The 51,057-nt window shown below is 49.9% G+C and carries 36 protein-coding genes and 1 pseudogene; 24 read left to right on the top strand and 13 right to left on the bottom strand.

Features of this window, described 5'->3' with window-relative positions:
- Positions 1 to 352: 352 nt before the first annotated feature.
- The 6 genes from KJ970_03435 to KJ970_03410 form a co-directional block, all read right to left on the bottom strand.
- Positions 353 to 1,312 carry a hypothetical protein gene (locus tag KJ970_03435; protein MBU2689954.1) on the bottom strand — a complete coding sequence of 320 codons (960 nt, stop codon included), beginning with the start codon at positions 1,310 to 1,312 and terminating at the stop codon, positions 353 to 355.
- The gene (locus tag KJ970_03430; GenBank protein MBU2689953.1) at positions 1,290 to 2,282 is read right to left on the bottom strand and encodes a hypothetical protein; all 993 of its coding nucleotides are present in this window, start codon (positions 2,280 to 2,282) and stop codon (positions 1,290 to 1,292) included. Before KJ970_03430 ends, KJ970_03435 begins: the two co-directional genes overlap by 23 nt.
- Positions 2,283 to 2,368: 86 nt before the next feature.
- On the bottom strand, positions 2,369 to 2,749 hold the full coding sequence (locus KJ970_03425; GenBank protein MBU2689952.1) for a hypothetical protein: 381 nt from the start codon (positions 2,747 to 2,749) through the stop codon (positions 2,369 to 2,371).
- Between the two features lie 542 nt (positions 2,750 to 3,291).
- A complete protein-coding gene (locus KJ970_03420; protein ID MBU2689951.1) occupies positions 3,292 to 5,991 on the bottom strand; it encodes an AAA family ATPase in 2,700 nt (899 codons plus the stop codon).
- 587 nt (positions 5,992 to 6,578) lie between these two features.
- A complete protein-coding gene (locus KJ970_03415; GenBank protein ID MBU2689950.1) occupies positions 6,579 to 9,968 on the bottom strand; it encodes an N-6 DNA methylase in 3,390 nt (1,129 codons plus the stop codon).
- Positions 9,969 to 10,222: 254 nt separating this feature from the next.
- Entirely contained in the window at positions 10,223 to 10,969 is a 747-nt protein-coding gene (locus tag KJ970_03410; GenBank protein MBU2689949.1) for a hypothetical protein, read from the bottom strand.
- 378 nt (positions 10,970 to 11,347) lie between these two features.
- On the opposite strand from KJ970_03410, the gene KJ970_03405 reads away from it, so the two are divergent.
- The 12 genes from KJ970_03405 (at position 11,348) to KJ970_03350 (ending at position 23,560) form a co-directional block, all read left to right on the top strand.
- A complete protein-coding gene (locus KJ970_03405; protein MBU2689948.1) occupies positions 11,348 to 13,294 on the top strand; it encodes a T9SS type A sorting domain-containing protein in 1,947 nt (648 codons plus the stop codon).
- Positions 13,295 to 13,541: 247 nt separating this feature from the next.
- Complete coding sequence (locus KJ970_03400; GenBank protein ID MBU2689947.1) at positions 13,542 to 14,111, top strand: T9SS type A sorting domain-containing protein; 570 nt, start codon at positions 13,542 to 13,544, stop codon at positions 14,109 to 14,111.
- Between the two features lie 118 nt (positions 14,112 to 14,229).
- Positions 14,230 to 15,267: a hypothetical protein gene (locus KJ970_03395; protein ID MBU2689946.1), complete on the top strand. Its 1,038-nt coding sequence runs from the start codon at positions 14,230 to 14,232 to the stop codon at positions 15,265 to 15,267.
- A gap of 406 nt (positions 15,268 to 15,673) precedes the next feature.
- On the top strand, positions 15,674 to 16,057 hold the full coding sequence (locus KJ970_03390; protein MBU2689945.1) for a hypothetical protein: 384 nt from the start codon (positions 15,674 to 15,676) through the stop codon (positions 16,055 to 16,057).
- Between the two features lie 81 nt (positions 16,058 to 16,138).
- On the top strand, positions 16,139 to 16,855 hold the full coding sequence (locus tag KJ970_03385; protein MBU2689944.1) for a hypothetical protein: 717 nt from the start codon (positions 16,139 to 16,141) through the stop codon (positions 16,853 to 16,855).
- Positions 16,856 to 17,310: 455 nt separating this feature from the next.
- Positions 17,311 to 19,806 carry a T9SS type A sorting domain-containing protein gene (locus tag KJ970_03380; GenBank protein ID MBU2689943.1) on the top strand — a complete coding sequence of 832 codons (2,496 nt, stop codon included), beginning with the start codon at positions 17,311 to 17,313 and terminating at the stop codon, positions 19,804 to 19,806.
- 132 nt (positions 19,807 to 19,938) lie between these two features.
- Complete coding sequence (locus KJ970_03375; protein ID MBU2689942.1) at positions 19,939 to 20,355, top strand: hypothetical protein; 417 nt, start codon at positions 19,939 to 19,941, stop codon at positions 20,353 to 20,355.
- Between the two features lie 408 nt (positions 20,356 to 20,763).
- Positions 20,764 to 20,940 carry a hypothetical protein gene (locus tag KJ970_03370; GenBank protein MBU2689941.1) on the top strand — a complete coding sequence of 59 codons (177 nt, stop codon included), beginning with the start codon at positions 20,764 to 20,766 and terminating at the stop codon, positions 20,938 to 20,940.
- Positions 20,941 to 20,964: 24 nt separating this feature from the next.
- The gene (locus tag KJ970_03365; GenBank protein MBU2689940.1) at positions 20,965 to 21,306 is read left to right on the top strand and encodes a hypothetical protein; all 342 of its coding nucleotides are present in this window, start codon (positions 20,965 to 20,967) and stop codon (positions 21,304 to 21,306) included.
- On the top strand, positions 21,300 to 21,656 hold the full coding sequence (gene tnpB, locus KJ970_03360; protein ID MBU2689939.1) for an IS66 family insertion sequence element accessory protein TnpB: 357 nt from the start codon (positions 21,300 to 21,302) through the stop codon (positions 21,654 to 21,656). Before KJ970_03365 ends, tnpB begins: the two co-directional genes overlap by 7 nt.
- An 11-nt stretch (positions 21,657 to 21,667) precedes the next feature.
- Entirely contained in the window at positions 21,668 to 23,275 is a 1,608-nt protein-coding gene (locus KJ970_03355; protein MBU2689938.1) for an IS66 family transposase, read from the top strand.
- A gap of 42 nt (positions 23,276 to 23,317) precedes the next feature.
- Positions 23,318 to 23,560 carry a hypothetical protein gene (locus tag KJ970_03350; GenBank protein MBU2689937.1) on the top strand — a complete coding sequence of 81 codons (243 nt, stop codon included), beginning with the start codon at positions 23,318 to 23,320 and terminating at the stop codon, positions 23,558 to 23,560.
- 259 nt (positions 23,561 to 23,819) lie between these two features.
- Here the strand turns inward: KJ970_03350 and KJ970_03345 are convergent, their stop codons facing one another.
- Positions 23,820 to 24,872 carry an MFS transporter gene (locus KJ970_03345; protein MBU2689936.1) on the bottom strand — a complete coding sequence of 351 codons (1,053 nt, stop codon included), beginning with the start codon at positions 24,870 to 24,872 and terminating at the stop codon, positions 23,820 to 23,822.
- A gap of 621 nt (positions 24,873 to 25,493) precedes the next feature.
- Between KJ970_03345 and KJ970_03340 the strand changes: the two genes are divergently transcribed.
- Entirely contained in the window at positions 25,494 to 29,162 is a 3,669-nt protein-coding gene (locus tag KJ970_03340; GenBank protein MBU2689935.1) for a hypothetical protein, read from the top strand.
- A 5-nt stretch (positions 29,163 to 29,167) separates the two neighbouring features.
- Here the strand turns inward: KJ970_03340 and KJ970_03335 are convergent, their stop codons facing one another.
- The 3 genes from KJ970_03335 to KJ970_03325 form a co-directional block, all read right to left on the bottom strand.
- Entirely contained in the window at positions 29,168 to 30,283 is a 1,116-nt protein-coding gene (locus tag KJ970_03335; GenBank protein ID MBU2689934.1) for a DegT/DnrJ/EryC1/StrS family aminotransferase, read from the bottom strand.
- A 1-nt stretch (position 30,284) separates the two neighbouring features.
- Positions 30,285 to 31,403, bottom strand: coding sequence for a glycosyltransferase (locus KJ970_03330; GenBank protein ID MBU2689933.1), 1,119 nt, complete (start codon positions 31,401 to 31,403; stop codon positions 30,285 to 30,287).
- A 71-nt stretch (positions 31,404 to 31,474) separates the two neighbouring features.
- The gene (locus KJ970_03325; GenBank protein MBU2689932.1) at positions 31,475 to 32,413 is read right to left on the bottom strand and encodes a tyrosine-type recombinase/integrase; all 939 of its coding nucleotides are present in this window, start codon (positions 32,411 to 32,413) and stop codon (positions 31,475 to 31,477) included.
- A 255-nt stretch (positions 32,414 to 32,668) separates the two neighbouring features.
- On the opposite strand from KJ970_03325, the gene KJ970_03320 reads away from it, so the two are divergent.
- From KJ970_03320 to KJ970_03295, 6 genes are all read left to right on the top strand, one after another.
- Positions 32,669 to 34,942, top strand: a complete 2,274-nt coding sequence (locus tag KJ970_03320) for a CIA30 family protein (protein ID MBU2689931.1) — start codon at positions 32,669 to 32,671, stop codon at positions 34,940 to 34,942.
- A 627-nt stretch (positions 34,943 to 35,569) separates the two neighbouring features.
- Positions 35,570 to 36,172, top strand: coding sequence for a hypothetical protein (locus KJ970_03315; GenBank protein ID MBU2689930.1), 603 nt, complete (start codon positions 35,570 to 35,572; stop codon positions 36,170 to 36,172).
- 36 nt (positions 36,173 to 36,208) lie between these two features.
- On the top strand, positions 36,209 to 37,171 hold the full coding sequence (locus tag KJ970_03310) for a hypothetical protein (protein ID MBU2689929.1): 963 nt from the start codon (positions 36,209 to 36,211) through the stop codon (positions 37,169 to 37,171).
- A gap of 9 nt (positions 37,172 to 37,180) precedes the next feature.
- Positions 37,181 to 38,053 carry a hypothetical protein gene (locus KJ970_03305; GenBank protein MBU2689928.1) on the top strand — a complete coding sequence of 291 codons (873 nt, stop codon included), beginning with the start codon at positions 37,181 to 37,183 and terminating at the stop codon, positions 38,051 to 38,053.
- 79 nt (positions 38,054 to 38,132) lie between these two features.
- Positions 38,133 to 39,089, top strand: coding sequence for a hypothetical protein (locus tag KJ970_03300; GenBank protein MBU2689927.1), 957 nt, complete (start codon positions 38,133 to 38,135; stop codon positions 39,087 to 39,089).
- A gap of 524 nt (positions 39,090 to 39,613) precedes the next feature.
- The gene (locus KJ970_03295) at positions 39,614 to 40,279 is read left to right on the top strand and encodes a hypothetical protein (protein MBU2689926.1); all 666 of its coding nucleotides are present in this window, start codon (positions 39,614 to 39,616) and stop codon (positions 40,277 to 40,279) included.
- Between the two features lie 49 nt (positions 40,280 to 40,328).
- Here KJ970_03295 and KJ970_03290 read toward each other — a convergent pair.
- A protein-coding gene (locus tag KJ970_03290; GenBank protein ID MBU2689925.1) for an IS3 family transposase occupies positions 40,329 to 41,449 on the bottom strand; the annotation gives its coding sequence in 2 pieces (ribosomal slippage) (positions 40,329 to 41,188 and positions 41,188 to 41,449; 1,122 coding nt in all).
- A 206-nt stretch (positions 41,450 to 41,655) separates the two neighbouring features.
- On the opposite strand from KJ970_03290, the gene KJ970_03285 reads away from it, so the two are divergent.
- Entirely contained in the window at positions 41,656 to 42,150 is a 495-nt protein-coding gene (locus KJ970_03285) for a hypothetical protein (protein ID MBU2689924.1), read from the top strand.
- A 269-nt stretch (positions 42,151 to 42,419) separates the two neighbouring features.
- Here KJ970_03285 and KJ970_03280 read toward each other — a convergent pair.
- A pseudogene (locus KJ970_03280) lies at positions 42,420 to 43,639 on the bottom strand (IS256 family transposase).
- A 485-nt stretch (positions 43,640 to 44,124) separates the two neighbouring features.
- Between KJ970_03280 and KJ970_03275 the strand changes: the two are divergent.
- From KJ970_03275 to KJ970_03260, 4 genes are read left to right on the top strand one after another with little or no spacing between them, the layout of a single operon-like run.
- Entirely contained in the window at positions 44,125 to 48,018 is a 3,894-nt protein-coding gene (locus KJ970_03275; protein ID MBU2689923.1) for a T9SS type A sorting domain-containing protein, read from the top strand.
- Positions 48,019 to 48,031: 13 nt separating this feature from the next.
- A complete protein-coding gene (locus KJ970_03270) occupies positions 48,032 to 48,406 on the top strand; it encodes a hypothetical protein (GenBank protein ID MBU2689922.1) in 375 nt (124 codons plus the stop codon).
- On the top strand, positions 48,349 to 49,632 hold the full coding sequence (locus KJ970_03265) for a T9SS type A sorting domain-containing protein (protein MBU2689921.1): 1,284 nt from the start codon (positions 48,349 to 48,351) through the stop codon (positions 49,630 to 49,632). The genes KJ970_03270 and KJ970_03265 overlap by 58 nt, the downstream gene beginning before the upstream one ends.
- Positions 49,633 to 49,644: 12 nt before the next feature.
- Positions 49,645 to 50,751 carry a hypothetical protein gene (locus KJ970_03260; protein ID MBU2689920.1) on the top strand — a complete coding sequence of 369 codons (1,107 nt, stop codon included), beginning with the start codon at positions 49,645 to 49,647 and terminating at the stop codon, positions 50,749 to 50,751.
- Between the two features lie 49 nt (positions 50,752 to 50,800).
- Here the strand turns inward: KJ970_03260 and KJ970_03255 are convergent.
- The coding region (locus KJ970_03255; GenBank protein MBU2689919.1) for a hypothetical protein at positions 50,801 to 51,057 on the bottom strand (257 nt) is incomplete at its 5' end.

Genomic DNA, 51,057 nt, shown 5'->3' with positions numbered 1-51,057 from the left:
GATCCAAACGCGGAACGGAAGTGGCGGCTCTATTTTATAGCTTGCTGGAATCGGCGAAACTATGTTGTGTGGATCCGAAAGCGTACTTGAGGAAGGCTCTCTATGAAGCGATTAAGAATCCCGGCACCGTAATCCTTCCGTCAGATCTCTTGTAATTCCTTGTTAATCATCAGGTAACCGAAGAATTCCCTGAATTTTTCTTGTGGGGCTGGGCGATATCTTACCGTTCTTCACTGTATACACGCGGGTTTCAAGACCCATCAACAATTGGGAACTCTTCAAGCCATACCTCTCTGAGCCACCCCTTAACAAAACCGATTTTTAGGCCGCTATTGCTAAGGCAGGTAATGTCCTACTCGTCCTCTCCATTTTGATCTCTGGCTGCTGTCGAATCGTCTTTCTGTAAATCCAGCAATTGAATGTGAATAAAAACCGAATCATCTTCATTTTCTATATTTCTATTCTCAGGTAGAAGCATATTGCTATCGACATCAGCGGAAGAGCTTTCAATCTCCGATTTGTATTTGCAGCATTGCCCAGAATCAGCTTCCCCCGGCAGTTCTGTTTTGCAACTGAATGAATTTTCCTCTTCCGTCTCAGATATCGTAATCCGGTTGATGTTTGTATTGGACGGGGCACTCCTAGAAATATTGAACTGAAATGATGATAGCACGTAAGAACAAGCAAGAATAAGGAGAAGAACTATTGCATTTCGAAACCATCTTTGTGCGCCTATTAAATAGGTTCCCTTTTCATTCAGTAACTGCTCGTTACGATGATAGGAGTAGTATAATGTTGCGGCACGCTCTATTTTAACGATATTCAGAGGTTTATCTGAAAGATGAAAGATATCTGCAGGATCCGGGGTAACAAATTTATAATCGCTAATCGCCAAGACCTTTAAAGCCAGGTAAATCGAAATGAAGAAACATGTGATGGTGAATATATAACACAATGCAGAGACTAGAGACACCGCGAGTGGTTTCAATCCATTCGTGGTCATGGAAAGAATTCCAATACCTGTGACCAATCCAGCAGCTACGCCTGTGAAGCCTACCATTGTCATGGCTTTTGATTCAATCCTCTTCAATCTACAGTCACCAAGCTCGACAAGACCCGTACAATAATCCAGTGCTTCCTCGATTTTGTCTTTATCATCAAATGTTTTAAATTTGTTCTGTGCTTCGGACTGCGAGATGATATCATCAGGATCTTCAATAGGAACTGGCTGGTATCCAATAAGAATCGGAATCCAATCAAGTGCGAGATTTTCGATTATTTTCCGGAGCTTATTCATCGCATCCGTCGTCATAGAATGCCACCCCTGATCTTAGAAGCTCAGTGAGCGTCTGACGTAGCGCTACTTTGGGACACATTTGCTGAATCCATGCCCACTGTCCATTAGGATTAATCTCCAAGAATACATATTCTCCCTTCGGAGTAAGTATCAAGTCAATAGCCCCAAATGCGAGGCCCAATTCCTTAACGAGGGCTCGACAAGCATTTTCAGTTTCTAAAGGTAGTTGATGGGAACCATGTCGTATTTTGGCCGTATCTCCCCGACGCCAATCGTGTATAGACTCAATCTGCGATTGAGAATCTAGCTCAACGGCAAAGATTCTATTGCCTATTACTGTTACTCGTATTTCAGCCTTCTTTGGCACATATTTTTGGAAAAGTGAAGGCGCAAGGCTGATTCGATCAAATTCAGGAAGGTGGTTTGACTTAACAGGATTTGTATAAATCAAATCGACGCGACCATCTCTGGTGAGTTGAGCCCGATTAATGGGTTTATAAATTATATTCTCTTCCTGATCTTGAAAGAATTCCTTCCCAATTGTTGGGTCATTTGTCAACAAGGTCGGCCATACGCTGAAACCTATCTTTGCGGCAATCTTTAGCTGAAGAAGTTTTGACTCTGCCTTCCTGAGATTATCGGGATGGCTCACCCAAAAACAATCAAGTGTTCGCCATATCCCATCCAAAGATGCCTGAGATTCGGAAGCAGCAAATTCATATGCTGCAGGATTGCGAATATTTGGGTCTGGTCGAGGGAGCACGGGCCTTCGATACCAAACACTGTGAATTTCACTGAATTCTACATTTAGGTTAGGAAATGATATCTGGCCGTCAACCACTCCATTATTTAATTTCCACGCAAGACGGATATGCTGAGGAAAATCCTCGAGATTGAATCTTACATATTTCTCTCCTTGCCTCTTTAATTCAAGGATGAGGAAATCTGCTGTGTAATCTTTCTTGTTCGTGACAATTAAGATCATTTAATAATCTCTAGTCAATTGAATAAAAATCTTATTGATCTATTTCCCTGCTATCATTCAGGAATATTATACCTACTTGTGTCCTCTTAATCATCTGAATCTGTGGGCTCAGTATTCACAAATGTCAATGTCTTCGTCCCAAGCATTGTCCAACAAACAGGCACCAGATCATGGTTGTCCTTATCAGTTGTTTCAAGTTTGATCCTTGTACCAGTATTCGTGCCAACAAAGGCCCCTGCGCATTTAGTATCTGTTACATCTTTGTCTGTACCTTCTCTTGCGATCCCGGTTGTGCTTTTAGTTTCCTCATTCACCTGGGACTCCACAAAGGGAACTAGATCTCCATTCTCCACGCTGATATATGAGATGTCCGTTTCATTGTCATACACTGGATCAGATCTCTTTTCAGGGGGAGGAGCACTCTCCAAGAATAACAACCCAAATGGCTCCAACACTTCATCATTCATCCCAAACCTCCAAATTGCCTGACATTGACCTAGAATATACTCCCATTGTTGGGATCAGTCAATCAGTGGCCGCTTTCGACCGGAATACCCGGCCGGATTCGGACCGGTCTAGGCGGCCGACTTCACCGGAATGCGCACCTTCCGGGGCAGAGCTTCGAAGACACGGGGATTTCTAGTGTGCTCTACCATAGGTAGGACCCCATACAACGTCGTACCTGAATTCGATTCCTTCCTGCCCTGTGAACAGGTGGATGAAAGGTATTGAAGCCTGCACATTGCCCAGAGGATCGGCGAGTATATAGAAGATATGATGTCATGATACTGGGAAAAGCAAGACAAGAAGAGGGAATAAGGGAAATCCGCGGACGTTGTGATAGGACTACTTCCTAACCTGTATGAAATCAAGAACAACTGTTCCTTACAAAGGGGAGGATGTCTTTAGGTCAGATCAGGTTGTGTACAAGTCCCACCGCGCGAGGTTAGAGTCGCTACGGTAAAGCCGTTCCTGATGAGACAGTTGCTGGTGGCGCTCTTGTCGCCTCTTACATGTTTTCTTTTCCTCGTTTGGATGTTCGTCTTGCAAGTATTCGCTCAGCACTATACTTGCGGTACTTCAGTCTGTAGGTATCTGGGCCTCCCTCAAGATACTTAAGTACTTCTTCGCTGACAGGGCCTTCATCCATGCTACCCGAATAAACGACGCTTCCAGTATCCGCCGTAGCTTCCAATATTAAAAATTTGTCGGTATCACCAGCCACGGCTAGGCTGGAGTTGTGAGTCGTAAATATGAACTGTCTCTTCTCCTTCCCGCCTCTGACCTTCAAACACATGTCCTCCCATACCGAACGAATATCCAACGAATCCTCAGGTTGATCAATCACAACCGGCATGGTTCCGTCGCTAAGCGCCATCATCAATAGGGCAGTACACTTCTGGCCGGTGGACAGTCGGGATAAAAATTCATAATTATCTCCTCCTACCTTGTACGCAATCTCTGGTCGATCCGTTGGGATTGCCGTATACTGCATTTTGAGCAGCCTTTCATAATCAAAGGAGTCAAGGAGGAATTGAAAGAGGACCCCTAGCCTTTCCTTATCGATACCCGTGCCCTCGGCTACCTGTGCATAGTATTTCACCTTGTGGCTCAATGCGAATCTAATAAGAGCATTTACAAATTCTGTCGGGGCAATCTTGTCACAGAGCCGATCAATATCACTATCCCGAAGCCTGGATCCCTTCTTCAATGCTCGCAGTTGTTGTCGAAAGGCGTCCTTGTTTGTTCCGCTTCTGATCGAGACTCTAAGGTGTCCATTGGACTCCTTTTCAAACAGCCTGCATTTTGCGCGGCGTTCCTCTGTATATTTCGCGTACACTGCCGTCAGCTTGTCAAGGAGACCATTGCGACGTCCAACGATCTGTTTGATGGAGGCGGTGTGAGACTTGGCTTCCCGGAGTTTTAGCAGGATCCCATCCTGTTTCTTAATAAGCTTGGCCCGGGAGCTGGCGAGTGCTTTGTAATCGCCGCCAGTCTCCTGGACGATCTTTTTGTAGGCGATCTTGACATCTCTGTACTTCGGGAGCCACCGCTTAAACTCGGTTTCTATCTGATCGCGATTGTTCCGTACCTCGTCGATGAGATCTTCTATCTTCTCTTTCAAAGATGCGCGTCCCGTTTTAAGGATGGCATGGGTTCTTTTTAGAGCCGGGTCGGTTTCCACGGAGTCGGGTAACAATGGATCGTCGTTTGACAATACTTCGCGTCCCAGTGACTCGAGTATCTCGATGCGGTTCTCGATGAAAGAGATTTGTTCCTGAAAGGCTCGACGCTTAATTTCCGCAAGTCTGAAGTTCTCAAATACTTCGTTCTTAAGAGCCGAATCGAGTTTCAATGTTTCCCGTTTTTGAAGTTTGAGCGCTTGTTCCAATTCCTGTACGGCAGTGTAGCTGCGGAGGCTCTCAGCGAGAGCTCGATCTTCTCTGCCAAGGCCGCCTTCTAGCGTGGCAATTTCCGAAATGTACGTTCTGAAGTCAAAGAAGCGGTCGATAAACTGAATCTGCTCTTCTTCATTCTCGGCAATACGTATTATCTCGTTTTGACTAAGAAAAAGCACGGGAAACAGCCGGGCAACCTCTTCTGGAGAGTCCTCATCATATCCGCCCATGTCACCAGAGCCATACGTGCGACGAACAGATAGCTCACGGCCGGTCTCGTCCCGAAAATCTACCGCTACTGTCCCGAACTCCTCAAGTCTCGCCTCGAGCTTGGCTTCATGGTCCTGCCGAATGCCCGTGTTGCTGGAGGGTTGGTCGAGGACAAATCGAAGGAACTCCACGAGAAGTGATTTCCCCGATCCTTTCGCGCCCAGAATAGACGTTAAGCCGTCATGCAACTGAACGTCTAAGCCGTCGAGGAAAGCACCTACAACACGTAGTCTGGAAATACGTGGATACTCATATGTTTTGTATTCAAAGTCTTGTCGAATCCGTACTATTGGATCGTTGAATGCCTGTTCCAGGCCAGCAAGAGTCACCGCATCCATCTTAAAGTATGCACAGCGTGAACCAATGCCTGCGAGGCCGTGTTTACCTGAACCTTCAGCAGCCGGATTGTCTGAAGCTTGGTATACGGCCAGATGTGTCTCGTACTCGGGGTCAGCGCCATCCAGCAAGTCGATAACACGTTTGTTTCGCGCAGCGAGTTCCTTGTTGGCGAAGTCTCTCGCTTCCACTGCGCAAAGCCGAGGATGGCGTATAAGCTTAATACGTTGTTGCCCTTTCATATCACAGAAAGCACCATTTGACGAATTGGCATGGGCAAGGACAGGAAGACCACCTTTGGAAACGATGGCATCGATTACATCACTGGGTGATTTCTGGACCACGGTTTCGATCTTACCGTGATCCTCTGGTCGGAGACCGAGGGAGGCGAGAAGTCCTTCTACATGTGCCTGCTTGCAGGCGGGGTCGAACAGGGCAATAATGTGAATGCCCGTGATGCCGCCCATGCATGTGATCTCAACTCCAGGAAAAACGACCAAGTGCTGCTTGGCCGCCAATTGCACCCTTTCGATCCATGCCGCCGAATTGTGATCAGTTACAGCGATACCTGCCAATCCGGCATCCAGAGCACTTTGGACGATTTGCGATGGGGTCACCTGTGTGGCAAGAAAACACTTCGATGCTGGTGTGTGAATGTGTAGATCTAATTTCTTGAAGCTGAGTCCGGGTGTATGTTGGTTCATTGCATTGTACCCAAAAAGTAATGACGATAGACGCATTTAACATACCAAGTATAGCCCCAGTGATTATTGCGGTCAAGGGGAATGAGGAGTTGCAGAGAATGTTGAAATACTGTAAGTTGCCAGCGTCTCTCGAGATAAAGAGAATATTATCAATCGCTAAAAATAACATGGAATTTACACCTGAATCAATCGACCGACTGAAAGCCGCCCATAAGGACACAAATCCACTAGCCCATCGCTGCACGGATGCAGCCAGTATGGCAGTCTTCTCATGAGCCTCAATCAACGCGTCCTTCTGAGAAGGCCGGATTAAGAACTGGTCTATTATCGCAGTGAGAGCAGCAAACGTCATCAATGAGCCGGTGAATCTACCAATTGCATCTAGAAAATTCATTGGTGGTTCCTCGATGGAAAGACCAGGGCCGGAAATCGATATATCAAATTGATCGAAGCTGCGACAGGTACGGACTCATGGTCCACTCGTAGTTGACATTGGCGCCAGCCCAAGGAAGTGCTCTTCTCGCACGTATTGACCAGGTCAAAGCACAAAACTGTGTCTTCCCACTGATGATCGCTACCACAGGTGACTAGCCGTCATCTTCTTCATCAAACAGATTGCCACTCTGTTCTTTTAACCGCGAAGGCTTGCGCATCTTCTCGTCAACTGCTGGCAGTTCATCGGCCCGGAAGCATTCTCCGTCGGTCACGGCATGCAAGAGTCGCTCCTGTTCGGGATAGCCACTAATTGTTTCTTCCAGCACCCAGAGCAGTTCGAGGAGCTCGGTGGTAAAATTGCTTGTCCACCGCTCCGGACGGACGTCGTCAAGCGGAGAAGATTTTTTCCCGGCCCCTTTCTTCATGCGGTACTTCAGCCAAGATTGTACAACCTTTAGTCCGGAAACCTCGAATCCGAAAACATCGGTAGCAACAGGGGCAAACACCCCGTAGCCGACATGAAGCATTCTCGTCTTGCCGTTGTAATGAAAAGAATCAGGATAGTGCTCAGGTTTGTAAGAAACTGCCTTCACACATTTCGCTTTGCCGTGCGGGACCTGCCCGCTTCGCTTACCCTTTGGTACGAATCGCTCGCCATAGGTATGTAGCCAAAGAAGCCTAGCGCCAATCTCGTAGACCTTCTCGAACAGACTCACATCCTTCGTGATTGGAACGCGAAGCTCGCGCGTCTCCAGCTCATTCGCATATCGCGCGGTGAAGCCTGGTTGCGCCATAATACCGTAAACGTAGGCCAGGAATTCCTCCGGCGTTAACTGCTTGCGTTTGTATGCCTTTCCAAGAAGTTCGAGAAAACCAGGCAGAATATTTGCTTCCGAGGTGTTGGGGCTGCGGTAAAGAGGGACTGCCGCCTTTGCGCCGTATGAGCCACGGAAGTGGTCCATGTCGGGAATGAGCGCGGAAGAAGTGAGGGCCGGGCCGCAACCAAGGGCTTGCGAAAATAGGCTAGTCAGATAGACCTGGCGTTCGCTGTGCGCGCGCCAGAGGTCTGGGCGCGGACGTGACATCAAGCGCCCATCAGCGATGACATATTGTCGATCAAAGGAACGGTAGGCGTATCTTTGTAGGCCAGGCATGGGAGCATCGTGAGGTAACTTTGAAATCGGTGTCGAATCATCTATGCCTGTTAAATTGACGCGATAGGTGCCATCTACTACACGATCACCTGTTTCTCGAAGTGCCTTTGATCGATCAGTGGCCGATAACAGTTCCCGCCAACGGTGATTCAAGGTTTCCATATCAGGTCCGATGGGCCAAGTTCGCTTTAATTGTACACCCGAGTGCTGCCACGGCATGAGGTCGGTCAGCAGCGGCCAAGTAAAGTAGATGCCCTTGCCAGCTGGACGAAATGGAGCCTGCCAGTCGTCGGGACAGTCCTGCCATTTGACTGAATCGAAATCGCCGATTGCGGCTAGTGTAGCGAGCTTTGTGCCGCGGGTGCCTTCGATGGGAGCATAGTGGACTTTAGCAGGCTTGCTTTTCTTTACCTTTTTCGAACGGACGGCCACTGCGATGGCCACTGGTGTCTGAATGGCAAATACATTCTCGCTCTTGCGTGTGCCACGACCCTCGCCGCCTAGGTCCAGAATCCAGATCTCGTCACATAGGCGGCGCATGTGCTCTCGCATTCCGCAGAAAGCGTCTCCGTCCAGATAGCTCGATGCGCTGATGTAGCTAACGATACCAGGGCCTTGGGCAGTCTCGTGTTCGAAGACCTTCCAAAGAGCCCAACGCCAGAAATAAACATAAAGGTTATAGAGATTCTTGATGTGAACACCATGCCCTGCGTCAACAGCAGGTTCGATAAAGCTCCTAAGAATAGACCGATTTTCTCTCTCTGCTAACCTTGCCTTCGCGGTCTTCAGCTTTCTAACTTTCCCTTTATCATCCTTTTTCTTAACGTCACGAAGCGGGTCACTAAATCGGACCCAGCCGCCACATCGAGAAAGATTATCCTCGCCGCCTATATCAACAGCCTGATGGCGATCATAGGGCGGGTTACCTAGGCAGACGATGATAGGAACCTTGCTCTTGACCTTCAATGCCTTTGCATGCTGCTCAGCAATAGGTTGCAAGAACGCTGGGAGCCGGGGAGGTGTCGCGTTAGGACTTTCCAGCGTGTCAGTCAAATAGATATGCGTACCTTCCTCGGGGAGGTCCGCGCCGCGGTCGCGAAGGGCTCGACTGATGCGGAGGTCCGTCACAGCATAAGGTCCGACCATCAATTCGAAGCCATAGAGATTGGTGGCAAGCTGAGTGGCCCGGCCCGCGACAGCCCCGGCGCCTTCTTCGATCTCGATCAGGTTAAGGGCGTGTTCGATGACGCCAAGGAGATACGTCCCGGTTCCGGTAGCGGGGTCCAGTGTGAGCACGCTTGGGTCAGCGAAACCGTATCGTTTGCCGAAACGGTTGACGAGCAGATCGGCAATCAGTCGGACCTGGGCGAGGACGACCTCTACGGGTGTATAATAGGCACCGGCATCCTTACGAAGTTTGGGATCATAGATAGCGAGAAAATCCTCGTAGAAATATAGCCAGGGGTCTTTGGGGCCAGCAAGCGAGGCGTGAGGGACAACCGCAATTACCCGAAGGAGCAGATCCAGGGATGCGGACATTTCAGTCCGTATGCGCGTATCCGTCAAAACTTGTAGCGCGCGAGAAAGTAGGCTGTGCTGCGCAGCCAGGGCGGTTTCTGCGCTATTGAGGGTAAGCGGGTCGGCACCCTCGCTGCGGCCAAGCAACAGGGCGAATGTAACGGTTTGGGCATACGCATCAGCAAATTGGTTATCCGAGGCGTCCGGGAAAAGAAGGTCCCGCCAATCCTTGGCGAGTTCGATAAGTGACGAAGCAGGATCTCTGAGTGCATCTGTCACGTCATCGCGTAGCATCCGGCACAGTGGGGCAATCAAGGCAGCGAACCTTTGAAGGTCGACTTTGCCCTTTCGATCAGTAGGGATTATTGGCTCCCAGGAGAGAAAATCATGCAAGAGAGGCTCGACCATATCAGCATCTTTAGCGGATGCGGCCTTTTCCCCTTCAGTCGCAACATCCCCGGTGAGCCGAAGAATCTTCCCCACGCGCTGACCACTGCGATACAGTGCCCATTCGTTCCCATCCGTGTAGAGAATGTTGGGGATCGCCGAGAAACGCTTCCATTGATCAAGGTTGTGTCCCTTGAATCGCGAGTGGTTCGCTCCAACGCCAGGAGCCTTGAGTTCGACGTATCCAGCCAGCAGACCATTTAGATGGACAGCGTAATCCGGCCGGCCAATACGATCTGGAATGGGGGTTTCGCCTGTACAAACGACCTTCCTTCCCATAGCCCGAGCAGCTTCAGTCATGAATTGCTCGAATGGCGCACGCAGCTGGTCCTCCGGCTCCCCGTGAGTGAGTTGCGTCATCTTGGCCGTAACAGCCTGTCCAAAACTCTGGAGGGAAGCGTGGATCAACTTCTTTTTTAACATATCAAGCCTTTTCTATTTTGACGATCAGTTGGGAACTCATCCAATAATAGTGAAACTGTCACAATTTACTCTCACTTTAATAGGGAATTGAGTCATCTCTCTGCATACCTGCATCAGACCTATCCTCCAATGATGTTGGACGTCTTTCTAGCCAATCTATCCCCAGTGAGTATCTATGTCCATCGATTTGCCGTAACGGCCAGTGGGTTGAATTTAAAGAAGATGCGGATGCACTTGTGGGCTTGTTTCGACCTTTATCGGCCAGGATCATCTGGAAATCTTCTTGGTCTGAGTGGGATGGGAATAGGTGGGCTAAGGAGGCTACCATCTGGTTGCTGGGTGAAGGAATTGACGCCTGATCCCCAGAAAATCATCTCGCGGTAATCCTCTGGCCTGAAATATTCAAATTGCTCATTCGCGGCTGGATAGAGTGTTTCTAATAAACCCTTGTTGGGCTCAATGGGTTTATAATAATAGATTTGGCAGAAGCAGTGCTTCTCGGTGGCGAGCCATTTCTGAAGCATTGTTGAAGTAGGGGGTACAAGGGTTAACTTTTGATCTGTGTTATATGTGAGCAAAACGAGCTTTCGGCTGGTTGATCCAAGATACTTCCGTGATTTACCAAGGACTCTCTTTAGAATGAATTGTGCAAAATCGTATGGCCGATATTCATTCGGTATTTCATCGTAGCTCTGATATGGCTCGATAGGGGCAATCTCCATAAGCTCCAAATAATCGGCTTCGTTATCAGATCCAATACAAAAATCAAAATCGTCGGTTGGGTTCTGTACAAGCTCTTTCCCGGACCAGTCAAGCATCCCAGCCTGCTTTGCTTGCTTTAGAAATGCATTGGCAATAAAGAACTCAAGCTCTTCCTTTGTGTCAGGATAGATGAGGGGATGATGGGTCGAGGAGACCTGATCCTGACCTAATTCAATCTTCACATGCCCAGATGTACCCCTTGGCTTACGGCGTTTCTTTTTCTTTGGGTTACGACTCATTGGATAACTTCCAAGGGTGAAAGGATGAACTCAGTAATGAAAACCAGTTCGATTGGATTCCCCTTTGTGTTTTCAGTCAAGTGTAGCGTCAGTCCGCGCCAGTGGAACCCACCCACCCATTCCGGCCCGATTCGCTCCCGGCTTCAGCACGGCCGCTGACATCGTATACTGCCTTTACGAAGCGGAGATAACCATGTCCGCCCGTGTGTCGCTGTCGGGGTTTCTTTCTGGCTGTTTTCAGACATGTCCTAATCCACACTCATCCATAGCGTTATTGAGCCACTCCCGAATCCAGGGCAGATATGGTAAACTCTTTTCACTTGGCCTGGGATCACTGAAGACAGGCCCAGCTTACCATCTCATTTGGAGAATGCATCAATGCCATCCAATAGTCGTTTCCACCAGATTCTCATCGGTGTGATCCTGGGGCTGATTTCCTGCTCTCCTGCCCAGGCGTTTCGCGTCATGACATACAATCTCCTGAACTACAGCTCGGGTCGGGAGGCGGAATTCCGGACCGTATTGGAGCAGGCGGAGCCAGACATTCTTGTCGCAGAGGAAATCCTCTCTCAGGTTGCCGTGGATTATTTCCTTGCCAATGTGCTGGATGTCTTGGACCCAGGTGAATGGGAAGCCGGGGATTTTGTCAATGGAGCGGATACGGATAACGCCATCTTCTATCGATCCACCAAAGTGAGTTACATTGGCCACCACGTCATAGGCACCACACTCCGCGACATCGATGAATGGACCGTGGGCCCGGTCGGATATGGCTCGGATGCATCGAATCTCCGCATCTATGCATTGCATCTGAAGGCAAGCGAGGGAAGCGATAATGAGCAGCGCCGATTGGATGAAGTCACCGCAATGCGGACGCGGATGGAGTCTTTTCCACCGGGCCAGAACTACATTGTGATGGGGGACTTCAATATCTATGACAGTGGGGAGCCAGCCTACCAGTACATGCTTGATACCGCGTCCGGGATTGCAGGCGTGGTCCAGGACCCAATCGACAGTCCTGGGAACTGGCATGACGGTTCATCTTTTGCCGTTATTCATTCCCAGTCCACCCGGACCATACAGTTTGGCGGTGGGGCCTCAGGGGGGATGGACGATCGGTTTGATATGATACTCGTTGGCCCAGCGGTACAGGACGACGAAGGTCTGGATATCTTGGAGCAAACCTATGCCACATTTGGAAATGACGGCCAACACTTTAACAAAGCTCTCATCGACGATCCACCACACCCGGAGCTTCCGACAGAAGTGATCGAGGCGCTTTACAATGGTTCGGATCATCTCCCCGTCATTGCAGACCTGCAAGTCCCGCCGATTCTCCTCACAGACTCGGCCCTTGAGTTCGGGTCGGTGATCGTCGGAGGGACGGCGACACGGGTGCTTTCTGTCGCGAATGGAGCCGAGATACCAGCTGATGAACTCGACTACTCCATAACAACTCTGATTGTTTTCACATGCCCTTCGGGCGACTTCGAGGCGGAGGCCGGAGATCCTGCCAATCTGCACAACATTGGGATGTCAACGGCAACACCTGGTCTGAATGAAGGTGACCTGACCCTCACATCAGACGATTTGGATAATCCAGTCCAGTTGATCCCTCTTAACGGAACCGTGCTTGCTCACGCGGCGCCCAGTGTCTCCGCTGAGGAACCTATGATCTCCGGAGTTCTGGATTTTGAAACTCATGAGCCGGGAGCCTTCTCTGATCTCTCCGCAGCTGTTTACAACTTTGGATACGGTTCGCTACAAGCTCTGCTGGAGGTCTATCGAGCTGAACTGGCGGGGGATCCCAGATTCACAATAGTTGGGGGATTCAGTCCAGCCACTATCGGAGAGATCCCGGCGTCCTGGGGAGTGCACTTCGATTCCGATGGTGCTTCCAATGGGGCTTACGCCGGAACACTCATTTTCAGGACCAGGGATCAACAGGACTTGGATGGTGCGATTAATCTTGAGGACCTGTTTTATGACTTGGTGGCCACGGTCGGGACTGGCCCTTCAGAGGTCCCCGGAACATCCCCGGAACCGCTATATACCGACATCATTTCGATATCTCCGAATCCGTTTCGCGCCGCAACGCAGATTGTTTTCAGTGTTGCAGAGGAGAGTGCAGTCAATCTTGATGTTTTCGACATTGGCGGTCGCCGGGTGAGATCCTTTTATGGCGGGTCCGTTAAACCTGGGGAGCACCGGGTTCTCTGGACTGGGATAGACAATGGCGGACAGCAGCTCAATGCTGGTGTCTATTTTATTCAACTTCAGGTATCAGATCTGATTCAGACACAGCGAGTGATTTTGCTTCGGTAATATTACATCCAAGTGAATCGACGCCGGTGATCCCGATCCACCTGCAGCAGGGGCGGCCAGGGAAGGTGGTCTGGGGAGACCATTATGAACGAGATTGACAACATGCCAGTTCTCGATAGACCTGAGTGAAATTACTTGCTCTCTGGGATTGAAAATGCTAATGTGTTTCTGCCTCACCTTCTGAGATGACTAATGTGATGTTGTTCCATACCCGGTTGTTAATTGTGAAATAAGGGAGGTGGTCGCTTTGGACAACATTCGTCAATTTCTGATCTTTATCATTGGGATTGTGATTCTCCTCTGGTCCTGTTCAGGAGTGGCTCAGGAATATCAATTATATCCCAGCGTGCTCGATGCATCAGGCGGCATAGTCTGCGGTGCACCTGATCACGATCTACTGTTCACTCTGGGCGAACCGGTCGTGGGCCTGTCAGAAAACCAGAACTTCCAGCTCTGGTCGGGTTTCAGGTTCCTCAGGCGAGTGACGGTACTTTGCCCAGGGGTCTCTGGTGTTGACGATGCAGGAGAGAAGATCATAACCGACAAGAGGTTATATCCAGCCTATCCCAATCCTGCGACAGGGTCGGTGCGGCTGCGATTTGACTTAAGTAGTCCGTCGCACGTGACACTCGTTGTTTATGATCTGCGGGGGCGAGTGGTGAGAACTCTCGAACGCGGTCTTGTCCAACCTGGCAGGCACGAAGCCACCTGGGACGGAATAGACAATAATGGTCATCTTGTCGCAACTGGAATCTACTTTGCCCGCCTGGCGGCAGGTAACACAGAAGAGGTCAGGCGGCTTGTGGTATTGAGATGATTTCTAGAAGGTTGACTTAATTCAGAAGCAGCACCGATGGAGGGTGATAACAATGCGGTCTAATTCGAGAAACCTCACAGTTCTTGGAGTTGTCGTCACGTTGATCTGGCTACTCGGCGTGCAAGCTGTCGCAGATGTTCCAGGCCAGATGAGTTACCAGGGTTTTCTGCGGGATGGTGATGGCATTCCTGTTACTGGATTGGTCAATTTCCAATTTAATATCTTTCCGGACTCTACTTCTGGCGATGCTTGCTGGGGACCGGAGTTTCATGTTGGTGTGCCGGTTGTAGACGGTTTTTTTGAGCTGCAGCTGGGCTCTGTACTACCGCTGCCCGCCACCTGCTTCGACGGGACCGTCGAATGGCTCGATATATGGGTCAACGGAGCCCCGCTCAGCCCTCGGAAGCCCATTTCTTCTTCTGCTTACGCTTTCGCCACCTCGGCGAGTGGGCTCGAATGCGCGTACTGTGACGGCAAAACGCTGACGATGATTGTAGATGCCCTTGGAAACGGTAGGGCTTTGTACATCGAGAAGACGCCAGATGCTGGGCCCAGCAACCAGGCATTGATCTTCGTAAACAACAGGGAAAGTTCTGGCAATGACGGCAACTGCCTGCATCTGACGAATACGGGGCAAGTAATTAGCAGCTCTACGAGAGTCCTGACATCGCGGGCCAAGTTTGGAGAAGCCGGGCACTTCATAAAGGACGATGATGACGATGAGTATGCCGTAAACATCCGTTCAGCGTGTTCGACATGCGAAGGATTATACGTTTATGGAACGATCTTCTCGACGAGCTTGACCGGAAGCGCTGTCGAGACGGGAGATGGCCCCCCGCAAGCGATATTTGGAGTACAAGCGCCGGAAGTTGAGATGTACACCTCGGGAAGCTCCCGTCTTATAGGAGACCGAGTATACGTTGCACTGGATCCCCTCTTCACAGAATCCGTATCTGGTGAAGTCGCGGTGCGCGTCACGCTAACGCCTGTAGGAGGATGGAGTGCTATCTACGTGGAATCGACGAGCACGGAAGGATTTGAGGTCATTTCGGAAGCTGGCGATCCTGACGTCGAGTTCCACTGGATGGCTTGCGGACGCAGGAGGGGCTACGAGACGCGGCCCGCTATAGCTCTCCAGAGTCTCCGGGAAGAATAGATGGGAATTCTCCGAGGGGTTCTGTCTCACATCATTCAGCTCGCCATTGACGCATCCCCTCTACAAAGCAGGTAACGCTTACGCTGAAAGGGGGCGGGCCGGTGGGAGATGGGGGGAGGGCTTTGGCTGGCTCGGTGACAGCTTCCAATCCATTGCCACCTAATGCAATACAGCTCCGAATCCCGACCTAGCACCTGGCCTGAAATAATGTTATTGTTCTTATGTGACTGTAGTGGAGCTTTTCACGATCCAGGAGTATCTTATGCTTTTCCGTCTAATGTCTTTGTTTGGTTTACTACTCGACAGTTTGCAGAAGGATTGTACAGGCTTCCTTTTCTGCTGAAATGTGAGGAATACAACAGGAATTCAATCACAAGAAAATAAACTGAAACTGGAGGAAACCACTATGAAACGATTCATTCCGCTGCTGATTTTGGCAGCGTTTGTTATGTTCGGAATAGGGCTCGGTTGCTCCGACACCCCGCCGACTCAGTCACAGGAGCCGGTCGAGATGCCCGCGTTCCAGACGACCGTTACCGAGGTAAGAGGAACTATGTGGGACGTTTCCCTCTGGGAGCAGTCTGCAATACAAGCGACGGTGAAGGTCATTGAGGCGGACGCTTCGACAGCCGCGGAAGCTGCTGACCAGTTGAGGGAGCGCTTCGCAGAACGGATGCTGATTGAATTCGGTACGTTCATGATCGATCGCGGCGCGCTGCCGCAGGTCCCCATGACATGGGGCAAGATCAAGATCATATTTTTGCCGGATTCAACGAAAGACGACGGTTAATGGGCTATAACAGGAGATGGCTGAGGTGACCTGCAACGTGGGCAGCATCGCGCAGCTACATCCTGCATGGAGGACAGCACGATGAAACTAGTGTATTCAGTTGTGATCTTGCTAGTGGTGACCATGACAGGATGCGGAAACAGCGCCGCCACCGAGCCCGATGAAATTATCATGGGTCCGATTTTCGCTTATGGTCACGAGGTTCCGCTCGACCGGAACGCCATCGAGAATGATGCTGAGTGGGAATCATTGTGGACCATTGACGAGAATGGCCTGAGCCTTGAGGGCTATCGGTATGCGCCGCCCCCTGCTAATACTGAAGAACAGGGAACGGTGAAGCCTGATTATCAGGTGATTCAACAGGCAGATGCGGCCGCAAGCCTGGCTGGTTCTGTTGAGGAAGCCGCTGAGTTATGGGCTGCGGTGATTCTGGAGCATCCTGAATACTTCAGGAACGTGGAAGTGTGCGGGAACGCGGTAACAATGATTCTGAAGTCCCGGGGCGGAATGTTTTTCGAACGGATATTCAGTACGGAGAATCGCACTCCTGATGATCCTGATGAAAATCCCTTCGCGGAAATTAAGGCGGAGCTGCGGGCTCATCTGATCGGTGGTGGGTGGATATGCTTCGGCAATGACTACCACCTGTTCGTTTCAGGAAACCACATCTGCACGCTCACCGGAGTCATTACGCAGCTGCGTCAAGGGATTGCACCCGAGAGTATCGATATCGATGGGGTGTACCCTCTCCAAAACAGCTACTTCTGGGAGGATCTCCAAAGGTCAGGAGGGAGGTAGCCATGCGCAACGTGATGTTTTCACTCATGGTTATTTCTCTCACTGCTTTCACGGTGTGGGCGAGTACTCCGACTGGGCTGGGGCAATGCACCACTCCCAGCTCAGAGTATGCCCTCGAGATCAGGCCGTATGATCTGGGAGGTGTGGGGCTGGGCGATCGTCCAGAGTTTCGGGAATGCGTTGACAACCAAGGGTACACACGAAGTTATCATGGAAACACCTACCCAACATATAATCCAGATCCCACAATTGATGTATATGCAGGAGAACTGGCGGCAAATGCCGGTGCATTGTTCCATCATTCACATTCAAGCACTAACGGAATTGCTGTCCAAGTATATCCAAAGACTTCTGATGGATTGGACTCTTCCTTAGCTGTAACAACCTACTGGAACAATCATGGGTATGCAGGAGAAGTATATGCTGCCTCGTCAGATCACGGATACCATGTATCTATGTATTGGTGGGCAGTCGCGAGCCATGCCTACATGAGTGATGGAATCGGACACTTCCAGGCTTGCTACTCATCGGCTTGTCCTCCAATTAGTGGCTGTGATGCGTTGATCAAGATTGTGGGAACATGCTACGGGAACGAGAGCAGTGATAATGTGGCTGTGGTGTGGGGCGGCCTTGACGGGAACGACGGGATTCCACGGCGTGTCCTTGGAGAGGCGATCAAGCATGTGCCCAATCCCTCAAACTTCCAGCTGGTCGGAGATCACAAGAAGACCGCAGCTCCCGCATTCAAGCATGTAGACGGTGAGTGGAACAATTCCGTCCCCTGGGACGGTCTGGAGATTCGCTTCACCTGCGATACTCACCTGAACACCAGTATGAATGCGGAAGATGTTCTGCAGATTCCCGGCAACATCTTCTACGTTGATGGGGCTGTATGGGAGGGGGATACGGTCATTGTAGCGAACGTAAAGCCTCTTAGTGGCCAGTTCGGCAGCGAAGTGCTGCGTGTCTTGTCGAGCGAGGTTGTGAGTCAAAACAACTCTCATCTCCATCTCGACGGGGACGGTCGTGATGGCCCGAACGATTATCGCATGCGTCTCATTCATGGCGACGACCCGGCTGCTGACGTGGGCGGTATCCGCGTGGAGGATGGTCGCTTCTACTTCAGGCCGGTGACCGAGCATGAGACAGCTGGCTACCTCATCCAGAGCAAAGCTGGGGACAGCTGGACGACTGTCGCTGAGCTGGAGCCGGGAGTCGGAGAGCGGTCGCATCCTGTCGGTGGCGGGGAGTATCGTCTGGTGGAAGTCGAAACGTCGGGGAACGAGATCATCCATTCGATCGCGAAGGCTGAAGACATCCCTACGATTGAACCTCAAATCGAGCCCGGATTGGAAGAGATGCGCTCTCTTATCCAAGAGAAGTTGCTTGCGGGGCCGCCTTCAGATTGGTTCAGCGGTCAGCACACGATGTCGGGTGAGAAGCTCGGCATCATCTGCTGGGAACCGTTGGTGATGGACTACCAGTACTTAGCAGACGTGCTGTCAGGCTGGTACGGAGTTGAAACCACCGTCATCGGCGTGCCTGGACCGAATCTGGTCACCTTCGAGGGCGTTAAGGCCGTCATTGCCGGACTGTATGGTGATGGTGTGCGTTATGCACTCCTGGGCGGAGACTGGTCTGATTGGGAATACTTCGCGGTGAATGGGCCCTACACATCGGAAACGTGGGTTGACACATGGGCGCCCATACTTCAGGACTACTACAATTCCGGCTTTCCGGAATACGGTGATCCGGACAATGCAATCATTCCTGCGCGTGTGCTTGCGGATCCTCGTCCTCGGGGACAGAACATGTCCTGGCATCGGCCGTACTTGGAGGAAGGCGATATGTTCTCCTACGGCGACGTCGACGACGATGGGCTCCCTGATGTTGCAGTTGGGCGGCTCCCGTTCACCACGAATGAGCAGGTGCTTGGGTATGTGTGGAAGGCCATCTACTACATTGACGTCGGTGGCTGGGGATACGACGAGCCGTATACCACCAGTTGGTATATCGGCGACTTGGATCATGACCAGCCGGGAGAAGGTCAGTTCTCGTTGGAGGTCGCCGAGCAACTGCAGGCGGCTTTCCCCACAGGGACAACCATCTTTCCTCCATTATATGAGAGTCAATACGGCGGCTGGGATCGCATCCAGGCGGCAGTGGACCTCTGGAATTATCAGAACGAACTGGTGATGTTTGTGGGAACGCTGTCCAACCGTTCGCGGCCGGCGGACTTCTTCAAACTGCCCCTGTTCACAATGGATCTTATCTGGTCAGGGAGTTGGACGCCTGTTGTTCTGGGACTCTCCTGCGGTATCGGAGATTTCGCGAGGACAATGGATCCCTACTATGGCATACCAGTCTTCGAGCGCAAGCTCGGAACATGGGACAAGGGTGCTGTGGCTGAGATAGGTCCGTCAACAGGAACCTGGCAGCAGGGTAACCTGGTGGTTGGACTGGCGATCGTGCAGTTCATTATGGAGGATCCGAGCCGTCCTCTTGGTGAAAGCGTGAGGCTGGCCCTGCGATATGTGCTGGAGAACGCGGATCCTGAGGAGGATTCTGATGTCATTCTCACTGCTCGTTCGTATCAGTTCCACGGGCTTCCTCTGCTCCCGCTGAACCATATTAATTATGTGGTTGGAGTGAATGATCGTGGTGGATCGCAGCTGAAGCTGGCTCTGAACCAGAACATACCCAATCCATTCAATCCTCGCACATCGATCGGATTTAGCCTGACTGCTCCTGGTTTGGTTGATATGAGCGTGGTTGATGTAAGCGGACGGGTCGTCAGGACCCTGGTTGAGGGACAGCAGGAAGCTGGACAGCATATTGTCATCTGGGACGGTCGCACCAATAGTGGGCATGAAGTATCTTCGGGTGTGTACTTTCTCCGGATGACGGCAGAAGGTAGGTTACTGAAAAGGATGATGCATCTGCTGAAATAGCATCAAAGGTAATCAGGATGAAACAAAGTGTCAGGATGACAGACCGGACCCGCTCGTGAGCAGCAATCGCAGCAGGCCCAATTTTTAAGGGTTGGGGTCCTCCTGCTCCGGTAACAGGAGGAGGTGTGAGTCGTGAGACGTCTTGGATTGTTCTTACTGGTAGCATTTCTGATTGTGGGATGCTCCTCGACCAGTCAACGCACTGTGAAACCGGCACATTTCGTATCGGCTGGGGAGCGTCCCGGAAAATGCAATTATTTCAGCGGCATTGTCTACAGTTTCGATGTGGAGAATGCTGTTGAGATAATGCTGTGGGATCCGGACACCAGTGTAGATGGATTGCCATATCTCAGGCTGTTTGAATCGCGCACTTCTCTTGCGAAGTGTGAGCGGGACATGCTCGAGCGTGCTCTCAAGAGTGCGAAGCGAACACGGGAGCGGGTGAAGCTGTGCTCCCGCGGACCATATTGTGGAAAAGGACCGGGCGGGATCAGAACTGTTGGTCTGGCCGGCATCGAGGTTAGCGGGCTTTACATGAAGCTTGAGTGAAGGAGGATACATGAAAGTGATACTGTTGATGCTGGTACTGATATCCGGGCAGGCGGGGGCATGGAATACCTGAAATCTGTGGGTTTGATGTGTTCCGCGGCCTATCTACAGTACCTCCTTCGTATGTCTACTCCCGGTTCTTACATTTGCTGTTTTCTTGTCACGAGCAAGTCGATCGCATGTTCCATGATCTGGTTACAGAACTTCAGGAACTCCTGCCTGACTTCGGTAATATCCTGGCGATTGATGGCAAGGCCATCGAGAGTCATGGGAACTCCCGCGCCGAAGACGCGGACGACAGCCCCGATGGGCGGCGATCTGAATGCGGACTAGGGCGTCAAGACCTACCAGGGGAAGTATGCCGACGGTACGGCCTGGTCCAAGAGTCAATCCTGGTTTGGCTATCGACTGCACCTGATTGTGGATGCAACCTACGAACTTCCGGTGGCATACGAGCTAGCCAAGGCCTCGGTAGCTGAACAGCCGGCAGGTCATACCGTGTTCAAGAATCTGGTCGATAACCATCCCGGTCTTGTGTACGAGTCCGGTGGTCCCATCTTGATCAGAGCTGCCTATGACGGATGATGGGCTCCAGAAAGGAGGCCATCTATGAATCGGTCACAAGAAATGCAGTTAGTTTTCAAACGCTGGCAAGAATCGGGTCTCAGTCTTCGAGCGTTCGGTCAGCAGGAAGAAATCTCATATTCGAAACTCATGTACTGGCGACGCAGATTTCGGAATGGTGAAAGTCATAGTCAGGAGGAAGCCAAGGGGGCAGATTCGCAGCCAGACCCCTGGGTTCCGATTCATCTGGTTTCAAGCTCCAAGCATCACGATCCCACCCCGGAGGGATACGAAATTCAAATTTCGAACGGCCTGATCGTAAGAATTGTTTCCGGATTCGATGCGGTTGAATTGCGCTGGCTGATCATGGTTTTGGCCGCATGCTGAGTCTTCCACCATCGGTCCGGATCTTTCTGGCGCGTGGAGCGACAGATCTCCGAAAGTCATTCGATACTTTGGCGGCGTTAGTGTGTGATGTGATCGAGGAAGATCCTCAGTCAGGTCATCTTTTTGTCTTCGTGAATCGCCGGCGGGACCGTGTCAAGATCCTGTGGTGGGATCATTCGGGCTATTGTCTTCTGGCAAAGAGATTAGAGCGGGGCCGGTTCCATATTTACGATCAAGCTGGCGAGCATGAGCAGCGATATGAGGTATCAGTGAGTGACTTCTCATTACTTCTCGAGGGGATCGATCTACGGGGATCTCGGAGAAGAGTTGCGCATGATGATTATTTTTAATCATTTTCTGCTTGCAAAGATCATGTGATTGTATAAGTATGTTTCTGATGAATGTTAAGTCGACACCCGAGGAGCTCATTCGATCCCAGCAGGCGGAGATCGAGTCTTTGAAAGAAGCGTTGGCTAAGCTCGAGCGGGAGAACAAGAGTTTGTCTTCGAAGATAGACGTTCTCCTTCATCGCCTCTTCCGCAAGAAATCCGAGCGTGTGGATCCGGATCAGCTCCGGATGTTCGAGGAGATACTTCGAGAAATCCCGGAGTCGGAGACGGAAACCGGGGAGTTCGAAGAGAAACAGGTGCGTGTTCGCAAGCGTCGTAAAGGTCATGGACGGGCACCCTTCCCACCCCATCTTCCTCGCGAGGTCATTGAAATCCCGCTATCCCCGGAAGAGCGGATCTGCCCTGACTGCGGCCAGGAGATGAAAGAGATCGGTGTCGAGACCACGGAACGTGGCCACATCATACCCGCCCACTTTGTGGTGAAGCAATATGTGCGGAAGAAATATGGTTGCCCTGAAGGGCATGGGATACGCACACCGGAGCTTCCCCCTTCACTGATCGAGAAATGCAAGTATGAGCTATCGGTGTATGCGCATTTGACCGAGGCGAAGTATGACGATCACCTTCCATTGAATCGGTTATCCGGGATATACAAGCGTCAGGGTTTTACGATACCCAAGTCGACCATGTGGGAAATGCTTCGTCGGGTGAACGATGTTGTAGCCGAGGCGATTTTGGATCAGATGCGCAAAGAGCTTCTCAGAGAGCAGCTCTTGCAAGCCGACGAGACCCCGGTAATGGTCCGGTTGGAAGACCGGAAAGGGATTCATAAGGGTTACATTTGGTGTTATGGCGTTGGGAAGAAGCGGGTATTTAAATTTACGATGTCCCGTAGCCGTGAAGGACCTTCTCGATTTTTACGTGGATGGAAAGGCGGGATTCTGCAGACGGATGGTTACGGCGGTTACGACGAGGTTACACGTGACAACAAATTGAAGCGTGCGGGGTGTTGGAGTCACGCACGGCGCAAGGTCGTTGAGGCTATGGAAACGGGAACACCGCAGGCGGTGTTATTGCTGAGGCCGATCCAGAGGCTGTTTTGGATCGAGCGGGCGATTAAACGGCGGGCGGAGAGGCTTGTTCTTGAGCGGGAAGCATTTTTACAATTGCGTGGAGAGGTCCGTGGCCGTCTCAGCCGGATTATATTGAAACGGATACGCAAACGTGTGGATACGCTTTTGCTCGAGCGATCCACACTTCCCAAGAGTCCTTTGGGGAAAGCGTTGACTTACTTGAACAATCAATGGGAGCCATTAAAGCTTTTCTTGAACGAATCCGAACTTGAGATTCATAACAATGATTCGGAACGAGCTATCCGGCACGTCGTGATCGGTCGCCGCAACTGGTTGTTTTTTGGGAGTCCCGAGGGAGCAAAGGTAGGAGCCAATCTCTTTTCTTTGGTGGCGACATGCAAGGCCTTAGGAATTAGTACAAAGAACTATCTCGAGGACGTCATTCTGAAAATAGACACGACTCCCATATCTGAGATCTCCCGGCTCACGCCTTGGGCCTGGGCGAAAGAAATGGGCATAGAGACAAATCCTTCAATAAAAGAGTAATTTGCTGAGTCGGTTGAACCATCGAGTCAACACCTTTGTGATATGGTTTCACCGGACTCGTACGGTCTTGTCGCCCGGTGCGACTACTTTTCCGGCGACAAGGGCTATGATGGCACCGACTATCACACCAAGTTGTGGGACAAGTACGGGATCAAATGCGTGATCGACATTTGCTACAAGTGGAAAGATGGTGACAAAGAGCGTGCTGTCAGCGGGTGTGAGAATGTAGCCTATGATTATTGCGGAAATGTCTACTGCTATTGCATGAAGACGGGCGAACGGTAAGCGGTCATTTCACGGAGTCGTAAATTGAATTGCATTTCGGGCCGGTATGCGATCAATATCCGAGCGGCGCGGATATTGCGTGAGTACTGAAGCATCCTGGCCCGGTGAGGTCCTATGGGGCATTTGAATATGTGAGGTTCGGGTTGGTTGAAGCAAGGAGAAATTTTCTTTTGGATTTCTGATTATTGAAGACTAGCAGTGAAGGTGTCATCTATATGTTATTCGTATTTAAATTGCAAAGTTGTAATTCCCGTGAGTTCTATGAGGTTAATAACGGCTTGTGTAAGTTTCTCTTGATTTGGTAATTAATTACACTTGGATAGAATAAGGCAATCAGGGCAAATATTATAAAAGCCAACCAATACGCGTTGAAGTAAAAAAAGACAGCTGATAGGGCAAGAAGTACTGTCCTTCCAAAATTTCCATAGAATTCGCTCATGGCCCAGAAACCAATATCTTTTCCTTTAAAATCCATGGGAATAGCAAATCGTATTGGCAGAGTGATGTTATCAAGAAATGAATACACGCCAATGAGCATCAGCCACCACCACACCTGGTGAATTGCTCCCAAAAGCAAAATAACCACTCCCATGGCTATCAGCAATGGCGCTATGACGACCAGACGCTTCTGTTGCTTGTCCGAGTATTTGGCCAGTATTACGGTTACAATAAAACCTATAAATGCTGTGTAGCTGTGGAATCCACCTACTTCAAATTCACTGGTCAGGAATAAAAGTATATAAACCGGAATGAATACACTTTGGAAAAAATGTAAGGCACCTTCAAAGCCGGTAATGAGCTTGAGTCCCTTAAATCGTCTGTGCGAATCACGAAAGTTGAATACTGCTATTTGGGCTGGAATTTTCTTTAGCACATAACCCAAAGATATCGGTGACAATAAAACCACCAGCGCAAACAAAACCTTAAAATTGGTATAGCCGATGATCAGCGCCCCTACCGGAGGGAGTATGATGCCGAGCAGCGAGGGAATAATAAAATAGACTGATGAGTTTTTGGCATGGTTTGCAGAGGGAGAGCGTGAAAAGAAAATGTAGTTCAGCGCCACCCAAAAAATACCCAGCACAAGACCGGCCAGCATGCCATAGAGCAGGTACGAATATTTAAAATAGAAAAATAATGTCAGCGCTTTCATGGCATATAGCAATATTCCAATGCACAAGAACGTACGAATGGAATAAGATCGCACCAGTGACACGACTAGCATTGCTACCGCCGGACTAATCGCCCAAACGATGATAATCTTAAATATGGGAAGCCCCTGAGATTTAAAGTAGAGCGAAGCAAAACTCAAGCCAATAGCGTTGGGTATGTTAATAAGTGAGATAAGAGAATGCCCTGATTCCAGATGTTTGAAGTACTGTAATATTGCGTGTACGGATTGTGCCATAAGCTTTTATAACATTATATCAAAATCCACCACTAAGGACAAATTCGTACTGGGGTGACCAGTGGGCCTAGTGCTATTTGCTGTGTTTCGGTGCTGAGGTCTTCGTACTTAACAGGTCTGAGTTTGACTTTAAAGCATAAAGGGAGAAGGAAATAGGGAATATAGCCAAGAGGCAAATGACTTGTTCTATGTCCCTCTGTACTGTCCCACTACCTCACTCCCAGGGACTCCCTGTCATTGCTATGCTGTTGTGTCGCCCCTTGTGTAGGCGTATTCCGGTCCAGCAGGCCGACTTTGCCGGAATGTGAATCGCGAAAAAGAGCTTTCAAACTTGTTTTCTCCCTGTCCGTTGCTATAATGATCTTGGTTGGGTTGTCTTTGTGTACAAAGGTTTCGCTTCATGGGCCGTGTTCTCAATTGCTGTCGAGATTGTGAGCCACTGGGTGGAGAGAAACCGGCTGCACTATGAGAGTTGATGAAGTATTGATAACTAGGAATTATCTCACCCATCGGACGTAAACCTTGATGAAGGCTGAAAGCATAACGGAACGGCGCGTATGGAATCTTCTCGCCCGGAGCTTCTACTGGAAGGTACCTCCCGACTTCGTTGTGAGGGTTCTAGGGACATCAGAACCAGCCCCGCCAGCTCCTGTAAGGCTTCAATTTTTCGAGGTAATTGTCGCCGCCATCTTTGCCCGCCTACGTCCGGAATATGATTGGTATGTGACGCCCAATCTACCAGATGGCGGTTTGGACTTCGTTGGGCAGGGTCGGTTTCTCGAAGACAAAGAACTCGGCATAGCAGCTGCCATCACGGTCGGCGGTCAATGCAAGAAACGGAGCCGCGTCAATGATGTCGTCGCCGAGGTCGCCGGCAGCTTGGCACGGATGTCGAGCACGATCAATCCGACCTTCTTTGTCGTTGCTCTATCAGCTCGCTTGACGCAGAGCCGGGTGGATAGAGCGCGTCGTATTCTCGAGACGACTTATCAACGTCATTGCCACATTCTCGATCGACGCCAGATCGAAGGGCTCATGCGCGATCACCTCGCAGTCGTTGATCCTATTCTCCGGGAGGGCTTGTCTGAAACCGAGGTGTGGGATGTCCTGAAGTACTTCAAAGGGTGTTGTACAAAGCCGAGCAGTGACTCTCTGAACGCTGTTGTACCCGCCCACGTGCTCGCAGGTGTGCCGTTCCACATCCCGTTGAAAGTTCGTTCTTCTCTTCTGGCATCACGCGGAACGCGCCTTTGGTGGAAGCCGAAACGTGGTGGAAAGTATGGCCTGCCCGATGAGTCCATTACGCTCATTGGGCCGATCGGCGCGGATGCTGAAGTCGGAGTCGAATGCGTTGTCAGTTCCTCAGCCGACGATCCGATCAGCGCACAGGTCTCCATCGAGCTGATCTCGTACTCCGTCGGAAGAGTCGATCTCGGAGAAGTGATCATCGGGCGGCTGACTGACGGTTCGGCCGAACGCACCCAAAAAATCGGCCTTGGGCAGGTCCAGGTCGTCGAGAACGTAAGACCTCGTTTCTTCGACCGACCGTTCCGGGCTGCCCTGATGAAGCTTTCTCAGGAGTACAACCGAGTACTTGCGCGGGGTGTCGCTTGCGTTGGAGTTGTGGGAGCCGGAGGGAGTGGGAAGAGCAGACTATGCGAGGAATTCTCCCTCGAAAAACGCCGCCGCGGCAGCGATGTCGTACAGGCCAAACAAGCAAAGACCCTTGACGATCCGCATCGAGTTCTAGCCGATCTCTTGATCGGTCTGGCGACTGCGAGTGTACCGATTGGAGACCCCGCAGACCGCGTGATTATAGCGATTTCTCAATATGACCAAAACCTGGCCAACCGAGCATCACCCGCGATCCGGTCGATCATTGGGATGAACGACCGCGTGTCGGGAACCGCGACTGAGCAAGCGGTCTTGTCCTCTCTTCTGCTTCTGATTTTCGTAAGAACCCGACATGCTCCACTGATCATACACCTACAGGATCTCCATTGGTGCAACGCTGAAGTTCTCTTGCTGTTGGAACGCCTCATTTGGCAGCTAGATATGGTCCGCACTACGGATGGTATCTCGTCGAGCGATCTCGCGAACGGGGTCCTTTTTATTTTCGAAGGACGTGTCCGAGAGTCACGCAGTCTCGGGCCCAAGTCTTGGTCAACTCGCACGTTCGAGGCGTTCCTAGGGAAGCTCGATTGCTCCATCGTGTCTTGCCCGCCCTTCGAACCGACAGATAGCTTGGAGTTCGCCCGGCGTCTGTTCGAGGATCGACATAGTGCACAGCGATTTATTCCTACTGCACTGCTCGAACTCCAGAATTCTCTTGTCGAACGAATCCACCGAACAGCCGGCGGTAATCCCTTTCATACCCTGGAGCAGATCCAGCTTCTCAAAGAACGTCGTGTCTTGGGTCAGAATCCTGAGACCGGACTGCTTTACATGATCCAGCCAGACAGGGAACAACCCATGCTGCCTGAGACAGTCTTCGACTCAATCGAACTCCGGTGGCGATATCTGAGGGCGCGCAAGCCGGAGCTGGCAACCCTGTTGTGGGCCGCATCTCTCCTCGAAGACCGCATGCCAGTTCCTCTGTTTCGCCATTTATGGAGAGGGATTGGGCCGGACTTATCGCTGGTGGAGATCAACGCCGCTGAATTTCTCTGGACAGGAGACGGCGAGCAAGGTGAGGTTGCCTTCCGTCACGAGAATTACTTTCAGTCTCTGCGGCGCCTCGAGGTGGCTCCGCAGGAGCAAGAAAGAGTTGTTGAGATCTACGATAAATGGTTTGCACAGTCTCCAAGGCTAGATCCCGCCGGCAGGTTCAGATGGGCACGGATTCTCCTTGCGTCACCCGCGCCAGATGCTGGTAGGGTACGCTCGCTTCTGAGAAGTGCGCTCAACGGGGCGCGACGTCGCGGTGATCTCAGCCTTGTTCGTCGGACTCTCACTACCTTGCTCGATTTCACCTGGGCCGGGGACGCACAGTCGTCGCTCAGAATGCAGTCGTTCCTGAAGTGCTGTGACGATGAAATCGAGTTGTGCAGGAGCCTCTTAAGTAGTGATCGCATGCAGGCGGCTCACCGGATCGACCGTCTGCGCGATCGACTTCACCAAAGGATCTCCAACCGTGGATCGCGAGCATCGCGAACGCTCGAAGGCTTGCAGCTTCGACTACTCACTGCAGAAGTTCTCCGATCGCAGATCTTGTTCAATGATAGGCAGCCCGCGAGGGCGTCAGAAGTCGCCGCAACGGCTGTCCGCGACATCGGAGCGTTCAGTACCGAGCATGCGACAGAAGAAATTTCAGCCTGGCAGAATTTGGAGATGGAAGCACTTCACTCATACGCAGTGGCTCTCGCGTTAGGCGGGAAAATCGCGCTGGCACTTGAGATCTCTGAGCGTGCAGTGGGGATTGCGCGTCAAGTGGCGACTCCTCTTTCACTCGACGTCGTAAGTACCCATGCAAACATCCTCTTGGCGAAGGAGCCTGAAACCTCCGAGTCAATTCTAAGGGAGTGCCTCATACACACAGATGCCGAAACGATTACCCAAGAAACACAAGACACAATCGCAATCAATCTGAGTATGGCTCTTCTGTTGCTGGCGCATCGCTCCTGGACGTCGGATAGGAGTAAGGCCCTGCCGAAACTCGCAGAAGCTACCGCGTTACTAAGGCCGGTATTCACGAGTTCATTTCGCGTCGGGCGCTACCCGGATGCGGGTGCAGCTGCGCTTCTTCTCGGAATCATCAGCGCATTGCATGATGAAGACGATGAAGTGTCCTGGTTCGCTCAAGCGGTGGCTGCGGCTGCGCGTGGACGCCAGATGGAGACCCTATGGCGCGCACACATCAATCTTGCGACATCGTTGTATCGACAAAAGCGGAGAGCCATGGAGAGTGTGCGAGATCACGCGCGCGCCGCGTTGGAGATTCTGGAGGAGACGATTTCTCCCTATCCGCGGCCCGACCGATCGGCGCGCTTTGACTTGGTACGGGTTCCGCTAGCCCATGCGGTGCGGTTCCTAATACAGGCCGGAGACGATTTGGGCTTGGCTGCACTCGAACGCTATCCATCACTCCGGAGCTGTTTTCTAGACCCAGAAAATGGGATCCTACGGCAGGATCGGGGCGGATACCGAAGCCATGAATGGTTACGTGTCGAGGAGTGGGATTATGTGATTTATTAAAGATCTCACGCTGGAAACCTTCGAACCGCGTCAATGACGCGACTAACATCAGTCGTCGAGAGACCCTGATGCAGTGGCAACAGAAGGGTCGACGCTGCTGCTAGGTCGGCTCCCGGAAATGCCCTATGCGACTGATACATTCGAGTCTTGTGTAGCGGCCAGTAGCGAAAGCTCGTGTAGATCTCATGTTGTAGGAGGTACAGCGCCAATCGATCGCGAGTCTCGGGAGCTGTTTGAACCCAATAGAACGTTCGGGCAGCTCGAGCGGGAGCTCTTGGAGGCAAGCGAAGCCACACCAGATCGGACAACTCAGCATCGTACCTTGCCGCAACCTCAGCGCGCTGACAGAGAAAGCCTGGCAGCCGATCGAGTTGCACTAATCCAACTGCCGCTGCAATATCGTTCATTGTTCCGCGGCGTCCTATCATGACCGGATTGATTTCCCACCACTGGGCAGAGCGAGTTCGTCGGTGGAATCCAGATGACTCAACACCAAGCCTAATCCCAGCACGTATCTTGTCTGCTATCAGCTGGCGCTTGGCCCATACCATTCCTCCGTCTCCGGTGACCAACATCTTCATCGAATCAAAGGACCAGGCTCCCACCTCACCAAAGGTCCCACAGGCCTTCTCCATCGTGAAGGACCCCAACGCGCATGCGGCATCCTCAATCATCGAAATTGATCGCGCCTCTGCAAATTTGGAGAGCTCCACTACATCGCCTGGATAACCGCCGTAGTGAAGGATGATCGCCGCTCTCGTCTTCTCCGTGATTGCATGTTCGAAGTGTTCAATACGGGGATTCAGTGTCGTAGAGTCAACGTCGCACAGCACGACTCGTGCGCCACTATTACGTACTGCGTGCGCAGCGCCTACAAAGCCCACCGAAGGAAAAATCACGTCGTCTCCCGGCCCTAACCCCAGTGCGGTGACTGCCTGGAATAATCCCTCGGTACAGTTCGAGACGGTTATTAGCTCGGACGGTGGACGACCAATATATTCTGCGAACTTCCGCTCGAAGGCTTGAGCGCGCACTCCCGGTCCAAGCCAGTTGGAGGTGAATACCTCGCGAATCGCCTCGATCTCAGCATCACCTAGATTCGGCTGGAACAGGTTAATCATACTAGCAGAAGCCCTCCGATGTTCTTACGACCCCGGCTCTCAGGTCGACGATCAACTCGTCTTCAACGACGCGCCGCCGATTCTGGAACCAAAGAACGTTCTCTTCGAGCTCTCGATATTGATCAACCAGGTAGATAAAAGGCTTGGGCTCAGTGACCACCCAGTGGGGGAGCACCATCGGGAGCCAGAGCCGTTCTACGGGATTATTCAACTGGCGGACCGGGCGAACGTGATCCTGAATTCCCCGCCAACGCTGCGCAAGCCGCTCGAGGACGATCGATTCATCGACTCCGCGGGATAAGTTGAGAATTTCGAAGCTGGTCGTCTCCAGTGAGGGAGCCTGGGCGATAACATGATCCAGAGCCTCATCAACGAATCTGCCCAAGTCGATGTCGTAAGCTCCTCCCCATGTGGACCAGAACGATGCTTCGGAAGCCTCGACCCTCGCGAAGCGCGCCGGTCCAGACTGGCTCTCCCAGTGGTAGGCAATTGATTGGGCACACACAAAATTCTTTAGACCCAGTCGTCGGGCTTTAAGGCAGTGGTCGATGTCCTCGTTATGATTGAAGTACCGTTCATCTAGCGGGCCCAACTGATCAAGTACAGCGCGGGTCATTCCAACAGTTGCGCCGGTCGTGATTTGAACCTCGCGTGTTTTTTTACACAGCGGGTGACTAGACGGAAGCTCAAAGTACACGTGAGGTTTGGTGTGATGACCGAAGGCCATACCCACATGTTGAACGAGACCAGTCGTCGGAAAAATCAACTTGGAGCCGACAATTCCGACCCTCGGTTCGCGTTCGATTAGGTCGATCATCGCCTTGATGCTGTTGGGGTCAAGAATGAGATCGGTGTTGAGTTGGACAATAATGTCGCCATTAGCCACTTCAAATCCTCGATTAACAGCGACTGAATAGCCGGAATTCTGATCATTCCGAAGACGCAAGACATCACTCGCCCTCGGGATTGCGGGTACTGCATCAAACACCGGCTCCGTCGAAGCGTCATCTATGAGAATAAGCTGCGTCTGGTCAGGGAGAGCCATACCCAACGAGTGAAAGAACGATTGCAGAAAGGCAATGCCATTATAAATTGGTACGATGACACTGATCCGAGGCATTATGGATAATTCCTAGTTATCGCTACATGGATGAAGATGGACCCTCTTGTTGTGGATTAGAGTGTGGACAACTAGGCAGCGAGAGCCTGCATGTGGTTGTATCGAATCAGCATATTCTTCATCTGTGGTTTGGTGATATGGGTGTATCGTTGCGTTGTACTAATCGATGAATGACCGAGAACCTCCTGCACAAGGCGTATATCCGCACCATTCAAAATTAGCAGTGTCGCAGCAGTATGTCGTAACATATGCGGGGTGATTCTCCGTTGAATCCCCACGGAGTTCGCAAGCATACGCAAGAGTAGAGCCACTCCCTGCGGTCCGAGTCGATTACCGAGCCGATTCAGGAAGAGATATGATGAAGTTGTTGAGACCTGCAAACGTAGGGTTTTATAGGCTTGAAGCGCCTCTAGGGCAATGGGATCAACGACAAATGCCTGCCGAAAGCGCTGTCCTTTCCCGCGGATTCTGATTGCCCCCTCTATAGTATCCAAATCCTCCATATTGAGATTTGTTAATTCACCCACACGCATTCCTGTGCTAAGGAGTAATTCGACAATTGCTCGATTGCGCCAGACTATCAGTTCTTTTTGAAGAGACCGCGTCGGTTGTTGAATAGGATTGATACTCGTCGTCGCCCGGATTGTAGCGAGAAACTGCCGCGCCTCATCTGAGCTTAACACCGGAGGTGGGACCATTCGCATTGGAAAACGGAACCGAATCTTTTCCATCGGGGAGATTGTAATCAGGTCGATCTGCACACAGTAATTGAAGAAAACTCTTGTGGTGGCAAGCTTGCGTCGGCGAGAGGCGGGGAGATATCCCTCATCTGCGAGAGACTGAGCCCACTGGTTTACCATTGCCGGAGTGATAGCAGCAAGAGCGATTTCCAGTTTGAGGAATTTATTCAATTGTCTCAGATCACTTGTATAGGCTCTTCGGGTATGTGGAGAAATATCGTTGATTGAATTGGCATTGGCGAATAGCGTGCAAGCGTCTTTCAGTTTCACAATTAATTACTCCTCTGTTTTCTTGGTTGTGATGATTGCCACGAATTTTCCCATATGCTTCTTTCTTTCGGCGGATTTCCTCCATAGGTTTAATGCTGTCTGGCCTCCAGGGGCATTATGCCATTGGGGCGATGACAGATGGGCAATTGAGGAATGGAGGGATATTTGAATTCCTAGGTGGGCATTTTCCTGAGCAACCATCTTGTCAAAACGATCCAATGTCCATATAATGGGGGAAATTGGAGGGGACCGACGATGTTAAATCGTATGCTCCGGCAAATACTAATAGTCGCTGTCTCTTCTCTTCTAATCCCCTGGCTTGTCCTGATCGGGGCCGGCGTTTTACCTGTTTCTGCTCAAGCTCAGCAACCTGATATTGGTGACTATATCTATTGCTCACCGACCTACTGGTTTCCCAATTTCTCTTTTGCGGGACATGGGGCAATTTATGTCGGCTCGTATGGGGCTCCATATGGAGATGTTGTTGAAAGAAGACCTAGTGGGATCCAATTCACGACTCTCTCTTATCTTCAAGGTTGGTACCATAACGTTCGTGTAACGAACGTCGTAGCCATGCCTCAATCCATGAGGATCGCAGCAGCTGAAAGAGCGGTTGAGGTGGCAATAGCGATTCAGGGGGGACAACACATCCCTTGGTACAGCGAGCCTTTCAAGCTTGGTCCCCGAGATTGCATCAGCACATTTCAACAATTCTATCTCGATATTGGTGCGACCGAAGATCAGGTTGGTTCCCCGGACGATTACGTACTACCAGCCGGGGCTTGGAGATTCTACAAATCCGGGCGCGATTGGGATCAAAGTATTACCGGGAATGGGGGTGTGCTGACTGGGGGAAGCCAAGGGGGTGTTGAGTCCCGGCCGCTTTGGCTTAATGAATCCCATAAATCGACCCTGCCACTCAAACGCTCATCTGAACTCCTCGAACAACTTATGCCTTCTGAGGCGCTGGAAGGAGAGACCGGGTATCCCATGATTCCCGATATCATCGGTATCAGTAACGCTGTCAGCGCCGCCGGTATGGATTATATTGATGAAGAAACTGATCAAGTGATCGCCTCCATCCTCGGCGCCGAAACCATCGATGCTGCCTATGAACACGATTATGCGGTCTGCGCCAGGGTTCGAAAGCTTGAGGTTAATGATATGCTTTCGGTTCCGGCCGATTCCACCTGGTGGCATGTGGTTAATACGATCGAATCCTCAACTGACTCGTCGGAGGTTGAGATTTCCCTCATCGTTCAGTTGAATGGGGCTTTGGCTACTCTCGATTCCCAATACCCAGTGGAACGCTATGGTAGTGTCTCCGGGACGATTCTTAACTATCAGATTCGGTCAGCCAATCTCATCGACGCGATGTTCTTAGTCGACAGAATCACCCAAGCCGCAGACTCGCTGTACAGTCTTTCCTGCGCGAACGTTTCGGAGCCGCCGGAAGCCATGGTATTTATCCGATATGCGCGCTACGAGAAACCCAATATTGAACTGACAGTGGATAACCGAGGAGAAGAGCATTCCGTCCGTTTTTATGGAACTGTCTGGACTGAACCTCGCAGTGGCGCCGATCAGTGGGTCGATTTCGATCTGGATGTTCCCTCGGGTACTAGCCTGGTCAATCTTCCTGTGGGTGGAATGTACGATGCCGTAATATTCGCCGAGGATGGGCTGTCTTTGGATAAAGCCTACGTGCCAAGCGGATTCTGGTTTAGCTTTAATGATAATGCCAGTGGCGGTACGTCACAGGTTTCCATGAGTCTTAATGAATTGGTTCATGAACCTTTTTCAATAGCAGATACAAACTTCATTAGCCCACCGCTTGTAGAAATGACCGGTATTGTCACAGAAGATATCCCCTGGAGCTACATCGGGGTTGGTTATTCCCCGAATCAAGAGCGTGATCCCATTGACGTCAGCAGCAACTGTGGAATTGCTTTTTATGCGAAAGGTGATGAAGGTCAGTACAGAGTCAAACTCGAGACCGAAGCGGTTACGGACAATGACTATCATGGGGCATTTTTCACTGCTCCGACAGACTGGGAGCTCATTTTCATCCCGTTTTCCGAACTACAGCAGGAAGGATGGGGGCTACCTGTCCCTTGGACTGGCACCGATCTCCATACGATCAGCTTCGTCACGACAGAACGTCCCCTCCCGACCGTTCTCCTGGATTTTGATCGTATTTCATTCCTTTCTCACAATATCAACGCAGTTGATCCGTTCCTGTTTGATTCGGAGAAAGTCACTGTTTGGACCACGCCCAATCCGTTCCATGGAACAATGGATTTCTTGTTGGCAACATCTAATCGAACCGCTGTTATGCTAGATGTTTTTGATATACAAGGTCGGCGTGTCCGTTCACTTGTAGAGAACCACGTCTACGAATCTGGTTTGCACCGGATCTCGTGGAATGGGAAGGGCGACAACGGCCAGGTGGTGGCCGGCGGCGTCTACTTCTACCGGCTCAAGACCATGGGTCGTGAGGAGTCAAATCGAATCGTGCTGATACGCTGAAAGGGAATGATGGCAGTTAACGCCATCACCCATGGATCCTCCTGTCCAATTCCCCCACTCATTCCAGGCCCACCATTTTTCCCGCGCTATATTTTCCCATCCTCTTACTGCGATGCAGGAGGTAACCCTGACCCCGGCGGTGGGTTGCTGGTAGAGGGGGCCGGGCCAGACCTGGTTCGTTTTTGTTCCCGGTTGATCAGCGACAACAGAAACTTCCAGGAAAACCATTTTGTCGTCAATCAGACGCCTGATGAAAACCGGACTTGGCTTGTCGAAAACCATTTCGATTAGCGATTGACCTACCGCGCCCAGTTAGATATAATCTTTCTGGGCCGGGACGCAGGTACTGTTGAATTAGTGGTATGGTGCGGCCCAATATTCTCTGCTTCCCTGACCTAAATATCGCTTTGCCGGATTTGTCTGTCCCGATGGCGCGGCAGCTAACCGCATTGTTTTTCAATGTGTTAGAAGGCTGCCGGTGGGGGAGACTTTGGATTTCAACGGCAGCAATATTCGGGTCTATTATTCATCTTCTGCCTTTCAAACTGCTGTTGATCTCCAATCGGCAAGAGTGTGTTTCACTGATGAGGGCTATTAGGGAATGGCGTTCTGGGGAGAAACCCTATCATGGGCAAATCGAACCAATTTCTTGGATCTGCTAAACCCAGAAATGTCGTTTTGATCAAGCAGAAATCATGGATCCATGATCTTGTATGCGAGGGGCAAACATCTATCACGCCGGACCGGAAACCGTCCAGATGGGGACACGTATTTACGGTCGGCAAGGCCCGGGAAGATGGCGGAATCCGGGTCTATGAAAGTGATATCTACTTCGCGCGCAATGGCCTTCTGAACGGAGCCCAGGAGTCGACACTTAAAAAGTACGGCAAAGATAAGAAGAATGTTCTACTTCACATCATTGACTATCATCTGACTGATGTTGAGGTGGATGAGATCATCGCGGAGGCCCAACGCCAGATTGCCAGTGGTGTGCGTTATCCTGTGCTCGAACTGCTTGGATCGCTCTGGGCGTATATCACCCGGACTTTCCGAAAGAGAAATCCCCTTGATCTAAAAAGGGCATCGTACTGCAGCGCATTTGTGAATGATTGCTTCGCGGTCGTGGAGAGGATTGTCCCAACATCTGTTGTGCACCCGACTAATGTGAGCCCGGAGCATATTTATCAAAGCACCTTCCGAAATCCTGAAAGCCGAGAGTTGAAGTTTTAGCCTGGAATAGGTGAGGCTGCCGAAACGGAGGTTTCCATGGACGAGTCGACAGAGGCTTTGGATCTCCCACCAGATGCAAAATCTAAGCATGCCTTCATGATGGCCCAGCAATATGCCCCGGAATTGCGGTTTCACAAATCCGAAAGGCATTTCCCAAGCGATCCAAGAGAGTTTCGGAGGCTGGGGAGGTTTAGGGAGTCGCGCCCAGGGAAGGATCAGGGCTGGAATAAAACCATCCGGGATTGGGTTGAGGGAGACCAGAAGGGGGAGGCGTTCGAGGACATCTCTTGGAATGATATAGCTGAGGAAACCCGTCGGAGATTCCCCTTTTCCGGCCAGTTTGATCCGCCGGGTAGCCCCAATCTTCGACCCCGGGACTCCAAGAACCGTTACAGCCCCGGAAGCGCGAAGGGACTTTTTCTCCAGCGGACTGAAAAACTCTCAGATAAGCGTAGCGGCTATGGTCCATTCCGAGAAGCTCAGGTGAGCGGTCGGGTCTTCGTAGACACAAAATATGATCCAGAGAAGGAACTGGTTCATGTATTATACTGGTTCTTCTACGAGCTGAACTGGTGGCGCTTTTTCATCACCCATGAGGGCGACTGGGAACACGTCACATTGCTATTCACCAAGGATGCATTCACCCAGGGCCATGAGCCGGCTTTTGTTTACTTCGCCCAGCACGATACCGGCACCGCCCGGCGATTCGAAAAAATGACATTTTCGACAGAAAGGCACCCCGTGGTCTATGTCGACCCCAACGGCCACCCATGTAAGCCCTCTGTGAAGGATTCCCACTCGTATCCACTTCAATGGAAGACTTGGACCAACTTTATAGAATTCGTGCCGCAATCCAAGTGGCGGGACTTTGCCGGAGCCTGGGGGGAGATTGGTCAGACGACGCACACGACGGGACCCTTGGGACCATACTTCAAGCGTCACAGCGACAAGGTCAAGGTTGTGGTGAAGAACGGTGGGCTTCACATAAAAGAGAGTTAGGAGGGAGATATGGAAGACGATCGTGGTGACATGGGTCAATCTGGGAAACGGCCACTGCCGGAGCACTACTTAGAGGATGAGCGGGCATCCGAGGTGGATGACAAATGGTATGACTCGCAAAATGCCCGTCATATCTTCATGCTCATTCTCTCCGCTGCTGTGATCATCCTGGTCCTGATTGTATCGTATTTCTTCGGCGAGGAGCTCTTCCTGGGTGCGACCGTGACAAGCCAGGTGATCCCCTCCTATGGGGGCGGCTCGGTCACTGGCTGGCAGTTCCTCATCCCTTACGTGACATGCCTTGCAGGGGTCCTGCTCTTTATTCTGAATATTTCCCGCAAGAAACGTGAGCAGTGGAGGCTCAGGGAGTACTGGGGTGACTACGCTTACCGGGTTGCCCAGGCTATCGCTTACCTCTTCGTTGTCATGTGGGCATGGGCGCAGTGGGCTGATGAGAACATTGTTCCGACCAATGTTCCTCCTAACATGCTCGGCTTCCTGGTTGGGCTCTTTATTCTACGTGTGGAACGAGCCATGGATGGGCTGGGCACGAAGCTGGAGGAAGTGCTGATGACCATCCTCCCGCGCTCGGTGGCAATGATGTCGGCCGAAGAGCGTAGGCGTTCACAGCTCAAAGCAGTCTACAAGATGGATGATATCGTCATTCAGTACGAAGCACTGAGGTCAAGAATTGACGACTTGGGTGCTCGAGATAAATTCGACGAGCGGATCAATGAAGTTCAGGAGGTCTTGGAGGGTGATGATCCGGAGCGAGCCAAGAAACTTGTGGAGTCATTGGCGAGAGATTTTGAGGAGGTTAAGCAAAACTCGAGGGAGTTGATGGTTTCCTTTGAGGATCTTATCGCCAAGAAGATTGATTAATCCACTTGGACGGGCGGCCAAGATTGTGTAATTAAAGGGGAATATGATGACTTCTCAAGGGAGATGGCATCGAGCCATCATGACGATAATCCTGGTGCTTGTTCTACCGGGTTGGACATTTGCCGCGGAGTATATTCGGATCGCAAGTTTCAACATCGCCGAATTTGGAGAAGGCAACCATCCTGCGACCCGTGATCTGTCTGCAATCGCGCATATGTTAGTCGACAATGAGCTTGATCTGATTGCAGTGCAGGAAGTTGGGACAATTGATGTTGCTGAGGATCAAGTGGCTGCCCTCACGGATACGATGAACGCCCTTACGCCTGTTAACGAGCCAGACTACTTCTTTGTTATCACACCTCAATCCGGAGATGAACGCTATGCGGCGATCTATCGGGATCCAGTGATCTACGATGATGAGGTTTGGTGGTTGGAGGAGGATAGGGACTCGAATAATCCGAAGCTCGGAGGGAAGAACTTCTTCCGGATTCCGGCCGCGCTGCCCTTCCAAGCCGGAGATTTCGATTTCGTGATCGTCCCGGTCCATTTGGCATGGGGAGATCTGGGTCGCCGCAAGCAGGAGATCAAGAAACTCAGGGACTTTCTTCGTGGAGCGGACCAACTGGAGGGTGACTGGATCGTCCTCGGTGACATGAATCGCTACGGCAAGTACAAGAAAACCGACAAAAAAGCATTTGACCAGCTCTTAGAGAAAGATTGGCAGGAGCGGTATCGGTTCCCGCTCCTTGAGGCAATCACGGATCCGCATGACATGAAGGTGTGGATAGCGTCTCAGGACGAGTTCTCGACGACCGTAGCCAGCAGCCGAAACATCTATGATCAGTTTATCATTACTCGGGGAGTGTTTGCCGAGTTGGGGACAGGGGACCCGGAATTCGGTGTAGACATAGGCATAGTGGCGTTCGATATGCAGCCTCCGTATACAACGATGAGCCATAATGCAATCAAGTACACAGTCTCGGACCATAGGCCGATATGGATCCGGTTCCAAATCGACCTGGGAGATGATGATTGAATCCTGAGGTGAAGGTCACATGGACATTGGAAGAAAATGCCATGTACATTGGAGGGATTTTGACATGAGAAGCTCCTACCATTGGTTTAGAAGTATGCCGTTGGTTGCGTTGGCGGTTTTTGCCAAATTGCTGCGGGTATCTTTAGAATCTTCCATACCTCAAAGACACAATCCGACTAAGACTCAACAAACGAAATGTTTCCGTGCCGTGGACTTTTTCGTTCGAATGGGCACCGATGTTCGGCTGCCGTTGATGAGTTTCATCATTCCTTCGTTATCCCCGAGACGATGGGATCTCTGAGTCCGGAGGCATTAATCGATATGAGAAATATAAGCAAGACGGCAATGAGATTTTGAATAATCCTTGAAGATTAGTCGGTAGAAATGGAGTCCGTTCCGTCCGGCCACAGCGATTTGTGATTACGATAACATTAATATGGGAACGGAGTTCCAAGACAAACGGTTATTCATGTGAAGGCAAATTGGCGAGAGGGTTGCGGTCCTTTCGAAGTGGGGGTGGAATTATGAGAGTCGTCCCGATAAGTTCGATATTACGGATTTTGATAATTGTCATAGGTTTTTTCTTGTGTTCTGGTTGCAAAGGGAAGTTTTTTAACAAGACATACATTAATGATCGCGCCGGCAACAGCAACCTGAGCAGAATATGCATCACCCTGCGAGCCGAAGGGGCGGATAATGTTTGGCCTGAAATGGATTCGAATGATGGATGGTATGGAGGGAATGAGCCAGTTGTAACTTTGCTCGGTAATGACGAATTCTCACTCGCTTGGAATGTAAACATACCATCTAGCGGGTCAATTCATATTGGCGGGGCATTTGCGCATAAACACACCGTAGCTCCACTCAGATTACACGTCGAATGGGAGGACGGATGGAGTCTGGATGCGGGAATCGAAAATCTGGAGGTTCAAAATATAGGTCCTGGAGACTATGAAATGTGGGTGGGAAATTACATTGATTGTCCCGATTGTATAGAAATCGAAGAGCTTCAATGGGCCGTTTCATTAATGCCGCTGGGCCTGGAAAACCTAGTTTGGGATGATCCCATTTTGGAATCACTTCCTTGGGAAAATATCATCGATGGAAATTCTATCGTTCTTTGTCCAGGGGACAAAGTGGACTTCGATATCCCCGATGAGTTGATCGTGGGATATGCTAGGTGGTCCTGATTTGTTGGACAGTCTTTCCTCTTGGTTAAGGTGGACTCCCGCCTGTTGATCACGCCGCCATTATTTCACAATACACCTCCATCGGTGTCTTGTCATCAAAGGCGGAGTGGGGTCGATGGTCGTTGTAGTGAGTCATCCAGTTTTCAATTCCCTCTCCGGCTTCCAGGCCGTCTTCCCAATCCTGCAAATAAACGCACTCGTATTTCAAAGACCGACATAGGCGCTCGATGAATACGTTGTCCATCCAGCGGCCTTTGCCATCCATGGAAATCTTGCAGCCGGCCTTCTTGAGTTCGCCGGTGAAATCCTCATCGGTGAATTGACTCCCTTGATCTGTGTTGAAAATCTCCGGTGTCCCGTATCGGGCCAAAGCTTCCCGTAAAGCCTCCACACAAAACCTCGTGTCCAAGGTGTTCGATAATCGCCAAGAAAGAACCGCCCGAGTCGACCAATCCATGACGGCTACCAAATACATAAATCCCCGGTTCATCCGGATGTAAGTGATGTCGGCACACCAAACCTGATTCGGCCGGTCGATCTCAAGCCCACGAAGCAAATACGGATAGATCTTGTGCTCCGGATTTGGCTTGGATGTCCGGGGCTTCTGGTAGACCGCTGAAAGACCCATCTTGCGCATGAGACGCCGAACCCGATGCCGGCCGACCTTACGCCCCTGTCGCCGGAAATGACGCGCCATCTGCCGTGAGCCGGAATAAGGAGTCTTCAGGTATTGCTCATCGATCAAGCGCATCAGCTCAAGATTCTCCGCATTCTCACCCTTCGCTCGGTGGTAGAAGGATGATCGGGGAAGACCTACCAATTCGCATTGACGCTGTATACTAAGCCTCGGCTCCTCTGAATTCATCAAGGCGACTCTCCGATCCCGGCTTAACGCCCGAACGCCTTGGCTAAAAAATCATTTTCCACCGTCAGCTTGCCGATCTTGGCGTGAAGCTCCTGGACCTCTACGTCACGAGAAGCGTCATTTCGATCTCTCTTCTTGGAAAACACGTCAGGCAGACTCTCCTGGGCGATGCGCTTCCATTGGGCAATCATATTCGGGTGGACTTTGTGCTTGGCGGACAGCTCAGCCATAGTATGAGCCCCTGATAGGGCTTCCAGGGCCACCATGGCCTTAAATTCCGCTGAGAATTTCCGTCGCTTCTTCATTGCTCCATCCCTCCTCATTGAGAGCTTGGAGCCACCTTAGCATACTGTCCAATTTCCTGGGACCATCTCTCAGGTCACGCTGTTCAATCTGGTATCATAGAGCCGATTTCAAAGTGTGGAATCGGCCAGGAGATAGTCAATGATATTAGATCGGATGAGACTTGTAGAAAGTACAACCATTGCCAGCTTCTGGCTTTTGTGGGAAAATGCTGACATTGAATAGAAAAAGTAAGAATCGAGGTTTGCGCCAAGTATACCCGTCTGTTACCAGAACGCTGGAATTGCAGGCTTCAAAATTGGTAAGAAAGAAAAGCGTCATGCCCTTACCTCTGCGAATCGCAATTCGTTCAGCTGCAGGCATAGTAATAATTCTACTTTTGTATCTGATTGAGTGGATATTAATACCAAGGGGCGGCACTTGGACGGAGGGACATTTGGGGATAGTTTTTTTATTCTTTATCCCTTTTCCAATGATTGTAGGGGGTTTTCTCTTTGGATACCTCTCCTTCCCGTTGCTCGAGAGTCGCATATCTCTTTATCTTATTAGCGATCCTGCGATCTATGTGTTCGTGGGATATATAGCAGTAGAAGGTGGCACAATTATGACTGCTGTCGGGCTTTTTGGTTTTTGTGTGCTTGTACCCTCCAGTCTTGGTATCACACTGGGGGCTCTATTGTATAAGAAATTGCAAACTCTGTAAGAGGATTGGACCAAGAAGCCAGATTAGCCAGACGAGGTCTAACGTCGCGCCGTCCCCCTATGATTCCGTCCTGCCATGCAGGCCGGGAAGATGTCATTCGAATTGGCCAATCCCTCACATAGTAGCGCACTTGAAACTCTCAAAAACCATGCCATACTTTATCACTTCCCAATTACGAGGCTGGAGTAATATCTGATTTTGCTTGTAGGGTAGTGTCCAGTATTTTTCGCACTTTTGTTTGTGATCCCAAAATCCAGTGCCTTTCCAAATTAACTTACTTCTAGCTTCTCCTCCGCGGATTCATTGGTTTCACTCATCAAGCCAATATCAAGATACCTCCTCGAGCCCCAGTTTGTACCGGCGATGTGACGAAGCCGAGCGGCGACGAGCATCAAGGCTGAATTGCCGTCGGGAAACGCCCCGACGACTCGGGTGCGCCTCCGGATTTCCTTCATGATCCGTTCCATCGGATTGTTGGTCCGGATCCGTCGCCAATGCTCCCGAGGAAACTTGTAATACGTTAAGGTCTCCTCAATTCCCTCTCGCACGATTTGAGCGGCTTTGGACAACTGAAGAGACTCAAGCTTGGCGATCACGGTCGCGGCTTCTTGCGGGCCTCCTCAGTGTCTTCCTGGGCATGAATCGCCTTCAGCATGGCCGCCACCTCACGCACACGACCCCTGGGGACAACTTTGAAAACATTGCGATAGAAGTGGACGATGCACCGCTGCCAGTCCGTCTCAGGATAACAATCGCCCAAGGCTTCGAGTAGACCCAGGCACTTGTCACTGATGAAAAGCCGGACACCCGACAAGCCCCGGGATTTCAAGTGCCGGAGAAACTCCAACCAGCTGGCCTTGTCTTCCTTGGCTCCTTCGCAAACGCCCAAAATCTCACGGAAACCATCCGACGAAACGCCAATCGCTACCAGCACGGAAACGCTCTGAACCTCGCCGCCCCAGCTCCGCTTCAAATAGACACCGTCCACATACACATAGGGATGCCGGCCGGTTATCGGCCGATTCCGCCAGGCCTCGATCCGACCATAAATCTTCTTGTTCAAGCTACTGACCGTGCTCGGACTCACTCGGGTGCCCCACAGGGCTTCCGTGATGTCCTCCACGCGGCGGACCGACACCCCGGCCAGATACATCTCGACCAAAGCCTCCTCAACCGAACTCTCCCGACGGCGATACCGCTCGATGATCGCTGTTTCAAACGGTAACTTGCGAAGTTTCGGTACTTTGAGGGTCACCTTACCCACACCCGTCTCCAGAGATCTCGCAAACGACCCGGCGCGCGTATCCCGGCGCTCTTCCGTTCGCTCATAGCGCTGGGCCCGGCAGAGCCGGTCGGCTTCAGCGTCAAGAAGCCCATTCAACGTTTCTTCCACCGTCCCTCGCACAATCTCCCCAAGATGCTCCTGTACTTTGGCCTCATCAATCTGTATGACTTTTCCCAATTTTGGCGTAGAATCCTTTTCAGACATGGTGGTCCTCCTTCTGGCTTATGGTTTGTCCGAACCACAATTACACCAGATTGGGGACCACCTTTCTTCATCTAAATGTGCGAAAATTACCGTACGTTATCCTTGTAGAATGCTGACGGGAGCTTTTTCATGTATGAATCGATTCTGGGGTAACATGTTTGTGATTAGGATTATTGTTGAGCCATTAAAATAAGGCTTCCTCGATCCAGAGAGGTTTCCAAAGAATCGCCCATAGGCTGAATGAGGTAATTCATAAATTCTATTGACATGGTTTGATCGATGACCTAGTATCCTCCGTATGAAGTAAGGGGTCTGACAATCTTATGATCTTGAATTTGGGATTTTCCAAGGACTTCTTTCTACGGAGGTGACATGGGGTGTTTTTTTTGCGCACCATGCGGAATCCATTTCCTTCGTTCTCTCCTGATCTTTCCCTTCAACACATCAACACCTAACCCTTCATTTGCTCCTAGAGGAATCTAGAAATGAATTTGAATTGGATAGTTATACGGGTTTTGATTGTGGTGCTCATTCTTGTCATGTTGCTCCTTACCCCATCCCTGACTCGCGCCGAGGAGGGGGCAGTAGCCTGGATTCATTTGTCGGAATCTCTATTGCAGCCTCAGGAGGGTGGGAGAGATAATTATTATATTGGTGATGGACCTAATATCTTCGCCTTCCTTTACGTAGATAGTGTGCCGGGTGGTTTTGTTAGCGGCCAGGAGATAGCCTCTAAGATTGTCATTGATGACGCCTCGATTATAGTCGAAGGATTTACACCTATTGGGCGTTGGGGACCCGAATACTCGCCTCTAGATGAGTTCTCAGAATGGCCAACATTGCCTGGAGAACCAATACCTGCCGCGATTGGGTATTGGACACTTAGGTTTCTGAATGGAAGACGGTCTCAAGCACAGATATCATTAGTACATTACACAGGTTTTGATGGGCGAGACTCAACGGTTATTCCTGCAATTGCATTGACTGGAACTGGCACAGCCGTCCCAATTCGGTCTTTGTATGGAGCAGGGATTAATTGTCATCCACCGGAATCACACAAATATGAAGATGAAAATCCATTAGTTCAGCTCACTTGGCGGGATCGAAATGATCGAAAGAATCGAACTAAGTTTCCCGGCGGGAGTGATTGGGGAAACCTTAGATTAGATATTCTGTATCCCGGTCGAATAAGGTGGGGGGAATTAGGCGTTGTAGTCAGAGATGGTGAAGGTTTGATTCGAGAACCGATCTTTCACCTTGGACCTGATAATAATCCTCTGGCAATGAATCATGGGTGGATTGCAGATCCTCCTGAGGACGGTCCTGGGGGGCCCTGTGGATACTTCTGCTTTGAGCACCCTTCAGGAAAGAGTGCGCGACGACTTTCAATTGATATTCCCATCAGGCTACCAGGATCAAAGCGTCCTGCAATAATCCAAGTTCCTTGGGTGGTGCTCGAGACCCCTGGGAAGGTGAGGGATACGCTCTGGGCATCAATGCCGGATGCTGAAGTAACAATTCTTGAGGGAGCCTCTGCGCCGGAAGCACTAATACAGGCTTGGACACCACGTCGAATACAGGTTGGCAAGCCTCTTAATATGACTGTTCTTGGGGATGATCTTGATAATTTGAGGGGTTTTGGTCTCAATTCAGATCATAATGGGTATTCAGGGCTCAGTATGGAGGTTCTTCGCGATGGAAGACAAATTAATCTATCTCTAGCTTCTGGAATCTCAGAACCTGGGTTCTACAGGCTACAAACACAGGATGTGTGGGGTAATCACCAATCAACCCGAAGAGGAATACAGGTTCGTCCTCGCAATGACGGATTAAACGATCGCCCAGTTGAGCCGGGAGGTAGAGATCGTGATAATCCTTGGTGGTTGGAGAGCGTTGATGCAGATTACATTATTGTAACACCTGATGAATTAGATGATTTCGCGGACCTACTCGGAGATTTTATCACAAACACCAGAAAGTACCGAGTTGCTCTAATGAGGCTTTCGGAGATTGGCGAGAACTTCGGGATTGGAGGTGTTGCTGATTCGTTGGCCATCAAGATGGCACTTGCCCATGCGTATTGGAACTGGGAGACACAACCTCTATATGCGTTGTTAATCGGAGACGCTGACGAAAACGGGCAGGATATCTTACCTACACCACATAAAAATTACGATCATTCAACCGGTCACGACAAGACCTTTGCTTATGATTTTTGGTACGGTGATATTGAAGAGACATCAGATAATAATCGTGAGATTGTAATTGGTCGTCTTCCTTGTACAACATTTCAAGATATTCTAAACTATCGGGCCAAATTATATAGTTATGAATCAGAAAATACAAGAGATCTTGTTAGTTTTATTGTAGGCGATGCATATATAAATACGAATAATGCCAATAGACGCGCTGCTGCTGAGCGCCTGGTTGCATATATCAATAATATGAATGGTGGCTTAACCCCGGAAGCTATATTTTCATTTGATTATCAGCAAGCTGGTGGTGATTGGAAAGAGGCAGGGCGTCAAGATATCATTGAGATATTTAATGGTACATTTTATGGCGTATCTCCGGCAATAGTAGATTTCTTTGGGAATAATAATGGTTACTGTGTTGTAACATATTTTCTTAGCCTCGAACCTTGCGTTGACAGCAATTTCAATTCATCGCAGCTTTCTAATTCTGGTGCTCTGCCTGTAATATTCTTAAGTACATGTCTTAATGCTGCTTTTGATGAGTGGTATTCCGTTCCCGAGGATTTTCTATTGACGCCTAACGTGGGAGCTGTTGCTGCCGTAGGCAGAAGCCATGTGTCAGATGCTGATGCAAATGAAGTGCTTCAAAAATTGTTTTACCTAGAACTTGATCAAAACAGTAACTCAAGTTTGGGTTTCCAGTTGAATGGTTCAGTAGAAGGATACATAAATAGTCCTTATTGTTCAAGCTTCGAGAAGAAGTGGACTGCAGAGATGACTACTATCTTCGGGGATCCATCCCTTGTGGTACATACTTCTCTTGAATCAACAACTCTCATTAGCTCATTTGAAGCAGCCGGAGCTGTTCCTCGGCAGAATGTATTGGATGAAGCCGAAGGATGGGTGTCATCTAATCTTGAAGAAGATTGTTCAATAACCAGACTTGTTCATAGCGGTGTTCATGAATCTTGCTGCAATGGATTGCCCGAGGACGACATTATGGCTGTCGAAGGTCAAAGGATGATGCGTTTGTGCGCGAGGCATGTCTCTGACGGACAGCCAGAAAAAGGAGCCTGGTCGATATTTAAACCCGCGGATACCAGCATCAATTCTCAGAAGGCCATTCTTTCCTATTGGATATATCAAGAAAGAGGACCCTCAGGCCAAGGGAAAGTATTTTTGGACCTTATAACTGAATCAGGAAGAAAACTTTCCGAATGGCCGATAACGGACCAATATGGGAATCTCTTTGATCCTACACAAAGGACATTTCCACTGGGAGAATGGCGCCATGTACATGCACGAATTGGATCTGAATGGTTGGAGGAGCGAATCGAGCGAGTTGTCCTTCGTTACGAGGAACCAGCGAATAGTAACAGCGATGTTCGAGCCTACATTGATGAACTCTTTATTGGTGAATGGACTGAGGGCACTATTGAAGGTGAGCAGAACTTAATACTCAATGGTGATTTCTCGGTGGATATGAATGCAGATAATCGACCGGAATTTTGGACCGGACCTCATACGAACCTCCAGGCCCTCCCTGAGGCATATTGTGTTTTTGACGGAATCCTTTTATCACCGGATGTTGGAAGCCCGGCAATAATGACTCAATTGCTGCCCGAGATGTTTTATCTCCGAGATTGCTATGATCTCCATTTTCTAGTAAAGGGCGGAGACGGTAATACGACCCTCGCCGTTCGGTTACGAAATCTAGAGACCGGAGAGGTTGAGAGCGAGTACTTCTTCTCACCAACAACAGAATGGGTTGAGTATTCCGAATATCTTTCTGCTGGCCCACCTCCTACGATTCTTGAATTTGAGGTGGTAGAGGGCTCGGCGATAATTGATAAAGTAAGAACAGAGCAATGCAACACTACTGGACCGATTATACCGGATGCTGAACATAGCATCAGACAAGAATTTCAAGCTTCGCCGAATCCCGCGATGAATGTCATCCGCTTGAACTGGAATCATCCAAGCCATACTCAGTGGAGTGTCGACGTATTCTCTCTCGATGGTCGAAGGGTACATCATCAGGCTGTGGAATTGATGGATGGAAATACAAGTGTTGATCTGAATATCAATGCTGGAAGTCATTCAGGGCTTCCTTCCGGTGTCTACTTTGTTTCTGCAAAATCAGGTGATATTAGATATCAGAGCCGCGTGGTGTTAGTGAAATAGAGGAATATAAATAATGCGAATAACATTGATCTTATTTCTGATTGCATTTAGTGGAAGTTATTCCGTGTCCTTTGCGATTGTGGATTGCCCGGATTTATGCACTGATCCTGAAGATGTAATATGTGTAACGGAATTACTGGATGCCTTTGAACCATTTATCGAGTTTGTTGATGAAGGTCCAGGACCGGAGTATTCTCGCACGGAGTATCCTATTTATTTTGATGATGATCTATATGTGGAAAACAATCGGGAAGATCTTCCTGGTGTGTTATCCCCGAAAGTTCTTTACCGGCAAGCAGTTAGGTTGATAGATGTTGATCTTACGGAATATTGGCTTTTGGAGTATCACTATTATTATCCAGCCAATTGCATATTGATGTATCGATAACTGGCAATGGGTATACTCATGAGCATGACTGGGAGTGGATTTATATAATTGTAGGTTGGAATGAAGTCCTTAATTGCCATGTGGGGTTTGCCGCTGTATTATCGGCGCACTCAGCACATAATCGTGATGCAATGATGAATCAATCGCGTACATACCTATTTCCTAGAGTTGTATTGAGGGATCTCATGGAATATCCATATCTCAGTCATAGCAGAGTCCTTTCAGATGACTGGATATCGGATGAAACTGATATAAGCACCATGTTAACTCGGGCAGGAGTGAAAGTACACCCTATGGGGAATGAAATGTCGGAGCTTGCAACCGCGCCCAGCGATCATGGTTTTGAAGTTGTAGATGTAGTACCGAGGGGATGGGAATTGGGAGAAGGATGTGGCGAAGGTGATGAAACATATATGTGCTTTGGAGATCCACAAAACTGCGATGTCACCATTTTTGATATATGCCATAGTGAATCGGAATGTGAGGATGAGAAATATGTTCCTTGGGCGAGAGATGGATTGGGAGAAAATTCACCAGTACCTTACTATTTCAATGTTCCGGAAACTATTGCGATTGAAGGGGAATACGATGTTGAGATAGGGAATGTCGAATTCAGTGTAATAGGCCAGCCAGGGGAGCTATTGGTAAGTTGGAACTGGTTCCATTCTCGACCAAAACCAGAATCATTTGTCCTAATTACTCGTTCTGAAGATGGAAGTGGATATTGTAGAATTGGTGAAATTGTAGAAAATGGCTCTGTAAAGTACAATTGTATAATTTCAGATTGTACAGATCAGAGGGAATTAATCACGGATAATTGGAGAATATGTAGCTCATGTCTGACGGAAGGAAACACCGCAGGGAACAGCATCGAACTTTGGGTGAAGTGGCCGTCTGGCAGAGTCAACAAATTGGCAATGTCAGAGCCGATTCTAGATGATACTATTGAGATATCTCCCAAATTGGGCATAAAGGGAAATCCGGTTCACAATTTCTGCAATATTAGTTATTTTCTACCCAAAAGAAATCAACTTTCATTAAGTGTATATGATATTCATGGTCGCAGAATTAGAGAGTTATATGCGGGTACTAGTGAACCGGGTTGGCATTCATCAACCTGGAATATTAATAATGGGGAGGATAGTTCCCTTGCTAGCGGAGTGTTTTGGGTTTGTTTAGAATGGTCCGGTGGGATGGTAACGAAGCAAGTTACAGTACTAAAATAAAATGGAGCTACTATGCGGATAACTTTATTCTCAATAATGGCGGTAATGCTTTTGGGTCTTTCTCTCGGATCCTTGAGTGGGGATGAGGTCTCCCAAACAGAATATGAACAAAAATTCGAGGCTCTCAAAAGTAAGCAAAGTAATTTGAATCCTCGGGAGTTGAAATCTGATTCTGAAATAGCCCAGATACGCCTTGAGATTGAATCATTAGGAGAAGAATATCTGAATCTCTCAACGCAATCACCCGACAGTATTCATTACTGGGCGACAATTAATGAGGCGGCAATGGCCTATTTACTTGCCTCAATTCCTTATTCCAATACGCCACGTAATGATCCGATAAGATTTGAGCCTGGATCTGCATGGGAAAAGTACCATGACTGTATTTCAAAACTATTAGATGCTAGAATTTCCGCAAATAACAAATATCAGCATTCATTTTCCCTGAATCTTCTCTCGATAATTGAATTGACGGAGGCGTGGCCAGTTTTTGGTCCTCAATATCTTTCGAAGGCGCGCGAAGTGTTCGAGGAAACAAGTGATCCACTCATAAAGGTACGAACTGGTGCATATCTTTTTTCTGTTCTTTGCCTTACGAACTGGAAGGAAGCATGCGAGATTGCTGATAACGTCATTGCTATTGAGGTGTCAATTGATCCGGAATCAATCACAGATGCAAGGATATTATTTGTTTCGATTGAGAATATGAAAAACATATTATATCAAGTATTAATCGCATGGAAACAAAATATAGAGGATGCCCTAGGTATGTATAAAGCAGAATATGGAAATTATCCATCCGAAGAAATTATGCTTGACAGTGTTAAGCTTTGGCAGCTATTGAGGCCGTACTGGAATAAGGTGATCGATAACAGTCAAGAAGATTGGCAAGTAGCCGAATGGATGGATCTTGAATCTAATCGATTGATCTCTAGTCTAGGGCTCAGGATTGTGCATGTTAACTGGTATGATGGGGAAGATGGAGTTTTTATTCCTAGTTTAGAATTCATTGATATATATCCGGAAGAGTGGCAGAGGGGCTATGGCATTAAGTCCGTAGAAGCTCCATGGTATCTGCGTTATGAGGAACGGAAGAGGAAACTAAGAATTACCGAATGATTTATCTGGGTAAGCGCTCAGTAAAGCTTCCAATTACCCACAAATATTACTATGGGATCAATTCATTTGCCTCTCCTTTTTGTTGTTTTACTGGATTCCTGCATCCAGGGTGCGTCGATAATGGACTGGCGCAGCAGTTTGGCAATTTGCCGTTGGAGTTTACGATAATTTCTGATTCGTTTTTTGCATTCCATAGCCGTCTGTCTGCTGATTGTCTTTGTCGTTCTTTTGCCGTCAATAAGGCCGGTCCATCGGTAATAGATACCGTGAAGGCGGGGCGGATCGCCTTTGCACGCACAATGTAAG

The organism is Candidatus Eisenbacteria bacterium, assembly GCA_018831195.1.
In the GTDB taxonomy this organism is placed as follows: domain Bacteria; phylum Eisenbacteria; class RBG-16-71-46; order CAIMUX01; family JAHJDP01; genus JAHJDP01.
The sequence above is the reverse complement of the archived record's forward strand: the minus strand, read 5'-3'. Positions and strand labels throughout refer to the sequence as shown.

Coding starts and splice junctions, on each gene's coding strand:
- KJ970_03420 (MBU2689951.1), bottom strand. CDS start 5,991: ATGAACCAACATACACCCGGACTCAGCTTCAAGAAATTAGATCTACAC.
- KJ970_03275 (MBU2689923.1), top strand. CDS start 44,125: ATGAATTTGAATTGGATAGTTATACGGGTTTTGATTGTGGTGCTCATT.
- KJ970_03305 (MBU2689928.1), top strand. CDS start 37,181: ATGGAAGACGATCGTGGTGACATGGGTCAATCTGGGAAACGGCCACTG.
- KJ970_03410 (MBU2689949.1), bottom strand. CDS start 10,969: ATGAGTCGTAACCCAAAGAAAAAGAAACGCCGTAAGCCAAGGGGTACA.
- KJ970_03330 (MBU2689933.1), bottom strand. CDS start 31,403: ATGCCTCGGATCAGTGTCATCGTACCAATTTATAATGGCATTGCCTTT.
- KJ970_03285 (MBU2689924.1), top strand. CDS start 41,656: ATGCTGACATTGAATAGAAAAAGTAAGAATCGAGGTTTGCGCCAAGTA.
- KJ970_03365 (MBU2689940.1), top strand. CDS start 20,965: ATGAATCGGTCACAAGAAATGCAGTTAGTTTTCAAACGCTGGCAAGAA.
- KJ970_03390 (MBU2689945.1), top strand. CDS start 15,674: ATGAAACGATTCATTCCGCTGCTGATTTTGGCAGCGTTTGTTATGTTC.
- KJ970_03300 (MBU2689927.1), top strand. CDS start 38,133: ATGACGATAATCCTGGTGCTTGTTCTACCGGGTTGGACATTTGCCGCG.
- KJ970_03350 (MBU2689937.1), top strand. CDS start 23,318: ATGGTTTCACCGGACTCGTACGGTCTTGTCGCCCGGTGCGACTACTTT.
- KJ970_03385 (MBU2689944.1), top strand. CDS start 16,139: ATGAAACTAGTGTATTCAGTTGTGATCTTGCTAGTGGTGACCATGACA.
- KJ970_03425 (MBU2689952.1), bottom strand. CDS start 2,749: ATGAATGATGAAGTGTTGGAGCCATTTGGGTTGTTATTCTTGGAGAGT.
- KJ970_03435 (MBU2689954.1), bottom strand. CDS start 1,312: ATGACGACGGATGCGATGAATAAGCTCCGGAAAATAATCGAAAATCTC.
- KJ970_03430 (MBU2689953.1), bottom strand. CDS start 2,282: ATGATCTTAATTGTCACGAACAAGAAAGATTACACAGCAGATTTCCTC.
- KJ970_03260 (MBU2689920.1), top strand. CDS start 49,645: ATGCGGATAACTTTATTCTCAATAATGGCGGTAATGCTTTTGGGTCTT.
- KJ970_03320 (MBU2689931.1), top strand. CDS start 32,669: ATGTTAAATCGTATGCTCCGGCAAATACTAATAGTCGCTGTCTCTTCT.
- KJ970_03340 (MBU2689935.1), top strand. CDS start 25,494: ATGAAGGCTGAAAGCATAACGGAACGGCGCGTATGGAATCTTCTCGCC.
- KJ970_03380 (MBU2689943.1), top strand. CDS start 17,311: ATGTATTGGTGGGCAGTCGCGAGCCATGCCTACATGAGTGATGGAATC.
- KJ970_03415 (MBU2689950.1), bottom strand. CDS start 9,968: ATGTTAAAAAAGAAGTTGATCCACGCTTCCCTCCAGAGTTTTGGACAG.
- KJ970_03315 (MBU2689930.1), top strand. CDS start 35,570: ATGGGCAAATCGAACCAATTTCTTGGATCTGCTAAACCCAGAAATGTC.
- KJ970_03405 (MBU2689948.1), top strand. CDS start 11,348: ATGCCATCCAATAGTCGTTTCCACCAGATTCTCATCGGTGTGATCCTG.
- KJ970_03310 (MBU2689929.1), top strand. CDS start 36,209: ATGGACGAGTCGACAGAGGCTTTGGATCTCCCACCAGATGCAAAATCT.
- KJ970_03270 (MBU2689922.1), top strand. CDS start 48,032: ATGCGAATAACATTGATCTTATTTCTGATTGCATTTAGTGGAAGTTAT.
- tnpB (MBU2689939.1), top strand. CDS start 21,300: ATGCTGAGTCTTCCACCATCGGTCCGGATCTTTCTGGCGCGTGGAGCG.
- KJ970_03335 (MBU2689934.1), bottom strand. CDS start 30,283: ATGATTAACCTGTTCCAGCCGAATCTAGGTGATGCTGAGATCGAGGCG.
- KJ970_03295 (MBU2689926.1), top strand. CDS start 39,614: ATGAGAGTCGTCCCGATAAGTTCGATATTACGGATTTTGATAATTGTC.